The organism is Dyella silvatica, from assembly GCF_026283955.1.
In the GTDB taxonomy this organism is placed as follows: domain Bacteria; phylum Pseudomonadota; class Gammaproteobacteria; order Xanthomonadales; family Rhodanobacteraceae; genus Dyella_C; species Dyella_C silvatica.
Genome location: NZ_JAPDPE010000030.1, coordinates 1 through 42,923, shown reverse-complemented (window position 1 = coordinate 42,923; position 42,923 = coordinate 1). Strand labels below are relative to the sequence as shown.

Here is a 42,923-nt window from a genome sequence, read left to right as displayed (position 1 = left end):
GTTTACGAAACATGCGATGGAGCTGGGCAAAGACTATGACCAGAAGCACGGCTTGCCCTTCAACGCGACAGTGACCGGTCACTCGCTCGGTGGCGCCCTGACCGAAATCACCGCCTATCGATACGGCCTGCACGGCGAAACGTTTAATGGCTACGGTGCCGCCGGCTTGATCCAGGGCATTCCCGAGGGTGGCCACCAGGTGATTAATCATGTTCGCGCCACCGATGTGGTCAGCGCGGCCAGCAAGCATTTCGGCGAGACGCATACCTATGCTTCGCAGCAGGATCTCGACACGCTGAATAAAGCCGGTTACCACGATGGCATGAGTGCGTTAAGCGTGCGCAATCCGGTCAAGGGCATCGACTTCGACGCGCATAGCGCCACCAACTTTCTGCCCAATAATCCGCGGCTCGGCCATTCGATCATCTCGCCGGAGAACGAAGCGCTCTACGGTGCGCATAAAGGCATGATCGATCGCTATCGCAACGATGTGCAGGATGCCCGCACGGTGATATCCGCTAACTGGGAAGTGCCCAAGGCGGTTGGCGTGGGGGCGGTGGCGACCGGCGAATATGTCAAAGAGAAGGTGCTCCAGGGCGCGCAGGTTGGGGAGCAGGCTGTGCATGTCGCCGGGCATGCCGCGGTGCAGGCCTATGACGCCACTCGCGACAAGGTCGTACAAGGTGTACATGCGACGGAGCAGGTGGCGCAGCAGGCTTACGACTACACGCGAGACAAGGCGGTTCAAGGCGTCCACGCCACCGAGCGCGCGGCGCAGTATGTCGGCCATCAAGCCCATCAGGCTTACGACGCTAGCCGTCAGGCGGCGGTACAAGGTGTGCAAACCGTGCAACACACCGCGACCGAGGCTGCGCAGAGCGCCACTCACGCCATGCAGGCGGCGGGTGCCGCGGTCAGCCGGGAAACCTCGCAGGCTTACGACACGCTAAGCCATCCCGGCAGCTGGTTCCAGAACAAGCCGGCTGCTGCGCCGCCGCGTCTCGATCATCCGGACCACCCCGACCACGCGATGTTCAAGCAGGCGTGCGCGGGTGTGCATCAGCTCGATGCCGAGCATGGCCGCAAGCCGGACCAGCACAGCACCAATCTGGCGGGCGCCTTGACGGTGGCGGCCAAGGCCGGCGGCATGACGCGCATTGATGGAGTGGCACTGAGCGAGGATGGCTCGCGTGCCTATGCTGCCCAACATGCTATCGGCCGGGCGTTGACCACCACGGCTCATGTGCAGACAGCGCAAGCGGTGAATACGCCGCTGGAAAAAAGCAGCGACGCTTTGCAGCAGGCCGCACAGCAGCAGACGCATGCACAAGCGCACGCATCGCTAATGCGTGTGGCGATGTTGATGCGCGGCACTGTCGTTGTCCGTTGCGCGGTTAACGAAACGCTGAAATGACTTCCTAGGATCGTGCTGCGAGCTCAGCGCACACGGCGGCGGTGTGATCGTCGGCCGGGAAGGTGCAGTCGATCCGTATCTCGTCCAGAGTCACGTCGTACGGCGCGGCGAAGGTGGTGAAGGTTTCGAAAAAACGCAGCTCGCCCAAATCGCTACGGAAGGTGAAGGTGACGATGGGTGAAGGTTCGTCGCCCAGCTCGCGGTTGCGCCAACGCGCAGGAACGTCCGGATAGGCAAATATTTCGTCGAGTAGCTGACGGGCTCGGCGATCGGTCGGGTTGGCGGCAAGATCGTCATGCAGATGCCGGATGAAACGGGCCGCGACTTCGTGCCAGTTGACGATGACCGGACGAAAATCCTCCGGGTCGAAAATCTGGTGCAGCAGATTGAGGTGCCGGCCCGGCCGGCCTTTCATCAGCAGCTGGTTGATTCTGACCGCTGCCGCGTTGGTCGCCAGCACATCCCAATGCCGGCTGACCACGAAAGCCGGGTAGGGCTCTTGGTGCGAGAGAATCAAGTCGACCGCCTGGCGCACGCGATCGAGGGCCGGCGCAGCCAGCGGGCGTTCGGGATGCATCGCCACGAAACCCGCCGCGCGCAGCAAGGCATTGCGTTCCCGCAGCGGCATGCCCAGGGCGTCGGCCAGGCGCGACACGGTTTCACGGCTGGCGCGCGCCTTGCCGGTTTCGACACAGCTGAGGTGCCGGGTCGATATGCCGGTTTCCAGCGCCAGGTCGAGTTGGCTCAGCCGTCGCGCCGCGCGCCATTCGCGCAACAACAGGCCGATTGGCGAATAAGGCACTTGGGCCGGTAGCGTGGCGATAACGAATCCTTGGAGCGGTGCTGGGGCAGAATATGCCCAGATACCCGCTGCGGCAACGCTGCGCTATCCGACAGAATGAGCTGGAAGCCACCAGCAGTGGGCGATGGCGATCAGTGCCGCCGTCAGCCCTAACTCAATGTTCTCGTCGCCGCTGGCAAGCTCCTGTCATCGGCACGGCCTTGCGGCTTATTCGCCCGGCGACGCACGATGGATCTGCGTGAAGATCACCTGCCATTTGCCGTCGCGCCTGGCCCATACGTCGACGAAGCGGGCTCGCAGCGTGTACGGCTTGCCGCGATCCATGCCTTTTGCATCGACCATGCCGCCCAGCACCGCGCCATCCGGCCAGGTCTTGCGTACTTGTTGGCTAATCGCCACGTAGGTGGTCTTGTTGCCCGGCACCACCGCGTCGGCGATGGACTCGGCCTTGTTTTGATTCTTGCCGTTCAAGTTTGCCAGCAGGTAATCGTCGGCGAGCAGTCGCTCAAGCCCGGCCCGGTCGGATTTCATCTGCGCGATGTCATAAGCGGTCGCGGCAGCGGCGAGGTCGGCAGGCAGGCCTTGGTAGTCGCCGACGCCCTGCTCGGCATGTACCGGCGGCATGACCAGTGCGCCGATGATGATCCAGCTCGCTACGCGCATCTTGTGCTCCAGGCTTCGAGGTTCGAGGTTCGAGCGAGTGTTTTCCGCGCCGTCCTTGTGTGCAATGACCTGCCAGGTCAAGCCGATTCCAGCTCAGCAAGAGCCAGGCTTAGGCTTGCCTCTCAATCACCTTGACGGTGGCGCTAAAAAGCCAGACTTTTCGTGTGCAATGCACGGCAATCGCTCTTGCTTAGGCATGGGCACATGCTGATCTTTTTAGGTGCGCTTTGATGACTGCTTGGCTTCACTATCCGTTGATCCTGAAGGGGCGCCTGGTTGAACTTCGTCCGCTGGAAGCAGCCACCCTGGACGAACTCTTTGAGGTCGGTCGCGACCGTGAAATCTGGCGGCTGACCTCGGTGGATTACTCCGACCCGGCGATCTTTTATCCCAACTTCAAGGCGGCCCTGCACGATAGGGCGCAGGGCAAGGCTTATCCGTTCCTGTTGTGCCTTGCCGGCAGTGGCCGGGTCATCGGTACCACGCGGCTGCTGGATATCCATCCACAGGACAAGAAGATTGAAATTGGCGTCACCTGGATCGCGAGTGAGTTCTGGGGCAGTGGCATCAACACCGAGTGCAAGCAGCTGCTGCTTGAGCATTGCTTTGAGACGCTGGCTGTCAACCGGGTCCAGTTTCGGGCCAAGGCTGACAACGCCAGGTCTCGCCGCGCACTTGAAAAGATCGGTGCGACCTTCGAGGGCATCCTGCGCAAGGACAAGATCGAGCCCAACGGCAACCCCAGAGACACGGCCTTCTACAGCATCGTGCGCGAAGAGTGGCCTGGCGTAAAAGCCCAGCTCGCGCGGCAGCTTGCCGTAGCTTGATGGCGATTTATCGGCACGCCTCAATCAGGCCTGTGTATTCGCTGAGCATGGCGTGGGGTTGCGTGGCTCGCCGATGGGCTGACTCGATCTGAGCCTGCCCGGGTGCTTGCGCGGAAAAGTCCGCCGCTTCACTTTTTAGCGGGCTGACTGGCGGCGGTCGCCTTCGGCGGGGCATGGCTTACCAGCGTATCTTCCGCTGCCAACAGCCGTCCATCTTGCGCGCGCAGCTCCAGGCGTTTGATCGGTTGCCCGCGCTTGCGGTCGACGAGATGCACGCCGATCTCGTTGTCGTCGAAAAAATAATCCTCGCCCCATTGCCGCAAGGCGACCAGCAGCGGAAACAGCCCGCGGCCCTTAGCGGTCAGCAGATATTCCTGATACTCGCTGCCATCGGCGACCGGTGCGGTTTCCAAGATGCCGTGTTCGACCAGATTGCGCAGCCGCGCAGCGAGGATGTTTTTGGCGACGCCGAGGTTTTTTTGCAATTCACCGAAGCGGTGCAGGCCGTCGAAGATGTCGCGCACGATAAGCAATGACCAGCCATCGCCGATCACGTCCAGGGGCCTTGCTATCGGGCAGCACGATGCCTTGTGGCTGATGCGTTTAACCATGGGGTTTCCGTCAGTGCCTTGATCAGTGTTCTCGATATGGTGCCGTAAAGCGCCAGCCGCATGCCGCTGGTTCTTTGGCTTTGCCATCGCTACAAGATCTCAGCCAGGCCTGCATTGAGGCTCGATACGATCACTTGTCGCTATTGGTTGCAATTTAAAACTTCTGCTGATAAAAAGCACATCAGGTTTCAATGTGAAACTTTTTGGGCGGCTTTCTACGACAGTCGACAAAGTGTGCGTGATTACCGGGGTAGGGGGGCGCGACAGGCGCGGCGCTTTGCCCGCGCTGGCTATCGTGTTGCGATGCTGGCGCGCAGTGCGCCGCGCTTGCAGCAGTTGCAGCAGTTGCAGCAAGAGATTGCCGGCAGCGAGGCATACGTTTGCGATGTGGCGGATCTCGGTGCGCTGGCAGCCACCATAGATAACATTCGCGCCGCTCTCGGCAAGCCATCGGTGCTTATCCACACTGCGGTTTCCGAAACGTTCGCGACTTTTCTTGACGCAGACCCGGGCGCCTTGGAACGCAATTTCCGCGTGAACACGACCGCGCTGCTGCATCTTGCGCGAGCGCTCGCCCCGGACATGATTGCTGCCGGTGGAGGCGCCATCGTGGTCACTGGAAATACGGCCTCGCTACGCGGCGTGCCCAACTATGCGCTGTTCGCGCCGAGCAAGGCCGCACAACGCATTCTTGCCCAGTCACTCGCCCGCGATCTTGGCCCTAAGCGGGTGCATGTGGGTTACGTGATGATCGATGCCGCCATCGATGCACCGTGGCTGGGCGAGCGCGGTCGCACGCGACCTGCCTGGGTTGAGCCACCCGCTGGCTGGGCCTTCAGCCGTGACGAGTACTTTGCCCAGCCCGCCGCCATCGCCGACGAAGTGTTTCATATTGCGCATCAGCACCCTTCGACGTGGTCGTTCGATCACACCATTCGGCCCTTCGCTGAAACATGGTGAATGAGACATGGTGAATCGCCGCGATGCGCGTTGATGGGACTCATACGGCTTGTCGACGTAGGTCGGCGTTGAAGCCGGGCCCGCCCTGTATAACGGGGATGTAACAGCGATCTCGCTAGGTTTGCTATCGATCGATAGCAGGCGTTGCCGTGCGCAGGTGCGTTCGGCATCGCTTGGTTTCAGCGGGTGCTAGGTTTTCTTATGCTCACCGTATGACGACGGGGCGAATGTCATAGGGCATGCCGAGAATCTGCTTAGGCAGGCTGCGCTGGAGTAAGCCTTGGCGCCTCCCACTGTATCCACCGGTCGCGTAAGCGATGCGGGCATTACCGCAGATCAGGAGAATGTCGATGAGTAACAAGCCGAACATCGTGTTGGTACATGGCGCATGGGGCGACGGCTCGCACTGGCGTCACGTGATTCCGACCCTGCATGCCAAGGGCTATAAAGTCAGCGCAGTGCAGAACCCGCTGACCTCGCTGGCCGATGACATTGACCGCACCAGCAAGCTGGCCGCCGCGCAGGGAGCCCCTACCTTATTGGTTGGTCATTCTTATGGCGGCATGGTCATCAGCGGTGCCGGGCATGTGCCGAATGTGCTGGGCCTGGTCTATATCGCGGCCTTTGCGCCTGACGAGGGCGAAACCCCCGGTGGTATTTTTGGTTTGCGCGAAGCCCCTCCGGGTGCGGCGGCGATCCGCCCGGACGATAACGGTTTCCTGTGGATCGAACCGGAGCTATTCCACGAAAACTTCTGCCAGGACCTCGATGCTACCGAAGGGCTGGTGATGGCGGTGACGCAGAAGCCCATCGCGGCACGCTGCTTTGGCGACAAGGCCGGCGCCCCCGCAGGGAAGGTCAAGCCGAGCTGGTATCAGGTATCCAGCGAGGACCGCATGATTCCCCCCGAAACCGAGCAATGGTTTGTCGAACGGATGAAACCGCGCAAGGCGATCACGCTGCCGGCCAGCCACGCCTCGATGGCATCGCATCCGGCTGAAGTCATCGCCTTGATCGAAGAGGCTGCCAGAGCTGTCGCGTGATAGCGGCCAGGCTGGTGAGGGTCCACGCCCGCGAAGTGCAGTTGAAGTGAAGGCGCGCTTCGCGGGTTTTACCTGCCTGGATGTTCGCGACAGGGCAGGGTTGCCGCGCTGGGATCAGCGACCGACCGGGACAGGTTTTCCATCAGGGGTTCGCGCTGAGATCTTTGGACAGAAAGATCCGTCGTGTGCCCGGCGGGTCGCAGGGCACTTCGCCGAATATGTTCCATCCATGGCGGGTGTAGAAGCCGGGCGCTTGAAAGCTCATGGTGTACAGGGCGGCCGACTTACAGCCACGTCGGCGCGCCTCGTCTTCGGCGGCGGCCAGCAGCTTGCTGCCCAGGCCGCTACCGCGCAGGTCGGCCGGCAGAAAGAAAATATCGATAAACAGCATGCCCAGCGAGGTGCGTCCGCTGATGCCGCCGCGGACCTTGCCGGTTTCGGCGTCGACCGCCAGCACCGCCAGCGGTGTTCGATCGGCAATCTCGGTCATCGCGATATTGAAAAGATCAAGGTCGCCAGATAGCTGCGATACGATCTCTGCGCTCGGCGTTTTTGTGACGACCAGTTGGATGCTCATGCTTGCTCCTGTCTATCAACCGACGTTATGGGCATCATTCTAAGTCGCGCCGGGGCCGCTCTTGCGCGAGCCGATCAAGCCGATGGCTGGTACCGGCTCACTTGTGGCTTGAGTCAGTTTTTTATCCATGCAGCATGCATGCCCTGGCCCGATGCAGCTGGCATCGGATCAAGTCATGCATGCCCCAGGTTGAGTCATCTCGAAGGAGTCATCGCTGATGTCTGATTTACCGCCTGACGGTTTGCCGCGTTACCGCTTATTGACCGGCAAGGACGATGCCGCGTTTTGTCATCGCGTTTCTGAAGCACTGAATCTCGGCTACACCTTATATGGATCACCCGCGGCAACGTTTAACGGCGAGCATGTCGTGGTGGCTCAGGCGCTGCTCTGGCCTGACAAGGGCTAATGGTTCAGGACCTTGCCAGCTCGGATGGCGCGAGCAGGAATTCGAGCACCGTGCGCATGAAGTCAGCGGGGTATTCGATATTCGTCAGATGCATGGCGGGTAGCACCACCAGTTTTGCGCCAGCTATTTGCGCGGCGATCCAGTCGCTGTGGCTTGGCAGCGTGACCGTGTCGTACTGCCCGGCGATGACCAGGGTCGGCTTGTCGATGAGTGCCACGGTGCGGCGCATGTCCATGTCGCGAACGGCGGCATAGCAGCCGGCAAATCCCTGGGCTTGCATGGATAGCAGCATGGCGCGAATGGCATCGACCGTGGCGTCGCCTGCTTCGAGCATCTGCGGCGGGAACCAGTAGCTGAGAAACATCTCGGCGGTTTCGGACATGTTCTCTGCCTGCAGCACCTTGGCGATGCGTTCGTCCCATTGCCCGCTGGGTCCGAGGAAAGACGAGGTGTTGCACAGGATGAGTTGATCGATCCGCTCGGGAGCATAAATACCCAGCCATTGACCAATCATGCCGCCCAGCGACAGCCCACAGAAATGCACTCGGCTGATATGCAAGGCATCGAGCAGCTCGATGACATCGCGGCCGAGCCGGTCGATCGAGTAGCCGCCTGCCGGGACGTCCGAGGCGCCATGGCCGCGGGTGTCATAGCGCAGTACACGAAAATGCTTGGACAGCGCTTGAATCTGCAGATCCCACATATTCAGTGTGGTGCCGATGGAGTTGGACAGCACCAGCACGGGCATGTCGGGCGATCCATCGAATCGATAAGCCATGCGGTGGCCATCGCCGGTAATAAAGATCGAGAGGTCGTTCATCGGTTTCGTTTCAAGGTTCGGCTTCAGCGTCATAAAAACTCCACGGGATGTCAGATAAGCACGACCAGCTTGCCGCCGGCCTGGTTCGATTCCATCAAGCGATGGGCTTGGGGCAATTGTTCAAAGCGAAACACCTGCGCCGGCCTGGCCTGATACGTGCCAGCGGCGACACGCTCGACCATGGTTTGCAAGGGCACGCCCGATAGCGGGTAGTCGGTGGTGCCGTAGGCCAGCGCGCTGCCGAAGAAACTGAGCTGCACGCCGCTGGGTAAATGCTGCAAAGGGCTGAACGAGGCCAATGGTTCGCCGCCGCCGAGAAAGCCGACCTGGCAGAGCCGTCCGTCCGCGCGCACCATGGCGAGCGAGTCGAGCAAGACGCTGTTGCCGACGATGTCCAGCACGGCATCGATGCCGTGGGGATACTGTTCGCGAATCTGCGCCGATAGTTGCGGCTCTTCCAGCAGCACCTGCTGTGCCCCGAGTTGGATCAGCGCGGCACGGTTTTCGATCCGACGCGTGCTGGCGATCACCTGCGCTCCGGCATGGGCGGCGATGTTGATGGCGGCTTGACCAAGCGCCGACGTGGCGCCGCGAATCAGCAAGGTTTGGCCGGGCGCCAGCGCCAGGTTGCGATGCAGGCTGGTCCAGGCGGTGGCATACGATTCCGGTATCGCCGCGAGTTCTTCCCAGGGAAGGTCGGTGTGCAGCGGCACGACATGCGCGGACGGTACGTTGACATACTCGGCATAGCTGCCGGGAATGCTGCGTCCCATGCCGCCCAGCAGGGCGGCCACCTTTTGGCCGCTGGCGAACTGACCCGCCGGGTCATGCTTCACTTGCCCCACGCATTCGATGCCGCTGATTTCCGCCACCTCGCCCCAGACGCCGCGACGCATATAGATTTCGGCGCGATTCAAGCCGAGTGCGCGGACTTCGATCAGCACCTGGCCCGGCTGCGGTGGTGGCTCGGGACGCTGCTCTATCGAGAGCTGGTCGGCCTCGCCGTAGTGCTTTCTGATCATGGCGCGCATGCTTGTGTGCCCCTGCAACGGCGGATGCCGTGGAGCAAATCGTAGTTGCGGCCAAGCCCGTTAGATATTACAAAGTATGCACAATCATTGTAGATAAAACGGACATGAGCGAATTTACCCTGCACGATTTGCAGTGCTTTGACGCAGTGGTCCGCGCCGGTGGCTTCCAGGCGGCTGCCGCCACGCTGCATCGTTCACATCCGGCGGTGTTCGCCGCGGTGGCCAAACTGGAGCGGCAGCTGGGTTTAAGCCTGCTCGATCGCAGCGGCTACCGGGTCACGCTGACCGATACCGGCCAGGCCTTTCATCGTCGGGCGCAGTCGCTGTTACGCGGCATGGAGGATTTGCGCACGCATGCCGCGCAGTTGGCGATGGGCGAAGAAAGCGAATTGCGTGTGGTCATTGGCGACTTGTGCCCGCTATCGCAGACCCTGGGCTTGCTCAGCCGCTTTTTTGCACAATGCCCGGGTACCCGGCTGCATCTGCATTTCGAGGCGATCACCGGTCCGTGGGAGCGGCTGTTTGATGGCGAGGCCGATTTGATTCTGCATCACATCGACAAAAGCGATCCGCGGCTGGAATGGCTGGACCTATGCAAGGTGCAGTTGATACCGGTGGTGGCCACGGGCTTCCTGCCTTTTCCGGTATCGCGTTCGATCCGGCCGGACCAGATGCGCGATTTCACCCAGTGCATCATTCGCGACACGGCACGTCATTCGGCATCGCGCAGTTACTTTGTCATCGAAGGCGCACACCAATGCACGGTGCCCGATCAACTGATGAAGAAGGAGATCATTCTGCAAGGCATGGGCTGGGGTCATATGCCGCATTTCCTGGTCGAGCAGGAGCTGCGCGAAGGACGTCTGCAGTCGATAGCCGGCAGCTACATGCCGGGCCACGCCGAGGAGCTGGTGGTGGCGCGGCATCGCGATAAACCGCAGGGGCCGGTGGCTAGCCGGCTATGGAACTACCTCAAGCAGCAGGCCCCGCAAATCCGCCTGGCGGCGAAACCGACGGCAGCATCGCCTCGGCGCAAGCCGGCTGGGGCAGCTCCGCGCTCGTCCCGTCGCAAGTAATCCATGGGAAAGCCAGGCCGGACCTGGAGTTGGCTAGACCACGCTGCGTTCGAGCATCGAGACATTGCGCAAGCGGGCGATATCCCGGCCCGGCGGCGAACCAAATAGACGGCTGTATTCGCGGCTGAACTGCGAGGGGCTTTCGTAGCCGACGCCGAAGCCGACGGCGGCGACGTCGTCCGATTCCGTCAGCAGTCGCGAGCGGGCTTCTTGCAGACGGATCTGCTTTTGATACTGCAGCGGGCTCATGGCGGTTACCGCGCGAAAATGCCGATGGAAGGAGGACAGGCTCATTGCCGACAGCTGGGCCAGATCCTCCATTCGCAGGATCTCGGCGAAGTGCGCGCGAATCCAGCCGATGGCATAGCTGATTTGCGAGAGCCGGCTGTCGGCCAGGCCGATCTGCCGCACCATGCCGCCTTGTTCGCCGGCGAGCAGTCGCCACAGAATTTCACGCTCGATCATCGGGCCAAGTACGGCGAGGTCTTCCGGATGATCCAGCAGGCGCAGCAAGCGCACGGCCGGTTCCAGCAAATCATGGCCGGCCTCGCTGATGCCCATGCCGGGGGATTCGACAACGGCACGATCGCAGGCCGCCGTTTCCAGCAGCAGGGTGGCGATGGCGGTCGGTTTCAATGTCATGCCGATGGATAAAAAGGGCTGCTCGGCACTGGCTTGCACGACATGGCTGATGATCGGCAGGTCGACGGAGGCCACCAGGTACTGACCGCTACCGTATTCGAACACTTTGTCGGCCAATACTGTTCGCTTCATGCCTTGGGCGACGATGGCGAAGGTGGGGCCAAAAACGTGATGAACGGGGTTGGTGGGAACCACCGTCGTCATCACCCGGAAGTCTTTGAAAATGGTCTTCGGCTGGCCGGCGATGGCATGGCGAGCGATTAGCGTGCGAAGTTCGGTCAGCGGTTCCATCTGGGCATTCAATCCGGCGCATCCGTCAAACGCAACGGTATGTGGCTCAAAATCCGCAAAATTGACAGGATCGTGCAAGAGTCTGCGCGCATTGTTCTATCGACGCAGCGCTGCCATGGCTTTTGCTGAGCCGATAGCTGCCGATGGCCCGGGTTGCCAGGTGTCTAGGCGGTGTGAAGGCTTGCCCGGGGCATGCTCCAGGTTGCCGAATTCAGTCAGCGCGGGTGAGATGACCGTTCGCTGGGCGGGCGCGAGGGTCCGCTTGTGACCTTCATTGCGGCCCTTAGCCCAGGGTGGAGCTTGGGGCGATGTCCTCAATCTGCTGTGTTTGGCAGGATCATGCAAGAGCTTGCCCGCATCGTTCTATCGCCTGGACACGGCGGCCTGTTCTTATACACACCCAGCCAACGCCTTGCCGTTTTCTGGCCCTCTCTGGAGCAGCGGCATGCCGGCCGATTCCAGCCCCGCCGTTGAACGGCACTGACCTTCCTCTTTCCATCGGTCAATGGTGAAGCCGATCGTGCATTCCGCGGTGGATCGGATGCATGCATCACCATGTATGCAACTTTTTTGCTGTCTAGATCGTAGATAGGTTTGAACATGAGCTTGCAACAGCATGGCAGTGAGATGTTTTTCACTGCGCGGGAAGGGCATGCCCTTTACTCCGCAAAACTAATCCAAACCCATAACTCTCGCCTCGCTATCGCCCATGTCACGGTAGCGTTCTTCAGTCAGTACCTGGGTGTCGACATGGAGGGCTCCGCTTTTGCATTGGCCTACGCGATGGCCTTGCTGAGCCGGCACTTTTTCAACCTGTTCTTTATCGCGCGAAACGTCACTAGAACCTTTCCGCTATGGCGTGCTGGTGATGGCTGGCATGGCCATCCTGGTGTTACAGATATTCAACACGCTCGTGTCGCAGGGGTGCGGCGTTTACGAGGGAGCAGATCATCTTGAACAGCAACTCTTCACGACTCGCCGCTATTCCGCCACGTGCGAGTGGCGGTCACTCAGGCAGCCAGCGTGCGGCCGCGAAAGCGGTCTTGCGTTGGGCTGCCCGTATCGATGCCGATCATGCATTTTGAGGTCATCCGATTTCTTGAAGAAATCATTGCCGGCCGTCGCGATTGACGAGGCGTTTACCGACTGCTGCCTCTGCCCTGCGGCAGAGGCAGCGCCTACTCAGCTGGCTTGCGCGAACAGCTTGGTTCCGACTACGCCAATCACGGTAAGCAGCATAAAGCCTGCCTGCACCGCGTTGACGCGATCATGGAACAACACCATGCCGCCGATGATGACGCCGATAGCGCCCAGGCCGGTCCAGATGGCATAGGCCGTGCCGGCAGGAATGCCGCGCATGGCAAACGAAAGCAAGGCCATATTGACGAAGGAAAGCGCGATAGGCACGGCAGCGTAGAGCCAGCTGCCTTGGGCTTGCGCCCACTTCAGGCTAAGCGCCCAGATAATTTCGACAACGATGGCGACCGATAAAACCAACCAATACATGAGGGAATGCCCACTTACCCGGGTTCATACATACCTGCCGCGTCGGAACCCGAAAGAGCCGCGGCATGGGGGCGACAGGCCCAGGTGACCGCGGATGATATCACCGCAATAACCTGCGCCCTGGCGCCTGCGGCTTGATGGCTCACCCACGCTGCAGGTAACCCGGCAGGCTGCAGGTAACCCGGCGGTATGCTGAGCCGAAGTGGATGTCGGGGATGTAGCGATCGAACATCTGGCGATCGAACGATCATGGCTCAGACAAGGCGCCGATCCGTGCGAATAGATGAAATGTCCAGCATCAGCTCGATCAACCGCAAGACGGCGCCACGCACCGCTTTTGTTCTCGCTGGCGGCGGCAGCCTTGGCGCGGTGGAAGTCGGCATGTTGCAGGCCTTGCTTGACTGGGGTGAGACGCCGGCATTTCTGGTAGGCGCTTCGGCGGGGGCGATCAATGCGGCGTACTTCGCCGCTGATCCCACGCCGGCGGGCGCCAGCAAGCTTGAGCAACTTTGGTGCGGGCTTAAGCGCCGGGATGTTTTGCCGTTCAACCTGCGCAGCGTGTTTGGCTTGTTGCGTCGACGCGACTATCTGGTGGATTCCCATGGTTTACGGCGCTTGCTGGAGCGGCATTTACCGTATCGACGGCTCGAACAGGCGCCGCTGCCGATCCATATCGTGGCTTCCGATATGTTGAGTGGGCATGAGGTGTTGTTGTCGTCGGGAGCGGTGATTGACGCCGTGCTGGCCAGCACGGCGATCCCCGGGGTGTTCCCGCCGGTGCGAATCGATACGCGTTTGCTGGTCGATGGCGGGGTGGCCAATAACACGCCGATATCCAGCGCGATCAAGCTTGGCGCGACACGCATCATCGTCTTGCCCACGGGTTTTGCCTGCGCACTTGATCATCCGCCGACGGGGGCCATTGCCCGTGCCATGCATGCGCTCAGTCTGCTGGTGTCGCGTCAACTGGTGCAAGATGCCGAGCAGCTTGCCGATGGCCCGGTCGAGCTGCGCATTGTGCCAAGCCTATGCCCACTGGACACATCCCCATACGACTACTCGGCGGCGGGGCGGTTGATTGGCGCGGCAAAGCTTTGCACGCAGCGATGGCTTGATGAGGGTGGGCTGGACGGAGCGGGCGTGCCGATGCCGTTGCGCGAGCATCGTCATTGATGGTGCCGGGTTGATGCTGTGCGATGCGTCGCGCGAGGCCCGGCTCAGTTTTCGCTGGTCGGCGCGGAAAACATCAATATGGTGATTTCCTTGCCTTGAGGAATTTGCAGGGCCGGTGTGCCTAAGGCGGCTACGCGGGTTTTGAAAGCGTCCAGCCCTTCGCGTTCGCCCATCGCCGAGCGGCCATTCACCGCCCACACCCGGCTGCCTTGTTTCCAGCGTGCCAAGGCCAGGTCGAGCTGCGGCGTCACGACGGCGGTGGTGTCGATCGGCGCAGCATTCTTGGGTTTCAGCACGGTGAGCATGGTGGGCGCATTCGGGTCGCCGGTGAATACGGTATCGCCCGGGCGCACATTGGCCGCCAAGGTGGCGGCGGCCATATCCCAACGAGGCTTGGTTTCGGTGCGATAGATCGGCGCCAGATTGATCACGCACAACAGCACCAGCGCTGTGACGGCGGCAGGCAGAATTCGGCGTGGCAACGCGCTAGCGCCCAGCCCGGCCAAGATAAAAAACGGCGCGGCGCTCCACAAGATATAGCGTGGCAACACCATCGACTGAATCAGCGAAATCGCCAGCAGCAACAGCGGCAACGCGGCGAAGCTCAAGAGCAGGATGCGGCCTTCCAGCCGCTCGCGCATACGGAACAAGCCGATGGCTCCGAGCAGGGCGACCAGCAAGCCGAGCAACGGTACCGCCGTGGGTAGCAGGCTGAAGCGTATGACCGTGGCCACGCGCATCAGATAGGCGCTCTTGGCGGCGACGCGCAGATTGCGCCAGCTCAGCGGGGGAATCCAGTCAAAATTCTGCAAGACATGACCGTTATTGGCCGCCCAGATGGCGCCGTAGAATGGCAGGCAGCACAGCAGGACAAGGGCCTGGCTCAGCAGCCAGTTGCGCCGGAAATCGACGTGAAAATGGGTTGATGATTCGCTGCGCAGCCGACGCCAGATCAACCACAGCGATACGTTGGAGGCGAGCAGCCACGGTGCCGCATCGCTAAGCACATCCAGCGCGCAGATAGAGCCCAATACATAGGCGGCCCAGCTGCAGCGGTCGAACGCGGGGTTACGCACGTTCAGCGCCGCGCGCAACGGGTTTTGCGCCAACCGCACCAGCCCCCACAGCGCGATCGTGATCAGCAACGTGACGAGCGTGTAAGAGCGCGCCTCCTGGCCGTATTGCACCTGCAAGGGCGACAGCGCCATCAACAATCCTGCGACGATGCCGGCGCTGCGGCCACCCAGGCGTCGCGCGATCAGAAAAACCATGCCGGCCGACAAGGTGCCGAATAACGCTGAGGGTATGCGTAGCAAGGCATCGCCCGAGCCGAACGGCAACAGCAATTGCAGCATCAAGAAATAGCTTGGCATATGCCGGTTGGCAAAACTGTCGGCAATCAGCCCGGGGGTGGCCAGATGAACCCGCTGGAAAGTCAGCGCCTCATCGAGCCAGAACGGTTGGCTTTCGATGTGAAACAGCCGGGCTGCCAAGCCGATGCACAGCACAAACCCGATCCACGCAGTGTCGCCCGCCCGCCACGGCCCGCTGAGTCGCGCCGGCCGGTGGTCGAGGTTGGCGAGCAGGTTCAAGGGGCGCCAGCCATAGTGATCACGGTGGCGTTACCGGCGACTCCGATGTAGCGCAACAGTGATGCGGGATATGTCACGGACATGACGATGCGGCGATGCCGTCTGGGCAGGAGAGTGTCCAAGCTAACGCGAGCGCGGCGGATTGGTTGTCAGGCGCGGGGCGTATGTTGGGGTACGTTCAGTCCGATGTTCAGTGAAGGGATGAGGATGCTGTTGACGCGAGCCAGGTCGCAGCTGATTTGCCGCGCAGGCGGTTTCAGCCGGACCCCGCCGGCACGCCGCGCACGTAGCCCATGGCCTGGATGAAGCCGCAGCCGTCGGGCGCTTTGCCGCCTGGCCAGTACCGCGACTTTTCGTTCAAGCCAGGCTCGGCTCCATCCCTTCGCCCAACGGCCGCATCGGGTTAGAGGCAGTCTCTAACCCGATGAGTGTCCTGGGTTGCATCATGTCGACGGCAATGCCTTGATGCCGGGCTTAGTTGGCGGTAGCAGGGACCGAAGAGGCGCTGGCTGGTCCATGGCCTTTGTGTTTGTGCGGCCCTTGACGCGAGCTTTCGTCTTTATTGCGGTACAGCGCGTCGGCAATTTGCTTCTGCTCGACCGATAGCACCGCGTAGAGATCACTCATTGCCGCCGACATTTTCTTCATGTTGTCGGCGTGAAGTTGGGCGATGTCGGCATAGGATTTCATGGCATCGTCGGCGTTCATGGTTGAAAGCTTTTGTGCGCGATCGCGGAAAGCCTGATCGGCCTTTTGTGCGTTATCGCGCATGGTCTGTGCAAACGCATCCCAGGGCTTGGCTTGCGCATCGGTAATTTTCAGCTTGGTATGCAGTTCGCCGATGCGCCGTTCCACGGCGTCTTCGTGTTTTTGCGCGCGGGTTTCCGCGCTCGGTGGGTTGGTGGCGGGGCTTGCGGCGGTGGATGCTTGTTGCGCCCAGGCGGTTTGGGCGCCTATCGCCAGTGACAGCAGCGTGGGTACGGCAACGATGCGAAGAACCTTGTTCATGGTCGGATGCTCCGATTCAATGGGCCGGATCGATAGGGCTCGGCATGAGCCGACGTGGCGCCTAATAGCCGCTGTTGTCGTAGTACACCACTCCTGGCGGCGGGGGCGGCGGTGCCGTTCGATAAATCACTTCGGGCGGTGGCTGCGGCGTATTGGCGTTGGTCATGGCCGCGCCGGCGATAACCCCCAGCAACGCGCCGGCGATCAACGCGCCGCCATTATTTCGGCGGTCATCGCGATAATCACGACGGTTGTCATAGCGTCGATCGCGATAGGTAGGGGCAGGCCGCCCACGATAGCCATCACGCCGATCGTATTGTGCCTGTGCGGAAAAAGAAGACGCCATGATCACCGCGACCAGAACGGCGGCGGCCAACGGGCGATGTAACGGCGTTCGAGAGGTGCGAGTCATCAACATACCCTCCTCAGTATGCAACGGTGGTTGCATGCATCGGCCAGTTGCGTGCCTGCAAAGGGCGAATCAACGCGACGATGGAAACCATGACCTCAAGGCTTACTGGCATGTCATTTGAGTCGCGGTGAGCGGACTCTAGGTCAGCGTGCGTGTAGACCGACTTAATGAATGCCCGGATTTGGATGGCTGTTCATGTCGGCTTCGTGCTGGACAGGTTATTGCGATAACGCGGTTCTGGCGTAGCCGCCCGATGCGCATGCATACGCCAATGAAGGCGTAATTTGTTGCGTTGATGGTGGCGGTTGCGAATGACTTCGCCCGCGGTGAGTGATGGTTTTCTTAAGCCAGGTAACTTTGCGATACGCATGGGCGAAACCCTGTTGAATCCCATCGACTCTTTGCCCCCACGCATGGATACCCATGAAGCTTTCAACAACACGTATGCTCTCGGCCATTGCGTCGATACTGTTTATGGCATTGAGCCTAACCGCACAGGCGCAAGCCGCGCCGGTTCACAATATCGTGCTGGTACATGGCGCATGGGTAACCGGCGCGGGCTGGCAGCCGGTATACGACATCCTGCTCAAGCACGGTTACCACGTCACCGTGGCGCAGCATCCGTTGACCTCCTTCAGCGATGACGTGGCTGCCGTGAATCGGGTGCTTGCGATGCAGGATGGCCCGACCATTCTGGTCGGGCACAGTTACGGCGGAGCCATCATCACCGATGCCGGCAATGACGCGCATGTTGCCGGGCTGGTTTATATCGCCGCGCATGCTTTGGACCAAGGCGAGACCGAAGTCGCCAACGGCAAGCGTTTTCCCAATGCGACCCAGGCCATCAAGAAAACCCCGGATGGCTTCAGCTATCTGGACCCGGCCTTTTATCACGCCGACTTTGCCGCCGACCTGCCGGTTAAACAGGCCGAGTTCGAAGGGCATGCACAAGTACTGACTGCCAGCTCGGTCTTCACCACTCCGGCCGGTCAGCCAGCCTGGAAAACCAAGCCGAGCTGGTATGCCGTCGCCACGCTGGATCGCATCATCAACCCTGATCTTGAGCGTATGTATGCCAAGCGCGCCGGCAGCCACACGATCGAAATACAGGGCGCCAGCCATTCGGTTTACGAGTCACACCCACAAGAGGTTGCCGCGCTTATCGAAGCGGCGGCAACTCATGCCTTGGATGAAAAGTAAAAGCGGCCTGGGCCGCGGACCCGCGTGATGCGGATAAGCATCCATGGCGGCACGCCATAGCACGGCGACGTTGCAGGGGCAGTGCCGCTACCCCTGCGGATTAGCGCTGGGCAGAAAATGATGCGGCGGGTTGTTCCGCTTGCTGGATTTGCTGTGCCAGCTGCATGCGCACGACCTGCTCAAAGTCAGCGCTGGCGCGCATAGGCTCGCGCTGGAAGATGCCGGCGACATTGCGTGTGACTTGAATGGGCGTGGCAAGTAGTCCCCACGGAATGCCCCACCAGCCCAGGCTGGCGGAGTACAGCGCGCTTTTGATTTGTTCGCGGCGACCACATCGGCGGCAGCAAATATGTTTCTTGGTGCTCCACTGCGTCATCAGGATGAACGAGTGGACGCGGTGATGCGCGTAGACGTCGATAGGGCCTTGCTGCTGCTTGCAACGAGGGCAGGGGCCGTTGCGCCAGTGCTCGACGTGTTGCTGCAGTACGTTGGCGGGGATGCGCTCGGCGCTACGCAGTAACGGGTGTCGGCTGGCGCAAGCATTGCCGCAATAGCGGTAGCCCTCGATGGTGCGGCCACCGAATAACATGGTTTTGCTGCAGTTATGGCATTCGTGCATGGCATCCCTTCCTTGATCTATCGATGAAAACGACTGACGTAAGTTCGGGAGAGCCGGGCTACCGGCGGGTCACAGACTCCCCCCGAGCTGCGAACTGCGGCGAAACATAACCTGATTCGGAGCAAAGCGAAATAAGCCGTAGCGAGGTGGATCATGCGGTAAACGTGGTGATCGACAGTCGCTTGCAAATCATCTGCGTCAATTCGCCAAGAGACATGCCATGGGCTTGTGTCCACGGCATGTCGAACCGGCGAGCCGATATTTTTCGGCTGGTATTACAAGATCGTGTCGTTGGCAGCGATGATGGGGAACCGCGCTGTAAATGCCGCCAGTCATGTGGGGATTACAGCTGGCTCATGCCGCCGTCGATGATGATTTCGGTGCCGACGATAAAGGCCGATTCGGGCGAGGCCAAATGCAGTACGGTGGCGGCGACTTCTTCGGAGGTACCGAAACGGCCTAGTGGTACCTGCGCTTGAATATGCGCCGCGGTCGCTTGCAGGGCGGTCTGATCCATGCCGAGCTTGCCGTAAAGCGGCGTATGGATGGGGCCGGGGCTAACGACGTTGACGCGTACGCCGCGAGGAAGCAGTTCGGCGGAAAGCGTCTTGGCCAGGGAGATCACCGCCGCTTTGCTGGCGGCATAGACCGACGAGTTGGGCATGCCGATGTGCGCATTGATCGAACCATTGATCACCACGGATGCGCCGTTGTTGAGATAGGGCAGCAACGCCTGAAGCTGGAAGTACGCTCCTTTTACATTGGTGTTGAAGCTCAAGTCCCACAGGTCTTCATCGACATCGGTGAACGGGGTGAGCTTGGCGATGCCGGCGTTGATGAATACGGCATCGAGCATCAGGCCGTGAGCGGCGATGGCCTGAGCCAACTCTTTGGCATCGCTGATCGAGCCTGCATCGCTGCGTAATGCGATGGCCTGCTGGCCTAGCGTGGCCTTGGCCGTTGCCAGTGCGTCGGCATCGCGGCCGGTGACGATAACGCGGGCCCCTTCGTTGACGAAGGCCTGGGCGGTCGCGAGGCCGATGCCACTGGTGCCACCGGTGACCAGTACGGTTTTTTGTTTGAAGCGATTCATGAGGTTCTCCAGCTGCGGTGTGGTGTGGACGTGAGCTCATGTTGCTCGCACCGTGGGTGAAAGCCGTGCTGTCTTTCCGATGCACTCGTTCGAATTTATCGAACGAGTGGTGATGCACGGAAGGGGCGGCGCCTGGGCCGGTGGCGGCGATGCCATCGGGCGGACAACGGGCAAGCCCTTATACTTGGCCTCTTATTGACTGACCTGGCTGGATTATTCGATGTCTGATATCCCCGCGTGTCCGCTATGCGGCATGGAAAATACCTATCCCGATGGCGATAACTACGTATGCGCCGATTGCGGCCACGAGTGGCCTGCCGGGGCGGCAGCCGAAGCGCTGGACGGCGGCATGGTGGTCCGGGATGTCAACGGCAATGTGCTCAACAGCGGCGACACCGTAACGGTGATCAAGGACCTGAAAGTGAAGGGTTCTTCCATTCCGTTGAAGCAGGGTACGGTGATCAAGAACATTCGCCTGGTGGATGGCGATGACGAACACATCGAAGGCAGTTCGGACAAAATCAAAGGCCTGGTGCTAAAGGTCTGCTTTCTGAAGAAGGCCTGATAGTCATGGCCTCGTCCATGCGTGCTCTGTATGAGGCCAGTTGCGATAACCCGCTAACGCCAGCGTTGGCGAACATCCATCCGCAAGGTCGCTGATAGTGACTACCTTCAGTGCTTATCTCGCGCGTATCAACCGGGTGTTCGATCATATCGACGCGCATCTGGCCGAGCCGCTGGATCTCAACGCGTTGGCGGCGGTGGCGCATTTTTCGCCGTATCACTTCCATCGTCTGTTCAAGAGCATCGCCGGCGAGACCTTGGCTGGACGAGTGCGGCGGCGGCGGGTGGAACGGGCCGCGGGGCTATTGGTGAGGTCGCCCGAGACCACGGCGATGCAGATAGCGCTGGAGACCGGTTTCGCTTCGCCCGAGGTATTTACGCGGGCCTTTCGTGCCCACTTTGGCATGACCCCGACGGCATGGCGCTGCGGTGGGCATGTGCGCTGGGCGGCGGTGCAGCTCGATGCGCTTAGCAAGATTCAACAAGCGGAAAGCAAGCATCATCAAGCCGCCTTGGAGGTGATTCGCCAGGATAAGGATATGTGGCAACACGGTCACATGATTATCACTGGAGGCTTACCCATGCAGGTTGAGATCAAGCATTTTTCGGACGTACGCATCGCCTATATGCGCCATGTCGGCCCCTATGGCAGTGCCAGCATTTCACTGATGTGGCAGCGTTTTGGCCGATGGTGTCATGAGCAGGGCCTGATACCGCCGCCACGCATCATGTATGGCATGTGCCTGGACAACCCAGGCATGACCCCGGCGGACAAGCTGCGCTATGACGCCTGCATCGAGGTCGATGATGGTTTCAAGCCGCAAGGTGACATGGGCGTAAGTCTGCTGAAGGGCGGACGCTACGCTTGCGCGAAGTTCGTCGGCGCCGGGGCCGATATCGCCGGCGCCTGGGGCCGCTTTATTTCCGATTGGCTACCCGGCAGCGGTTATGTCTTCGATATGAGCGATGAATCGCGCCGTTGCATGGAGGTTTACGGCGTCGACTTCAAGATGGATCAGGAGACCGGTGTATTCAATGCCGAGCTTTGTTTGCCGGTGCGTCGAGCCTAGGGCCTGTTCACGCTATTCGCGTAGCCCGCGCCGGGATCTGTTTGCGCGCAGGGCAAGGAAGAGTGAGGGAGTGTACATGCCCCGACAGCGGTCAGCTGCGGTGTTCGCGCTCAACGGCCCATGTCATTTTGTAATGACTGAAATATGTGCGGACGGATGTATTGCTGAGGTAGCCACGGTTACCCTCAGTCGACTCTCAGCGCAAGAAGGCGATCCGCTCATGTTTCGATTCAAAGTGATGTCAACACTGTGCGGCGTGCTGCTGGTCTGCGGCACGCCGCTGGCTCACGCCGCCAACACGGCATCCGCCGCCCCGGCGACCGCCGCGGTGCCGGCGGCCTTGATGGGTGCCTGGACCCTGGTGCGTTGTGACAATGTCTACCCCGATGGCCGGCGGGTCGAACTGTATGGCGCGAATCCGCAGGGGCTGTGGCTTATCGACGCGCAAGGTCATTACATGATGCAAATCGTGCGTGCCCAGCGCAGCCCCTTTGCGGCCAATGACAAGTCCAAGGGGACGCCAGAGGAATACCGTGCGGCGTCACTCGACAGCAATGCTCATTACGGCCAGGTGAGCGCGGATGCTACGACGATGCACACGCATATCGATCATGCGTCGTATCCGAACTGGGACAGCAAGGACGGCAGCACGCCATACACCTTGCAGGGCGATGAACTGACTTACACCGTGGCCAAGCCGTCCAGCGGCGCCGCCGAAGGGGCGCATGGCGAGGTCGTCTGGCGCCGCCTGCGCTGATCGATATCGCGCCTCAGGCGAACTCGAGCCATGCGCGCCGTTCGCTGATCGCCCCATCTTTGATTGCCCCGGTCTTCGATGGACCTCACTCCCAAGAGCCATACCCTTCATGAAAAAATACTTGCTGTGCGGATGCATCTTGCTGGGAACGACGATGCTGGCTCACGCCAGTACGCAAACGTCGGTGAACGATGCCTCTGCCGCGTTGGCGGATAGCGCCCGGCCCGCGGCCGACAAGGCGCGCGACAATGATCGCAAACCGCTTGAGCTGATAGGTTTTGCCGGCATCAAGCCGGGCGACAAAGTAGCTGATCTGATGCCGGGCGGCGGCTACTTCAGCCGTATCTTCAGTAAGCTGGTCGGGCCGCAGGGCCATGTTTATGCGATCGTCCCCGAGAGTATCGCCCAGGGGGCGCCGAACAAGCTCGACGGCATCAAGGCCATCGCTACCGATCCGGCATACGGCAATATTTCCTTGATCACCCGCAGCTATGAGCAAATCGGCGCCGACGAGCCGCTCGACGTCGTATGGACATCGGACAATTACCACGATGTCTATGGCGGGGTCAGCGTCTTTGCGGTCAACGGCGTCAGCGGGGCCGACGAGACCGCCAAGATGGATGTCGCGGTGTTCAAGGCATTAAAGCCCGGCGGTATTTATATGGTGGTCGATCACGTCGCCAAGGCCGGTTCGAATGAGCAGGACGCCAAGACATTGCACCGCATCGATCCGGCGGTCGTCATGGCCCAGGCGAAGGCGGCAGGTTTTGTACTGGAGGCCCGCAGCGATCTGCTGAGCCATCCGCAAGACGCTCATGACAAGATTGTTTTCTCGCCGGATCTGCGCGGTCATACCGATCAGTTCGTGCTGAAATTCCGCAAGCCGAAAAACTGAGCCGGGCTTCGCCGTGGCGATGCGCCTCGCCGGTCACGTACCGGCGAGGCTTATGACTTTCTGCGGCGGGAGGTTTTTTCTATCGTGGCTGGCGGCGCTTGTTCAGCGTTGGCGGCATGGCCTTGCATGAGATAGGCGATTTTGCGCTGTTTGGGTAATCGCTTGATCTCCCATTCGGCACGCGACGCGGCGGCGCGGTCGGCATAGGGCCGGGCACCGATGAGCCGCAACGGTGGATGCGAGCGTGTATAGCGCGCGCCGCGGCCGGCGACATGGGCTGCATAGCGCGCGTCGAGATGATTCGTAATGCCGGCGTAGTAGGAACCATCGCTGCACTCGATCAGGTAAAGACACCAGGTGTTATCGCTGACGGGCACGGCCGGCTCACCCGACAGCGTGGCAATGGTGATGGTGATCTGTTGGTTTCATGCCAGGAGTATGTCGGTGATACGGCAGCTTCGCTACGGCGATGCGGGCGCTAAGGGAGGGGCGGGCAGACGTTGCTGCGGTTGCCAGTGGGCGGGCGGATCGAGCGGTTTGCCCGCTGCGGTGAGCAGTGCCGCCATGCGATCCATTTCGCGCTCGTACGCCAGCACGATCGCCATCCGCTTGGCCGGGGAGATCGCTGGCGACGTCGCGATGTCGAGCTGCTGTTTCATCTGCCAACTAAGGCGTCGGTATTGAGCCTCCTCCGTGGCCAGGTCATTGGCATCGCTGGCGGTCCATTCATGAATTCGCAGCCCGATCAGGTTGGCGATCAATGAATCGCCCTGCTCCAGCGAAGGGACGATCTGACGGCAGGTTTCGCGCCGGGCATTCGCTGCGGGTGAGCCGGGTTTGCAGGCGCGGACAAGATCTTGAAAAGCAGGCATCACCAGCGACATCGCCATGTTCATGGCCTGCGCATAGTGACCGGTTTCGTCGGCGCGATGGTCGTCGGCGCTGGCTTCATCAGGTGAGCGAGGTACGCGATCAAGTGCCGTATTAAAGCGCCGGGTGAGTGCGACAAAGTAAATATCGAAACGCGTCGCATGCGTCATGTGGTTGAGCATGTCATCGATACGGGCCGCGTCGGCGCGGCCGGATGCATCATGCAGCGCGGTCATCCAGGCGATGCCGTTGTGTGGGTCGAGCTGGCGGAGTCTGGTCTCGCGCGGTAGTGCGGCGCAATCCGCTTGCATGCTGCATAACTGGATGCCCAGTAAACCTATATCCGCGGCTTGGGGCGCCATGGCGGAGGCGCGATCCAGCAGCGTCATCGCGCGGCTGGCCTGGCTTGGGGTCGTCGCGGCCAGTGCGGCTGCGGTGAGCAGCGCATCGGCATCTGGCATCGCCGCCAACTGATCGATCGCGCTTGCCTGCCATTTCATTTGCGCTGTCTCGGTGCCGGCAGGGGTTTCGCCAAGCGGCGGATCTTCAGCGGCGATGGCTGGCGATGCCAGCATTAGGCACCCGATCAGCAGCGACACGGTAGTCATTCGTAAATGAGGCATCGCGCGCGTTCGCCGAATCCATGGGGATTTCAGTGTAGCCAGTTGCCGGCCGCTGTGGACCTGCGGGCGGGGCTAAAGCTCTCTCCCCCATTGCTTTCGCTTTGGGGGAGAGGGTGGGGTCAGGAAACGAGGACTCGCGAGCACGCTCATGCTCTTATTCCCCGGCATCAGCCGGGTTCGTCTCTTGACCGTCACGCGGATCATGCGGTGCAGGCACGGCATGATGATGTCCCTATCGATGTGTTGTGGCCGATTTCACGCCAGAACCATAGATTCGATGCTGTGTAGTGTTGGCGTTAGCGGATGACTTGTCTGTTGCGTAGCGCTCAATTTCCACCCTGCTTTTCTATGCCCGTTTTCTTTTAAATCTTTTGCCTATTATCTGAGTCGAATCGGGCGGTTCACATCGAAAGGCGAGGCTGGTGATTTGTGTGAAGAGCATCGCCTGGTCGACCAGGCATCAATCTGTGATTGATATCGCACTCTGCGATGCGATCAAACCTTGTCGCATAGCCATAGATCGGCCTGAATGCCCAGCTGCCTGCGCGTGTGGCATTTACTCGGGCGGCCCACCGAACAAGCATGGGATTGACGGATATCGCGGCAGCCCTGACCCGCCTGCCGGCGGCTGCGGCGCCCAGCCGTGCCGATGGTCGAGCCGAACGGGATGTGCGTATGGCGCCATGGCAGGCCTTAGGCGACACACTGGATGACGGCATCGGTTGCGTATGCTTTTCGATCGATCGATCGTTGCCGTTGGCGTCATCCTTACGACGACTTGGCGCTGAAGGGCGCTGGCCCGCAACGCTTAGGATGGCCGCCAGGAAAACGGAGTGAGTGGCATCAAACTATTCGCCGCAGCCCTTCGTGCTTGAGCTGCGGCGAATGCCGGTCAACGGTTTTCGACAAAGTCGATTCTGGCCAGGCCCTGCGCCTTGGCGCTGGATAAGGCGTGTGCCACCACTTCGTAAGAAGCGCCATCAGCGGCATCGACCTGCAGCGCCGGCTGTACTTTTTGCCATGCCGCCACTTCGAGTTGCGCCCGGAATTCGTTCTCGCTAACCGGGGTATCGTTCAAGTACATCGAGCCGTCGGCGCTTATCGCCAGGCGGATGGGCTCAGGCAGGTCTGTGATTGGGTCCAGGGCGGTCTGTGGCAGGTCGAGCTTCACCTTATGCGTGATGACGGGTGCGCTGATCATGAAAATGATCAGCAGTACCAGCAGCACGTCGACCAGCGGTGTGATATTGATGGTGGAGATGGCGGTATGGGATGCGCGTGCAGAGAAAGCCATGAATCTTCCCCCTGGATCGGCGATTGACGATGGGATGCCCGGCGTTTTGCGGGGAGCCGTGGCAAGTTGAGCTTACTCGTGTGCGAATCGTGTCTGCCAGGGGGATTTATGGGGCGCCGTTCCCAGGTGAGTGAGCGGGGCAGGTCGTCGCCCCACTCATCGGTCGCCAGCCGCAACTCAGGCCGCCGCCTGCTGCAAGCCTGCTATGTCGAGCTTCTTCATCTGCATCATGGCGCTGGTGACTTTGCGGACTTTCTGCGGGTCGGGGTCGCTCAATAGTTCGATCAGCCTGGTGGGAACGATTTGCCAGGACACACCAAAGCGATCCTTCAGCCAGCCGCATTGCTGCGCCTTTTCGTCGCCGCCTTGGGTCAGCTTGTTCCAGTAGTGATCGACCTCTTCCTGCGAGTGGCAATGCACGACCAGCGAGACGGCCTCGTTGAACTTGAAGACAGGGCCGCCGTTCAAGGCGGTGAAGTTTTGCCCGTCGAGTTGGAAGCTGACCGTCATGACGCTGCCTTCGGCCTTGCCACAGGCCTGGGCGCTTTCTTTGCTGAAACGGGCGGCGCCCAAGATCTTCGCGTTATCGAACACGGATACGTAGAAATTCGCTGCTTCCTCGGCCTGATCGTCAAACCAGAAGAAGGGGGTGATGCGCTGGAATGTGGCGTTCATCGCTTTTGTCCTCATGGCATGGTTGCTTGGCGAAAGGCTGGCCGGGGCATCCATGGCCGCCCTCAATGAATGGACGAAGCAAGGTCGATGAGATCGACACTTTACGCCATCGAGTTTGGATGGCTTGCCTGGACTATGGCCCGGGCGGCAGGTCGGGCGACTGCGCGATGTCGCCTAAGATGAGTTTTAGACAACGTTGTCATTTAATGACTTTCGTGCAGTCAAGGGTAATGCTCCTGGTCGCCAGGCAAGGGGGCGAGAACAGATTATCGGCAGACCAACCGAGTGCGGTTTTTCTGTCGGAAAGATGTGTTTGATGAGCTTACGAGTCAGCAAACAATAAGCTTATGCCGGATCGGTTTTCAGCTTATAGAAAGGCACATTAAACACCGTGTTTTGGCATAAGAAGTCCGTTTTCTCGCTTTATTTTCTTCAAACATAGTCAATGTGATATTGACGTGAATATGTCGATTTTCCGGCATGGAGGGCGGGCGCCAGAAAAAGCATTTCATTAGGGTCATCACAGTTCGGAAATAATCTTATAGACAACGTTGTCATCCAGGTCTAATACGGCACAGTCTTGCCTCGCGGCAAGCGGTAAGGCGCAGGGATGCGGACATGGCGGCTGTCCTTACATCGTTAATCGGGGCGGCTGTTGAATCGTCTTTGGAATTCACCTGTAACGATGTAATCCAACCTGGAGACAGTCCAATGTCTGTGAAGCGATTGGTTATAAGGCCACGTGTGGTGCTGAGCGCATTGAGCAGCGCGGTAGGGGCGGTCATGTCGATGACCGTCTTGGCCGTGGTGCCGACGCAGGGGCTGCATGCGCAAACCGTGTGTGCCGCAGCGTGGAATGCGGCGACGGTTTATACCGGCGGCAATACGGCTAGTGAAAATGGCGTGAATTACAAGGCCAACTGGTGGACGCAAGGCAATGACCCGGCGACCAATAATGGCGGCAGTGGCTCCGGTCAGCCGTGGACTTCGCAAGGCGCTTGCGGTTCCTCGCCGCCGCCGCCCCCTCCGCCGCCGCCACCCCCGCCGCCGCCTCCGGTTGGCGGCTTGCTGTTCAGTCCTTACAAGGACATCACCGTCAACATGAATTGGAATACCAATGCCATGCAGACGGCGATTACCGGATCGAGCATCCCGATTGTCGGCAGCGGCAGTCTGGTTTCCAACTACGTGCCTAAGCTGGGGGCGATTACCCTGGCTTTCGCCACTGGCGAGTGCGGCAGTGAAAACTGGGGCGGTGTGCCCGCCGCGGGTTTTGCCAGCGCGAATATCCAGGCGTTGGCGAATGCGGGCTTGAGCTATGTGGTTTCCACCGGCGGTGCGGCGGGTAGCTTCACTTGTTCGTCACCGGCTGGCATGAGCAAATTCATTTCGACCTATACCTCGAACTACATGGTCGGGCTGGACTTTGACATCGAGGGTGGGCAATCGCAGGCGGATATCACCAACTTGGTGAATTCGGCCGTGTATGCGCAGGGGCTGTATCCGAAGCTGCGCTTCTCCTTCACCTTGGCCACGCTAGGCTCATCCGATGGCAGCTACGGAGGGGTGAACTCACTGGGTGACATGGTGATAAGGGCGGTAAGGGCCTCCAGCCTGAAAAACTACACCATCAATCTGATGGTGATGGACTACGGCGCGGTCAGTCCCTCGGTCTGTGTGGTGTCTAACGGCGTGTGTAACATGGGCCAGACGGCGATCCAGGCGGTGCAGAACCTGGAGCATACCTATGGCATCCCTGCCGGCAACATCGAGCTGACCCCGATGATCGGCATGAACGATGTCTCCAGCGAGGTCTTCTCGATCGCCGATGTGGACACCATGACCAGCTACGCGGTCAGCCAGGGCCTGGCGGGTATCCATTTCTGGTCGCTCGACCGCGATACGCCGTGCAGCAATGGTTCGGCTTCTTCTACCTGTAGTTCGGTCAGCAACGTCTCGGTACTGGGCTATACCAACCGTTTTCTGAATGATTTGGGCCGTTAAGTTAAGCCAGGGGACTCGGTTCTGTAAGACGCCAGTGGGAGTATCGGCGTAATATACGAGCCTGCGTACACCCTATTGTCGTAATCAGCACGCCCGCACATGCGGGCGTGCTGATTCCTATACTCCCGGAATTCATGAGAGCACCTAAGGATTTACAAGCCCTGATCGATGATGGCGTCATCGACGAAGTGATTCGACCGCTGAAGAGCGGCAAGGAAGCTTCGGTCTATGTCGTGCGTTCTGGCACGGATGTTCGCTGTGCCAAGGTCTACAAGGACATGGCGCAGCGTAGTTTTCAGGCGCGCGTGCAATACCAGGAAGGGCGCAAGGTTCGCGGCAGCCGGCAGGCGCGCGCGATGGGTAAAAGCACCAGCTTCGGCCGCAAAGAGCAGGAAATCGCCTGGAAGAATGCCGAGGTCGATGCCTTGTATCAGTTGAAAGAGGCCGGCGTTCGCGTGCCTCAGCCTTATGGCTATTTCAACGGTGTCCTGGTGATGGAGCTGATCACCGATGCGGAAGGGTTTTCGGCGCCGCGATTGGGCGATGTGGAGCTATCGCCGGAGCAGGCGCGTGAATATCACCGGTTCCTGATTCGCAACATCGTGCTGATGCTGTGCAGCGGGCTGGTGCATGGTGACTTGTCCGAATACAACGTACTGGTCGCGGCCGATGGCCCGGTCATCATCGATTTTCCGCAGGTGGTCAACGCGGCGGGCAACAATGCGGCTCGTGCCATGCTGCAGCGTGACGTGAATAACATCACCGCCACACTCGCCCGGTTTGCTCCTGAATTGCAGAACACGCGTTACGCGGAAGAGATGTGGGCGTTGCTGGAGCAGAGCGAATTGCGTCCGGATAGCGCGCTGAGCGGGCTCTTTATCGACGACGACACGCCGGCCGATCTCGAGAGCGTGACGCTGGCGATCAACGAGGCGCGCGAAGAGGCCATGCGCCGGCAGCGCGGGCGCGAAGAAGCGGAAAGCGCGTAAGCGGCGAGTCAGCGCTTACGCCTCGGTGTCGCTTATCGCCGCAGGCGTTGCGATAAACCACCATGCCATGGTCAATCACGGCCATCGCCGTCGCCGGACCCGCGGCGTTACAATGGATGTTCTGTCATCCTGCTGGCTTCTTTGGTCGAGTTCCGTATGCGTAATCCTTTGCAAGAACAACTGCTCAAGGCTGGCCTGGTCAAGAAAGGCAAGGTCGCCGAGGTGGTGCGCGAGCAAGCCAAGCAACGCCAGGGCAAGGCGCCGGCAGCGGCGAACCCCGCGCAAGTCGACGCGAAGCAGTTACAGGCCGAGCGCGCCGAGCGTGATCGCGCGCTGGCGGCGGAGCGCACTGCGCAAGCCCACGCCAACGAATTGCGCGCGCAGATCCGCCAGATTGTCGAAACCAACAAGGTCAAGCGCGAAGGCGAGCTCGACTATCGCTTCACCGACAAAGACAAGATCAAAAGCGTGCTGGTCAACGAGACCCTGCGTGCCCAGTTAGCCAAGGGCATCCTGGTGATTGCTCGTCACGATGACGGATATGAGCTGCTGCCACGTGCGGCGGCAGAAAAAATCTATGCCCGCGATGCCGCGATGATTGTGCTCGATCATGCGCGCGACTCAGTCGCTGTTGCCGACAGCGACGACGAGTACTACAAGCAATTTCAGGTGCCGGACGATCTCACCTGGTAAGCGCAGTAAGGGCGACCTGCGATGTCGCCCTTACTATCCAGCATGCTTGCTCGTCAGTGATCGCTGACCACGTCGTCGGGGGCGGCATCGTTGGCTTGTACAGCGATCGGTCGTACATCGTTGACCAGATGCAGCAGGAATCTGCCGGGCTGTTCTTGCATGATCATATGAGCTGAATCGGCGAACCAGACCAGGCGCTTTGACGGTGCCTGCAGGGTGGTGAACCACTGCGCGGCGAGCTCGTGTGATACCGCGTAGTCGTGGCGGCCGAGAAACAAGAAGATCGGGCATTCGAAACGATGGATGCTGCTCAGGTCCAGCGCGGAGAGTGGGCGGAGCAGATGATTCAATGTCTGCAGGCTGCCCGGGCCGATCGCATCGAGATCTTGCTCGCTGTAATCCGGTGAGAGTTCTTCGGCGTGGCTGTCGAATGCGTAGCTGGTTCGGCCATAGGCGAGGCCGCCATAGTAAGAAAGCCATTGGCGCTGCAAGCCGATTTTCTTCAGTTCGATGTCGCCGTCGCCAGGGTAAGGGGCGATGCTGGCCAGTTCCTTCTGCGCCTGGGTGTTTTGATGCTCACGGGCTTGCTGCATGGCGAACTGGTAACCCAGAGCCTCGTTCTGTCGCACGTTGACCACTTGCCCCACGCCGATATAGGCATAGAACCATTCGGGGTGGCGCTGCGCCAGGCGCACACCCAGCACGGTGCCCCACGAATGACCCAGCAGGAAAATCTTTCGCTTGTGGTAGGTGGACTGCAAGTAGCGCACGACTTGTTCGGCGTCGTCAGTCATTTGCTCGATGGTTAGCGTCGGTGCGACCTTGTCCGGATCGTTCGCCGCATAGGTTTTGCCGGTGCCGCGCTGGTCCCATTGCACGACGGTGAAGTAGTCCTCCCATGGCCGCTGGAAGGTGTAGGCCAGGGGCAGGTCCGGCGATGCCGGGCCACCGTGCAGAAAAAGCAGGATCGGGTTGCGATTATCGTTGCCGCGAATCGACAGGATCTGCTTGATGCCGTTGATCGGCACCGCGACCGTGCTGTCGATGCCGTTGGGCGAAACGATCTTGCGCGACTCGGCAATGATGTTCTTGGCATCCTGGGCGGTGAAGCCTGGCGATTTTTCTTGCGGAGCGGGTGTTGCCGCGACATCGAACGAGTGAGCGCATGCACAGGCAAGGGTGAAACATATCGCTGCCACTACGTAAAACGACTGCTTGATGAAATTCATCGGGCCAGATCCTGTGATTATGTGCGATCAGTCATCGGGGCAATCAGGCTCGCCGCCTCGGCTGGGCAGGCGACTATTCCCAGGTCAGGCAATCTAATGTTTCAAGGGACGAACGGATATGTGTCTCTCTGCACAGAGACTTCCGCCGGTGATGGCCCGATCGATGCTGGCGGGCTGTGCTCGGCAGCTGGCACTGACGGGCTTTAGCTATGCATCGCCCGGCCGATAGCCCTAAGGAATCCCCTTATGACGCAGGAAGTCAGGCATGAAGATCGGCGGCGACATCTCGACGACTGTCGGGCGCATCAGTGCCGCTGTAGCTGCAGCGCCAGAACAGCCCTCGGCGCGCTCGGCGGAGGGGGCGGCGACATCCTCCGATAAGAGCAAAAGCCATGTCTCATTGCCTAAGCCCGCGGCGGCATCCGGTGGTGCTTCCAATCCTGGGATAGAGCAGCTGAAGAAGACTATCGAAAGGTTGAAGAAGCAGCTGGCCGAATTGCAGAAGCAGTTGGCGGATGCCGTTCGCCGAGCCTCTGCAAAAGATCCTTCGGCTCAATCGATCGTGATGAGCCTGCAGTCGCAAGTAGCGTCAATCAGCGGCGCCTTGCAGAAAGCCACGGCGGCATTGGCGGAGTTGATGCTTAAATCGGGGGCCACGACGGGCATGGTCAATACGCAGGCTTAGCTGCTGTTGCTTGGAAAGGATGGCTTTGCCGGCGGTTTCTATGTCGCGCGGTCAGGTAAATTCTGCCTAAGCCTATTCAAAAGATGGCGACAGCAATATGCCGATCAGATCCTAAAGACTGATCGCTGGGATATGTGGACCGGGTTGTGGCTTAGCGCACCAGGCCGGCTCGATAGTCGACATACAAGGGCTCCCACGACAGCAAATCGCGTGCTCGTCGATTTGTCACTCGAAAGGATGGCATGAGCGTTCGGCCGCCGGGTGCTGGAGGGTTGCTTCCGGCGACGGCGCATACGTAACTGAGTATGTCGCGCCAAGGTGCTGGGTGATTGTCCGCTACGATCAACGCCTGACGTGAAGGCCAGCGACCGATCGCCGCTACGGTCGCTGCGGCCATGTCGGCGATGTGGACAAGCGAAACGTAGTCGTTGCCTTCTTCCGGCAACCTGAGCTTCGCCGCGCGGGCGCGAGCGAACCAGTCATCATCGAAGCCGGTGCCGGGGCCGTAGAAAAGGCCGCCGCGCAAGACCAGCCAGTCGAGGCCTGATGCTGCGATGGTCGCCTCCATCGCCCGCACCGCGGAAATCGCGGATGTCGCGATGCCTTCTTGTTCCAGCGGATGAAAAGTCGTCTCGTCGGCCCACGCATCCCCGCCGCCGGCATGGGTCATGGCAATGCTTTGCTGAAGAATGCGCGCCACCCCGGCATCGTGGCAGGCGCGTACCCAGTTGGGTGTGCCCTCCCGGCGGAGCTGATCGTTTTTGGCGTAGTCACCTTTCGAGATCGGGCCGGGCAGGTTGCTGGCGAGATTGATGGCGATATCGCAGCCGACCAGCCCTGCTCGCAACGATGCTTCGTCAAATATGTCGGCTGTGGCCAACTCGGCTCCGCAGGCGGCGGCTGTCACGGCAGCCGCGGGGCTTCGCACCAGCGCGCGGACGCGGTAGCCGGCAGCGGTCAGCCGGGGTAGCAAGTGGCGGCCATAAACCCCGGTCGCGCCGAGGACTGCGATACGCGTACTCAATGTAGCAGCTCCTTCGCGTTACCCAGTGATGCTGGAGGTGTCCGCGATGATGGGTTACCGCTTACGGTGAATAACACCTACGTACTTGGTATTTGCCGATGCGCCTTGCAGCCATCTTGCGCCTCTTGCAGCAATTTCTCTCAGCGTCTGTGGGCGCAACGCGGTAGTGCGCCGACCGTTTTCTTTTGAGCGGTTCCAATGTTTTGGCTTGAACGTCGCATGACGGTGAGCCAGATCAATAAATCGACCCGATTCACTCGGGGTGTCTCGGGTCGATACTGCCTGCTTGTTTGCCTGAATTACTACTTATCGCTTTCCAGTCGGGCGAGACCAAACGATGGTTTTATGCCTTGCTGCTCTTGCTTGCTCTCGTTCGAGTGCCCGCTGGCGCGTTCTTTTTTAATGTCGTCTGGTTGTACTCGATGGCCGCACGGACCAGGCTTTTCAGCGCGCGCTTGTTGATCTTATCGCCCTCGAAAATATCGATCGCCCGCCAGCTGCCGCCGTCGAGACCCGCATTGAAGAGCTTGTCAGGATCTGCCAGCTTCGCGCCGTGAGAAAAGGTAAGTTTCACCTTCGCCTTGTGCGCGTTGCCGACCGCGATCATGCCATGGCAAAACCACACCGGGCTTCCCATCCACTTCCATGCTTCGACGATGTCCTTGTCGGCCTCCAGGATGGTTTTGCGAACGTCGGCGAGGGTCTTGCCACGCCAGTCCGTGATGCCTGCGATCAGCTGGTCAATGCGTTCCGATGGATTCATGGGATTCTCTGGCCCTGTGCTTGCTCATTCAATCTTCAATCGACGACGTATGCCTCAGCGTAGCTGCTGGATACGAACCATATTGCCGGCGGGATCCCGCACCGCGCAGTCGCGCACGCCGTAAGGCTGGTCGGTCGGCTCCTGCACGATATCGGCGTCGCGGGCCTGCAGCTGTTCGAAGGTGCCGGCGAGATCCTTGGTGGCCAGGAGGAGGATGCCGAAGGTGCCCTTGGCCATCATCTCGGCGATGGTGCGGCGTTCATCGTCGGTGACGCCAGGGCTGGCGTCGGGCGGATACAGCACGATGGAGGTGGCCGGTTGGCCGGCCGGCCCGACCGTGATCCAGCGCTTGCCGCCATAGCCGACGTCATTGCGAACCTCGAAGCCGAGCGTGTCGCGGTAGAAGGTCAGGGCGGCGTCGGGGTCGTTCTGCGGAAGGAAGCTCGAGTGAATGGTGATGTCCATGGTGGCTCTCTCAGTGGTGGTGAAATCCATGGCGATCAGTCTAGTTCTGGCTCGGTAAGCGGCGCTTCTCGATTCCTGATCGGTCGTGTCACTTGTTTGGCCACGCACGACGGAATGCCTACCGTCGCATGCGCCTGCTGGCGCCGATAGGTGCCGGGCGACATGCCGACCAACTCGGTAAACCGCGTACTGAAAGTACCTAGCGATGCGCAGCCGACCTCGAAACAAACCTCGGTAACGCTGATATCGCCACGGCGCAACAAGGCCATCGCGCGCTCGATGCGCCGCGTCATCAGATAGGAGTAGGGCGACTCACCGTAGGCAAGCCGGAACTGCCGGCTGAGGTGCCCGGCCGACATATGCACGCCGCTGGCCAAGGCCTCGACGTCCAGCGGCTGTGCGTATTCCCGGTCGATTCGGTCGCGAACGCGGCGCAACCTGGCGAGGTCGCGTAGATATTGAGCTGCAGCGGGTCTGCTGGTCATTGGCAGAATCGTGTCATGTCGCCCCGGCCTGCTCAAGTCCGTCGAGGCGGCGTAGCCGGGGCATGTTTTCGTTACTGTGGGCCCGGTCGCGATAACTTGCCGAGCCCGTTTTGCCGTGGGATGACCCAACGGCATTGAGATAGCACAAGCATCATGGCGCGATTCAAATCTTGCCTGGGGTCACGCCGAGCAGGCGCCGCATCCACCGTGCCATATGACTCTGGTGAGAGAAGCCCGCAGCCAGCGCGACCTCGCTGGCCGGCAACGATCGATTCAGCAGCAGGACGCGCGCCTTCTCCACCCGGCGACTGACCACATACTGATGTATCGACGTGCCTTTTTTCGACTTGAACTCACGCTGCAGGTAGGAGCGACTGACACCTGCCACGGCGGCCAGTTGACTGAGCGAAAGAGGCGTATCCAGTTTGGCCTCGATAAAGTCGACCACACGTTGAATCTGCAACGAGGAAAGGCCCTCGCGCGACGGCTCCAGCGGCCCGGCATGCCGGGCCAGCAACTGCACGGCAAGCGCCACGCCGAGACTGTCCATGTACAGGCGACCACCGGGTGAACCCGCGCCATGCTCGGCATCGATGGCCAGCACGAGATGGGTAAGGCTTGCTTCCACAAGCAAATGGCGGGTCGCCACCGCGATACGTGCACCGCATACGTGCATTTCGTCCGCCACGCGCTGGAGAAAACCACTCGGCATACGTACTTCGAGCGAATCGCTGCGTTCATCCGCATCGAAGCCACCGATACTGTGCGCCGGAGTGAGATCGATGTGCCCACGCAAGCGCATGAAGCTCAGGCCAGACTCCCAGCAGGTCGTCAAGGTGCGTTTGCTGAGATGCAGACTTACGCGGTGTTCTGCGATCTCCGGAAGATCGACGCGTCCAGCCGGGTTGGCGCGGCGGACAACCTGAATACCGGCAGGCGGCCAGAGATCGGGCGTGGTGAGCATAGGCGGCACTTTATCGTGATGGCCTGGCTTATGTCAGCCAGGCCTGGAGCGCAAAGTGGAATGTGTTGTTTGCCAGCGCCGAATGTGCGCGACGATAACCAGGGTTGACGGTACAAAGCCGCTTACTTTTCAACCACGAGCTACCCTTCATGTCACAAGCCAAGAAACTCATTATCGGTGCCGGCCCGACCGGCATGCTGACCGCCCAGGGTCTTGCCGCGGAAGGCGATGAAGTGACCATCGTCTCGCGTAGCCCCCGCGCGATGCCTGCGGGCATCCGTCATGTGGCACTGGATGTCACCGATGTCGCCGCACTGACCCGGCTCGCCGAGGGTGTGTCGACGATCTTCAACTGCGCGATGCCACGCTACGACCGATGGCCGCAGGAGTTTCCGCCGCTAGCGGCGGCGGTGCTTCGCGCCGCGGAAGTCTCCGGTGCCGATCTGGTGACGCTGAGCAATGCTTATGGCTATGGCCAGGTGGCCGGGCCCATGACTGAGTCCTTGCCGATGGCGCCACAGACCGTTAAAGGCCGCGTACGCGCAACGATGTGGGAGGAAGCGCTGGCCAGCCGTGCCCGGGTGACTGAAGTGCGCGCAAGCGATTATCTGGGCCGCGACGCGCTATCGCTTTATACGTTAATGACGCTGCCTGGCGTTATCAGCGGTCAAGCCACTCACTTTCAGGGCGACCTCGACGCGTTGCACAGTTGGACCTACACCCTCGATGTCGCACGGACCTTGATGGCTGCTTCGCGCTTTGACGGGGCGTGGGGGCGCGCCTGGCACGCTCCCTCCAACGACCTCTCCGTTCGTGCCTTGTCTATCCGCATCGCCGACATCGCCGCCGCGCCGCGGCCGATACTGACGCGGTTGTCGACCGACCAATGGCAGGCTCTCACTGCCGGCGATCCGATTACCCGCGAGGTCACCGAGATGGCCTATCTCTATGATCTCCCCTGCGTTCTGGACTCACGTGCTACGCAACAGGCGCTAGCCGTGAAGGCCACCGCTATCGATGAAGTGATTCGCGATGTCCTCGGCATGAGCGAGGGCTAAGGCGGGCGTGGCAGCGCATGAATCGCTCGCCTTGATAGAGCAAGAACAAGCGCTGGAGATCGGCCCTTAGCATGGCGTTCGAGCTATGGCTATTGCTTGCTGTCGATGTCGCTCTTGGTCGCCGCGGCGGCTGCCAGGTGCGGCGGTGAATAGTTGTATTGATCGACGAAGTAGACGCGATCGTAGCCAAAGCTGTTTCCGTCCTTGAGGGTCCATGCTTTGGCGTCGGGGTTTTTCGATGCTGGGGCATCCGACGGTCCACAGCTACGTTCTGAAGTGCATACCCAGGCACTGCCGCCTGCAATGGAGCCGATCAATACATGCTTGATGGCCGGGCCGGCAAAGGTCCCGGCAGGCACCATTTTTTGCGGCAGACCCTGGGGCGCATCGCGCATGGCATGAAAATTTCCTCCATACGCGATCAACCTCTCATGAGAGGCTATATCGCGGAGCGCCTCGCCCGTATGTTGCTCGAAATCGGCGACACTCGGTGCTGAGCCATACTGGAAATGAAGGTGGATTTTCCCCTCCGCCTCCAAGGGCAAAAGGAATTGGACCAGACGCCACATGGATTCGGACGACCGTCCATCCGTCCCGGTCCAAAATGTCGCCTGGCCATTTCTTGATGAATCCGGGAGTTCAAGCGATACCGTAAATGGACTGCTATATCGCTGTGTGGCTCTTTTGACCAGGCAGCGAATCAGTGCCGGCGACTGCACGGTGCCGTGCAATTCACCGAGGTAGACGCTGCCCAGGTCCAGGATCGAATCCAGCGAGGTATCCGATGGGCATGTCGTGGCTGCACTACTGACTGGGGCGGCAAGCAAGCTAAAGAACAGGGGAATCGTACTAAGCACGTTTGCAGCTCCCGGTATGGTTCGTCATGGCTAAAACGAGGGTGGCCGCAGCTGATCACCAGGGGCGGCGCAATCGCCCTGCTTAGTGCCTTGGCCACGATCGTCAGTCGGCGATATGTTGCAAAAACGTCATGGAGGGCACGAAAAACAAGCTGCCGGTAACGGCTTTACTGTGGTCGAGCAAGCGGTCGTAGTTGCCCGGCGGCCGGCCGACGAACATATTGACCAGCATCTGTTCGATGCGTTGCGGGGAGCGCGCATAGCCGATGAAATAAGTCCCGAATTCGCCTTTGCCGCTGTCGCCGAAAGGCATGTTGTCACGCACGATTTCCAGTGACTCGCCGTTTTCGACGATGCTCGTCAAGGCGTTGTGCGCATAGCTCGGCTTTATGGTGTCGTCCAGCTCGATGTCGGCAAGCTTGGTCCTGCCGACGATCTTCTCTTGTTGCTCCACCGGCAGCGCGTTCCAGCTTTGCAGGTCATGCAGATACTTTTGCACGATCACGTAGCTTCCACCGGCGAAGGCCGGGTCTTCGTCACCGATGATCGCGGCATCTATCGCCGCCTGGTCTACCGGATTCTCGGTGCCATCGACAAAGCCGAGCAGGTCGCGGTTATCGAAGTAGCCAAAGCCATGCACCTCGTCGGCGGTGGCGACGGCCTCACCGAGCCGGGACATGATCTGGGTTACGAATTCGAAGCATAGATCCATGCGCGTGGCGCGCACGTGGAAGAGGATGTCTCCGGGGGTGGATACGGCATGGTGTTGCCCGCGGATTTCGCGGAACGGATGCAAATCCCTGGGCCTTGCTGGCCCGAAGCATCGGTCCCAGCTATCGGAGCCAAAACCCATCACACACGAGAGCTGCCCTTCGGCATCTCGAAAGCCCACGGCGCGCAACAGCCCAGCCAGGTCGCCGCAAAGCGCGCGAACGGCTTCGCGATGCTCGGGCTCGGGTTTCAGTGTCAGCACAAGAAAGATAGCGGCGCGTGTGAGCTTGGCCACAACGGGTTGCGAAATGGTGGATGTCACATCTTTCCCCAGACGTTGTTTGGCATAGTTTAATCACGACCTCGTTGCCGGAACAAAGAGCTAAGAACTCGGTACGTATGTTTATGGAAGCGAGTTTATTGACACGGTTCGCTGGAATGATGATGCGGCGCGCATGGCCTACGACGTTTGCTGATGCGCTGTGTGCGCATGATCGATGGCAAGCCTAGTGCGCAGTGCCTCTTCATCGGGCAAAAACCAAATCATCTGGCCCCGATTCGACTCCGCAATGAAATCTCGCACGGCGGCACTTTTCTCGATCTGGCTGGCCATGTTGCCGACAATGGCGACGCGCAATCGGTAGTTGGTGAACTTCTGCACCAGCACGCCGGCCAACCCCGTTTGCAGGCGAAAGAAGGCCGGGGCGATTCGCGCGACCGGAATGACTACCATCGCCACGGGCAAACCCCATGTGGCGCCAATCAGGTTGTCGATATCGCGTTCGTTCGCGATCAGCTCGCCGGCTTGCGCGCAAAGCAGGACAGGTAGCTCGCCGATGAGGTGCAATGTTGCATCAGTCATTCGATACACCGCTCGATGCAAGCAAGAATCTCAGCACCGGTTCGGTCTGTCCTTGCACATAATGCGGCGCCTGCGGAAGCAGCCGGACGACAGCATGCGGTAGGTTGGCGATGACGCGGCGCTGGGTCTCCTCGGTATCGAGAAGCGCGTCCTTGCCGCCGACGATAACCAGCACCGGCATGGTTAAACGACGCAGTGCGGTGTCGCTCAGTACGGGTATCGACTCGCGCCGCGGTTTAAAGCGACGGCTGATGCTGTCCAGTAAATCCAGCAATGAGCGTGCATCGCCGGACAATATCTTGGGCATCGATCCCAGCACCCTTTGCCTGACCCGTTGCCGCCCCCATTCGCCCAGCAGGAGCAAGGGGGCTGCTTTCCACCAGAACGCGCGCTGTCGCCCGATGCCGGAGGGATACAGCAACGCCAGTTGGGTGACGCGAGCAGGATGGCGTGAGGCGAAATCCAGCGCCAGCCAGCCACCCAGCGATGCGCCGACAAAGGCGGCCTGGACCACGCCTAGATGGTCCAGTACATCGCTGATCCATGCCGCATAGGTATCGCTGTTTAACGCCGGCCGAACCGGCGCACTCAGGCCGGCCTCGCCGATCATGTCGATCGCATAGACACGAAAATGCTTCGACCAGACCGCCGCATCGAACATCCACGCGGCCGCGTTCGACAATGAGCCATGCAGCAGAGCCAGTGGCGGCGCAGCGGGATCTCCGCTGGCAACAACAAAGGTATCGCCCACGCGCGTGGTCACCCTGAGCTGGGTGTTGGCGACCGGCCAGCGCGACAGCAGCGCACGATAGCGCTCGTGCACATCGCGTGCGGCTGTGGCGGATTTGAAGTAAGCCGTCATCCGAGCGCATCCGCCATGGTCTGTATCGACGTCAGCAAGGCGGCCATATCCGCCGGGGTAGCGATCAGCACGATTTTTAGTAGCGCCTGCGATGGATCGTAGGCGGTATGGCATTGAATACGCTCGAAGCGGTTGCTTCGACCCATCAGCGAGGCGTGCAACATCGTGGCCAGGCGATCGGCTTGTTTATCGGACAGCGCCGATATCTCGACGATGCTGGTGACATGGATCGGCTGCGGTTCGCCGTCGACGGCGCGTTCACCGCCGGCAAACGCCACAATATCCTGGCGCAGCAGTCGATACGATTTGCCGATCCGGGTTGCGGGCAGGCGGCCATCTCGAATATGCCGCAGTATCGTTTTCACGTGCAGTTTCAGGCGGTCCGCCGCCTGTGCGACGGTATAGAACTCCTCGCTCATGCTTTGTCTCTATAGTTACTTATTGATCCCTATGTTACGGAATAATTGATGACAATAGATGACTTTGGTCGTGAGTCATCAGCGGATACTGGCCAACGCTTGCCGAGAGTCGCGATGCTGTCCCGTTGCCGGATTCGCCATCGCGGCTTGCCAGTGGGAAAGGGCCGCCATGTCTCGATGGTCGGCAGCTACCCCTACGCGCTATGGGCTGTGCTGGTCGCCGCAAGCAGTCAGTTCGATGCCTGATCTGCGCCGTTTACCGATGCCGGGTATGGCTGGTCGCGACAATAACGTCATTTATGCCAAGAGGTTACAAATCAGAATGGCACCTGCTGACGGCTAGGCCACAGGTCATGCTTGAGTTTTAGCACTGATTAGTTTAATAATTCGCGTCTCGCCGGGTCCATCGCATGCTGCGTTTGATGGCCTTCCGGCTTAGCCGTGGAGGCATCGTTCCGGCCCGGCTTTATCGATCAAGGAATCACTTCATGACATCCCGGTTTCTAGGGGCGGCACTCATTCTCGGCCTGCTGTCGGCCATCGGTCCGTTTGCGATCGATATGTATTTGCCTGCGCTGCCTACCATCCAGCAAAGCCTGGGCACCAATGTAAGCATGGTGCAGCTGAGCTTGATGGCGTTCTTTATTTCGTTGGGTATCGGCCAGCTTATTTATGGCCCGGTATCGGACATGGTGGGGCGCAAGCCGCCGATTTACTTTGGCCTGAGCTTGTTCGCGCTGGCGAGCATCGGCTGTGCGCTGGCGCCGGATATTCAGACCTTGATCGTGCTCCGTTTCATCCAGGGCCTGGGGGCTTGCGCCTGCATGGTGATTCCACGCGCCATCGTGCGCGATATGCATACCGGCCACGATGCGGCTCGTTTGATGTCATTGCTGATGCTGGTGTTCAGCGTGTCACCGATTCTGGCGCCGTTGACCGGCAGTCTGGTGATTCGGCTGGCCAGCTGGCGCGGCATTTTCTGGACCGTGATGGGCGCGGCGGTGTTCGGCCTGATCCTGGCCGGAACCATGCTTAAAGAGACGCGTCCACGCGAGCAGCGGGTGAATAGCAATCTGCGCACGGCACTGGCGGCCTACGGCACCTTGCTAAGGGATCGTCACTTTCTCGGCCTGATCTTTATCTGTTCGTTTGGTGTCGCCAGCTTCTTTACCTACTTGGCGAACTCGTCGTTTGTGCTGATCGACCACTACGGCTTAACCCCCACGCACTACAGCTTTGCGTTCTCGGTCAACGCGGTGGCGTTTATTGGCGCGGCCCAGCTTACCGGCCGCCTGGGTGCGCGCTATGGCCTGGCGCGGGTGGTGAAAACGGCGGTGACGGGATATGCCGCGACCATGTTGCTGCTATTGCTGTTGAGCGTGGCCGGGGTCGATCGTCTCGACGTGTTGATGACCCTGTTGTTTGTCGGCTATGGCTTTCTCGGCCTGGTCATCCCGAGTTCGGCGGTGCTGGCGATGGAAGAGCACGGCAAGATCGCCGGTACCGCGTCGGCCTTGTTGGGCACGATGCAATTCATTACCGGTGCTTTTGTGATCGCGGTGATCGGCCGCTTTATCGACGGCACCGCGCGGCCCATGGTGGCGGGCATTGCGGTCTGCGCCGTGGTGGCATTTACGCTGGCCCAGACTACGCTTCGACATAAACACCGCATGGCCGTCGCCGAGGGATAAGCGCGACGGCGCGGGTCGAGATGCCGGCTTGCTGTGAGCCGGTTTTCAGACCATCACCGTGTCGCGCCGGTAGCTCAGCAAGCGGCCGCGGAACGGCTCGATATCCTTTTCGTTGAAGCGGCTGCGCATTTCGATAACGCCGTAGCCCTGGCCGGCCAGGGCACGGGTAAAGGCGGCGCTGTTGCCACGCCCCGGATCGGTGATGAGTATTTCGGTATCGGGCTTGGCATGCCGCAGCATCAGCTGGGCCAGTGTGTCGGCGTGTCCACTTTCGTACAGCACGTCGCTGCCGATGATGAGGTCGAACAGCCCGAGCTCGGTGTCGGGTATTTCCCAGCGTAGATCGCGATAGGCAATATGGGGCAGGGCATTTTGCACGGCGTTGCGGCGTAAAAATAATTCGGCCAACGGATGATGATCGGTGGCGGTTACGTTGGCGAGTCGCCGTTGCAATACCAGGCTGGACAGGCCTAATCCGCAGCCCAATTCGAGAATACGCTTGCCCTCGATCTTGTACACGCTCATGGCTTCGGCCAGTACGCGGCCGGAAGGCCATACCTGACCAAACAGACTCCACAGTGCCGATGAGATGCCTGATCGCGCAGCCAGTCGATGCGGGTCGGCGAATTGTTGCAAGTCGCTCAATGC

The 42,923-nt window shown here is 60.3% G+C and carries 49 protein-coding genes; 20 read left to right on the top strand and 29 right to left on the bottom strand.

Annotation, left to right across the window (positions count from 1 at the left end):
• Window positions 1–1,414 (top strand): XVIPCD domain-containing protein (locus tag OUZ52_RS08250; RefSeq protein WP_323135325.1); only part of this gene is annotated, 1,414 nt, incomplete at its 5' end.
• Window positions 1,415–1,418: 4 nt separating this feature from the next.
• On the opposite strand, the gene OUZ52_RS08245 is transcribed toward OUZ52_RS08250, so the two are convergent.
• Entirely contained in the window at window positions 1,419–2,216 is a 798-nt protein-coding gene (locus OUZ52_RS08245; protein WP_266157910.1) for a helix-turn-helix domain-containing protein, read from the bottom strand.
• Window positions 2,217–2,423: 207 nt separating this feature from the next.
• Window positions 2,424–2,960 carry a nuclear transport factor 2 family protein gene (locus OUZ52_RS08240; RefSeq protein ID WP_266157909.1) on the bottom strand — a complete coding sequence of 179 codons (537 nt, stop codon included), beginning with the start codon at window positions 2,958–2,960 and terminating at the stop codon, window positions 2,424–2,426.
• Window positions 2,961–3,109: 149 nt separating this feature from the next.
• Between OUZ52_RS08240 and OUZ52_RS08235 the strand changes: the two genes are divergently transcribed.
• A complete protein-coding gene (locus OUZ52_RS08235) occupies window positions 3,110–3,706 on the top strand; it encodes a GNAT family N-acetyltransferase (protein ID WP_266157908.1) in 597 nt (198 codons plus the stop codon).
• 128 nt (window positions 3,707–3,834) lie between these two features.
• Here the strand turns inward: OUZ52_RS08235 and OUZ52_RS08230 are convergent, their stop codons facing one another.
• Window positions 3,835–4,317 (bottom strand): winged helix-turn-helix transcriptional regulator, encoded by a 483-nt coding sequence (locus OUZ52_RS08230; RefSeq protein ID WP_266157907.1) that lies wholly within the window; start codon window positions 4,315–4,317, stop codon window positions 3,835–3,837.
• Window positions 4,318–4,377: 60 nt separating this feature from the next.
• Between OUZ52_RS08230 and OUZ52_RS08225 the strand changes: the two genes are divergently transcribed.
• Complete coding sequence (locus OUZ52_RS08225) at window positions 4,378–5,277, top strand: SDR family oxidoreductase (protein ID WP_266157906.1); 900 nt, start codon at window positions 4,378–4,380, stop codon at window positions 5,275–5,277.
• A gap of 350 nt (window positions 5,278–5,627) precedes the next feature.
• A complete protein-coding gene (locus tag OUZ52_RS08220; protein ID WP_266157905.1) occupies window positions 5,628–6,320 on the top strand; it encodes an alpha/beta fold hydrolase in 693 nt (230 codons plus the stop codon).
• Between the two features lie 142 nt (window positions 6,321–6,462).
• Here the strand turns inward: OUZ52_RS08220 and OUZ52_RS08215 are convergent, their stop codons facing one another.
• Complete coding sequence (locus OUZ52_RS08215; protein ID WP_266157904.1) at window positions 6,463–6,897, bottom strand: GNAT family N-acetyltransferase; 435 nt, start codon at window positions 6,895–6,897, stop codon at window positions 6,463–6,465.
• A 217-nt stretch (window positions 6,898–7,114) separates the two neighbouring features.
• Between OUZ52_RS08215 and OUZ52_RS08210 the strand changes: the two genes are divergently transcribed.
• The gene (locus tag OUZ52_RS08210) at window positions 7,115–7,303 is read left to right on the top strand and encodes a DUF1737 domain-containing protein (RefSeq protein WP_266157903.1); all 189 of its coding nucleotides are present in this window, start codon (window positions 7,115–7,117) and stop codon (window positions 7,301–7,303) included.
• A 4-nt stretch (window positions 7,304–7,307) separates the two neighbouring features.
• Here OUZ52_RS08210 and pcaD read toward each other — a convergent pair whose 3' ends face one another.
• Entirely contained in the window at window positions 7,308–8,156 is an 849-nt protein-coding gene (gene pcaD / locus OUZ52_RS08205) for a 3-oxoadipate enol-lactonase (RefSeq protein WP_266157902.1), read from the bottom strand.
• A 17-nt stretch (window positions 8,157–8,173) separates the two neighbouring features.
• Window positions 8,174–9,154, bottom strand: a complete 981-nt coding sequence (locus OUZ52_RS08200) for a zinc-binding dehydrogenase (RefSeq protein ID WP_266157901.1) — start codon at window positions 9,152–9,154, stop codon at window positions 8,174–8,176.
• A gap of 104 nt (window positions 9,155–9,258) precedes the next feature.
• Between OUZ52_RS08200 and OUZ52_RS08195 the strand changes: the two genes are divergently transcribed.
• The gene (locus OUZ52_RS08195; RefSeq protein ID WP_266157900.1) at window positions 9,259–10,230 is read left to right on the top strand and encodes a LysR family transcriptional regulator; all 972 of its coding nucleotides are present in this window, start codon (window positions 9,259–9,261) and stop codon (window positions 10,228–10,230) included.
• A 33-nt stretch (window positions 10,231–10,263) separates the two neighbouring features.
• Here OUZ52_RS08195 and OUZ52_RS08190 read toward each other — a convergent pair whose 3' ends face one another.
• Window positions 10,264–11,175, bottom strand: a complete 912-nt coding sequence (locus OUZ52_RS08190; protein ID WP_266157899.1) for an AraC family transcriptional regulator — start codon at window positions 11,173–11,175, stop codon at window positions 10,264–10,266.
• 588 nt (window positions 11,176–11,763) lie between these two features.
• On the opposite strand from OUZ52_RS08190, the gene OUZ52_RS08185 reads away from it, so the two are divergent.
• Window positions 11,764–12,120, top strand: coding sequence for a hypothetical protein (locus tag OUZ52_RS08185; RefSeq protein ID WP_266157898.1), 357 nt, complete (start codon window positions 11,764–11,766; stop codon window positions 12,118–12,120).
• 225 nt (window positions 12,121–12,345) lie between these two features.
• On the opposite strand, the gene OUZ52_RS08180 is transcribed toward OUZ52_RS08185, so the two are convergent.
• Window positions 12,346–12,669: a DMT family transporter gene (locus OUZ52_RS08180; protein WP_266157897.1), complete on the bottom strand. Its 324-nt coding sequence runs from the start codon at window positions 12,667–12,669 to the stop codon at window positions 12,346–12,348.
• Window positions 12,670–12,957: 288 nt separating this feature from the next.
• On the opposite strand from OUZ52_RS08180, the gene OUZ52_RS08175 reads away from it, so the two are divergent.
• Window positions 12,958–13,842, top strand: a complete 885-nt coding sequence (locus OUZ52_RS08175; RefSeq protein WP_266157896.1) for a patatin-like phospholipase family protein — start codon at window positions 12,958–12,960, stop codon at window positions 13,840–13,842.
• Between the two features lie 44 nt (window positions 13,843–13,886).
• Here the strand turns inward: OUZ52_RS08175 and OUZ52_RS08170 are convergent, their stop codons facing one another.
• The 3 genes from OUZ52_RS08170 to OUZ52_RS08160 all read right to left on the bottom strand — a co-directional run bounded on the left by OUZ52_RS08170 (window position 13,887) and on the right by OUZ52_RS08160 (window position 16,854).
• Entirely contained in the window at window positions 13,887–15,434 is a 1,548-nt protein-coding gene (locus OUZ52_RS08170; protein ID WP_266157895.1) for a glycosyltransferase family 39 protein, read from the bottom strand.
• A gap of 474 nt (window positions 15,435–15,908) precedes the next feature.
• Complete coding sequence (locus OUZ52_RS08165; protein ID WP_266157894.1) at window positions 15,909–16,442, bottom strand: Spy/CpxP family protein refolding chaperone; 534 nt, start codon at window positions 16,440–16,442, stop codon at window positions 15,909–15,911.
• A gap of 61 nt (window positions 16,443–16,503) precedes the next feature.
• On the bottom strand, window positions 16,504–16,854 hold the full coding sequence (locus OUZ52_RS08160) for a hypothetical protein (RefSeq protein WP_266157893.1): 351 nt from the start codon (window positions 16,852–16,854) through the stop codon (window positions 16,504–16,506).
• A 474-nt stretch (window positions 16,855–17,328) separates the two neighbouring features.
• On the opposite strand from OUZ52_RS08160, the gene OUZ52_RS08155 reads away from it, so the two are divergent.
• Complete coding sequence (locus tag OUZ52_RS08155; protein ID WP_266157892.1) at window positions 17,329–18,054, top strand: alpha/beta hydrolase; 726 nt, start codon at window positions 17,329–17,331, stop codon at window positions 18,052–18,054.
• 100 nt (window positions 18,055–18,154) lie between these two features.
• Here the strand turns inward: OUZ52_RS08155 and OUZ52_RS08150 are convergent, their stop codons facing one another.
• Both OUZ52_RS08150 and OUZ52_RS08145 read right to left on the bottom strand, forming a co-directional pair.
• Window positions 18,155–18,673, bottom strand: coding sequence for a hypothetical protein (locus OUZ52_RS08150; protein WP_266157891.1), 519 nt, complete (start codon window positions 18,671–18,673; stop codon window positions 18,155–18,157).
• Between the two features lie 343 nt (window positions 18,674–19,016).
• Entirely contained in the window at window positions 19,017–19,766 is a 750-nt protein-coding gene (locus tag OUZ52_RS08145) for an SDR family oxidoreductase (RefSeq protein ID WP_266157890.1), read from the bottom strand.
• 220 nt (window positions 19,767–19,986) lie between these two features.
• Here OUZ52_RS08145 and OUZ52_RS08140 point away from each other — a divergent pair, with 220 nt between their 5' ends.
• From OUZ52_RS08140 to OUZ52_RS08125, 4 genes are all read left to right on the top strand, one after another.
• Entirely contained in the window at window positions 19,987–20,331 is a 345-nt protein-coding gene (locus OUZ52_RS08140; RefSeq protein WP_266157889.1) for a zinc ribbon domain-containing protein YjdM, read from the top strand.
• Window positions 20,332–20,428: 97 nt separating this feature from the next.
• The gene (locus tag OUZ52_RS08135; protein ID WP_266157888.1) at window positions 20,429–21,400 is read left to right on the top strand and encodes an AraC family transcriptional regulator; all 972 of its coding nucleotides are present in this window, start codon (window positions 20,429–20,431) and stop codon (window positions 21,398–21,400) included.
• A 220-nt stretch (window positions 21,401–21,620) separates the two neighbouring features.
• Window positions 21,621–22,157 (top strand): lipocalin-like domain-containing protein, encoded by a 537-nt coding sequence (locus OUZ52_RS08130; RefSeq protein ID WP_266157887.1) that lies wholly within the window; start codon window positions 21,621–21,623, stop codon window positions 22,155–22,157.
• Between the two features lie 109 nt (window positions 22,158–22,266).
• Entirely contained in the window at window positions 22,267–23,052 is a 786-nt protein-coding gene (locus OUZ52_RS08125; protein WP_266157886.1) for a class I SAM-dependent methyltransferase, read from the top strand.
• 50 nt (window positions 23,053–23,102) lie between these two features.
• Here the strand turns inward: OUZ52_RS08125 and OUZ52_RS08120 are convergent, their stop codons facing one another.
• The 4 genes from OUZ52_RS08120 to OUZ52_RS08105 form a co-directional block, all read right to left on the bottom strand.
• Window positions 23,103–23,429 carry a GIY-YIG nuclease family protein gene (locus tag OUZ52_RS08120; RefSeq protein WP_266157885.1) on the bottom strand — a complete coding sequence of 109 codons (327 nt, stop codon included), beginning with the start codon at window positions 23,427–23,429 and terminating at the stop codon, window positions 23,103–23,105.
• Between the two features lie 84 nt (window positions 23,430–23,513).
• Window positions 23,514–24,497, bottom strand: coding sequence for a hypothetical protein (locus OUZ52_RS08115; protein ID WP_266157884.1), 984 nt, complete (start codon window positions 24,495–24,497; stop codon window positions 23,514–23,516).
• A gap of 940 nt (window positions 24,498–25,437) precedes the next feature.
• Window positions 25,438–25,839, bottom strand: coding sequence for an ExbD/TolR family protein (locus OUZ52_RS08110; RefSeq protein ID WP_266157883.1), 402 nt, complete (start codon window positions 25,837–25,839; stop codon window positions 25,438–25,440).
• A gap of 177 nt (window positions 25,840–26,016) precedes the next feature.
• Entirely contained in the window at window positions 26,017–26,514 is a 498-nt protein-coding gene (locus OUZ52_RS08105) for a VOC family protein (RefSeq protein WP_266157882.1), read from the bottom strand.
• 783 nt (window positions 26,515–27,297) lie between these two features.
• On the opposite strand from OUZ52_RS08105, the gene OUZ52_RS08100 reads away from it, so the two are divergent.
• From OUZ52_RS08100 to OUZ52_RS08090, 3 genes are all read left to right on the top strand, one after another.
• Window positions 27,298–28,518 (top strand): carbohydrate-binding protein, encoded by a 1,221-nt coding sequence (locus OUZ52_RS08100; protein ID WP_266157881.1) that lies wholly within the window; start codon window positions 27,298–27,300, stop codon window positions 28,516–28,518.
• Window positions 28,519–28,652: 134 nt separating this feature from the next.
• Window positions 28,653–29,507, top strand: coding sequence for a PA4780 family RIO1-like protein kinase (locus OUZ52_RS08095; RefSeq protein WP_266157880.1), 855 nt, complete (start codon window positions 28,653–28,655; stop codon window positions 29,505–29,507).
• Between the two features lie 156 nt (window positions 29,508–29,663).
• Complete coding sequence (locus OUZ52_RS08090) at window positions 29,664–30,200, top strand: DUF2058 domain-containing protein (protein WP_266157879.1); 537 nt, start codon at window positions 29,664–29,666, stop codon at window positions 30,198–30,200.
• 53 nt (window positions 30,201–30,253) lie between these two features.
• Here the strand turns inward: OUZ52_RS08090 and OUZ52_RS08085 are convergent, their stop codons facing one another.
• Entirely contained in the window at window positions 30,254–31,429 is a 1,176-nt protein-coding gene (locus tag OUZ52_RS08085; RefSeq protein ID WP_266157878.1) for an alpha/beta fold hydrolase, read from the bottom strand.
• Between the two features lie 265 nt (window positions 31,430–31,694).
• On the opposite strand from OUZ52_RS08085, the gene OUZ52_RS08080 reads away from it, so the two are divergent.
• Entirely contained in the window at window positions 31,695–32,114 is a 420-nt protein-coding gene (locus OUZ52_RS08080; protein ID WP_266157877.1) for a hypothetical protein, read from the top strand.
• A 151-nt stretch (window positions 32,115–32,265) separates the two neighbouring features.
• Here the strand turns inward: OUZ52_RS08080 and OUZ52_RS08075 are convergent, their stop codons facing one another.
• The 5 genes from OUZ52_RS08075 to OUZ52_RS08055 all read right to left on the bottom strand — a co-directional run bounded on the left by OUZ52_RS08075 (window position 32,266) and on the right by OUZ52_RS08055 (window position 35,815).
• Entirely contained in the window at window positions 32,266–33,138 is an 873-nt protein-coding gene (locus OUZ52_RS08075) for an NAD-dependent epimerase/dehydratase family protein (protein ID WP_266157876.1), read from the bottom strand.
• A 343-nt stretch (window positions 33,139–33,481) separates the two neighbouring features.
• On the bottom strand, window positions 33,482–33,901 hold the full coding sequence (locus OUZ52_RS08070; protein WP_266157875.1) for a DUF1801 domain-containing protein: 420 nt from the start codon (window positions 33,899–33,901) through the stop codon (window positions 33,482–33,484).
• A 54-nt stretch (window positions 33,902–33,955) separates the two neighbouring features.
• On the bottom strand, window positions 33,956–34,366 hold the full coding sequence (locus tag OUZ52_RS08065) for a VOC family protein (RefSeq protein ID WP_266157874.1): 411 nt from the start codon (window positions 34,364–34,366) through the stop codon (window positions 33,956–33,958).
• Window positions 34,367–34,401: 35 nt separating this feature from the next.
• Complete coding sequence (locus OUZ52_RS08060) at window positions 34,402–34,851, bottom strand: helix-turn-helix transcriptional regulator (RefSeq protein ID WP_266157873.1); 450 nt, start codon at window positions 34,849–34,851, stop codon at window positions 34,402–34,404.
• Window positions 34,852–35,014: 163 nt separating this feature from the next.
• Window positions 35,015–35,815, bottom strand: a complete 801-nt coding sequence (locus OUZ52_RS08055) for a helix-turn-helix transcriptional regulator (RefSeq protein WP_266157872.1) — start codon at window positions 35,813–35,815, stop codon at window positions 35,015–35,017.
• 149 nt (window positions 35,816–35,964) lie between these two features.
• On the opposite strand from OUZ52_RS08055, the gene OUZ52_RS08050 reads away from it, so the two are divergent.
• Window positions 35,965–36,873 (top strand): NAD(P)H-binding protein, encoded by a 909-nt coding sequence (locus OUZ52_RS08050; RefSeq protein WP_266157871.1) that lies wholly within the window; start codon window positions 35,965–35,967, stop codon window positions 36,871–36,873.
• An 89-nt stretch (window positions 36,874–36,962) separates the two neighbouring features.
• Here OUZ52_RS08050 and OUZ52_RS08045 read toward each other — a convergent pair whose 3' ends face one another.
• The 5 genes from OUZ52_RS08045 to OUZ52_RS08025 all read right to left on the bottom strand — a co-directional run bounded on the left by OUZ52_RS08045 (window position 36,963) and on the right by OUZ52_RS08025 (window position 40,584).
• Entirely contained in the window at window positions 36,963–37,442 is a 480-nt protein-coding gene (locus tag OUZ52_RS08045; RefSeq protein WP_266157870.1) for a hypothetical protein, read from the bottom strand.
• 391 nt (window positions 37,443–37,833) lie between these two features.
• A complete protein-coding gene (locus OUZ52_RS08040; protein WP_266157869.1) occupies window positions 37,834–38,736 on the bottom strand; it encodes a Dyp-type peroxidase in 903 nt (300 codons plus the stop codon).
• A gap of 165 nt (window positions 38,737–38,901) precedes the next feature.
• The gene (locus OUZ52_RS08035) at window positions 38,902–39,303 is read right to left on the bottom strand and encodes a DUF4180 domain-containing protein (RefSeq protein WP_266157868.1); all 402 of its coding nucleotides are present in this window, start codon (window positions 39,301–39,303) and stop codon (window positions 38,902–38,904) included.
• Window positions 39,296–40,165, bottom strand: coding sequence for an alpha/beta fold hydrolase (locus OUZ52_RS08030; protein WP_266157867.1), 870 nt, complete (start codon window positions 40,163–40,165; stop codon window positions 39,296–39,298). The genes OUZ52_RS08035 and OUZ52_RS08030 overlap by 8 nt, the downstream gene beginning before the upstream one ends.
• A complete protein-coding gene (locus OUZ52_RS08025; RefSeq protein WP_266157866.1) occupies window positions 40,162–40,584 on the bottom strand; it encodes a helix-turn-helix domain-containing protein in 423 nt (140 codons plus the stop codon). Before OUZ52_RS08025 ends, OUZ52_RS08030 begins: the two co-directional genes overlap by 4 nt.
• A 114-nt stretch (window positions 40,585–40,698) precedes the next feature.
• Between OUZ52_RS08025 and OUZ52_RS08020 the strand changes: the two genes are divergently transcribed.
• A complete protein-coding gene (locus OUZ52_RS08020; RefSeq protein ID WP_266157865.1) occupies window positions 40,699–40,830 on the top strand; it encodes a hypothetical protein in 132 nt (43 codons plus the stop codon).
• A 242-nt stretch (window positions 40,831–41,072) separates the two neighbouring features.
• Window positions 41,073–42,275: a multidrug effflux MFS transporter gene (locus tag OUZ52_RS08015; protein ID WP_266157864.1), complete on the top strand. Its 1,203-nt coding sequence runs from the start codon at window positions 41,073–41,075 to the stop codon at window positions 42,273–42,275.
• 45 nt (window positions 42,276–42,320) lie between these two features.
• On the opposite strand, the gene OUZ52_RS08010 is transcribed toward OUZ52_RS08015, so the two are convergent.
• On the bottom strand, window positions 42,321–42,923 hold a 603-nt coding region (locus OUZ52_RS08010), incomplete at its 5' end, for a class I SAM-dependent methyltransferase (RefSeq protein ID WP_266157863.1).

Bases quoted from the DNA above. Each gene is read 5' to 3' on its own strand.
- OUZ52_RS08235 (WP_266157908.1), top strand. From the start codon at position 3,110: ATGACTGCTTGGCTTCACTATCCGTTGATCCTGAAGGGGCGCCTGGTT.
- OUZ52_RS08230 (WP_266157907.1), bottom strand. From the start codon at position 4,317: ATGGTTAAACGCATCAGCCACAAGGCATCGTGCTGCCCGATAGCAAGG.
- OUZ52_RS08225 (WP_266157906.1), top strand. From the start codon at position 4,378: ATGCCGCTGGTTCTTTGGCTTTGCCATCGCTACAAGATCTCAGCCAGG.
- OUZ52_RS08220 (WP_266157905.1), top strand. From the start codon at position 5,628: ATGAGTAACAAGCCGAACATCGTGTTGGTACATGGCGCATGGGGCGAC.
- OUZ52_RS08215 (WP_266157904.1), bottom strand. From the start codon at position 6,897: ATGAGCATCCAACTGGTCGTCACAAAAACGCCGAGCGCAGAGATCGTA.
- OUZ52_RS08210 (WP_266157903.1), top strand. From the start codon at position 7,115: ATGTCTGATTTACCGCCTGACGGTTTGCCGCGTTACCGCTTATTGACC.
- pcaD (WP_266157902.1), bottom strand. From the start codon at position 8,156: ATGACGCTGAAGCCGAACCTTGAAACGAAACCGATGAACGACCTCTCG.
- OUZ52_RS08200 (WP_266157901.1), bottom strand. From the start codon at position 9,154: ATGCGCGCCATGATCAGAAAGCACTACGGCGAGGCCGACCAGCTCTCG.
- OUZ52_RS08195 (WP_266157900.1), top strand. From the start codon at position 9,259: ATGAGCGAATTTACCCTGCACGATTTGCAGTGCTTTGACGCAGTGGTC.
- OUZ52_RS08185 (WP_266157898.1), top strand. From the start codon at position 11,764: ATGAGCTTGCAACAGCATGGCAGTGAGATGTTTTTCACTGCGCGGGAA.
- OUZ52_RS08180 (WP_266157897.1), bottom strand. From the start codon at position 12,669: ATGTATTGGTTGGTTTTATCGGTCGCCATCGTTGTCGAAATTATCTGG.
- OUZ52_RS08175 (WP_266157896.1), top strand. From the start codon at position 12,958: ATGTCCAGCATCAGCTCGATCAACCGCAAGACGGCGCCACGCACCGCT.
- OUZ52_RS08165 (WP_266157894.1), bottom strand. From the start codon at position 16,442: ATGAACAAGGTTCTTCGCATCGTTGCCGTACCCACGCTGCTGTCACTG.
- OUZ52_RS08160 (WP_266157893.1), bottom strand. From the start codon at position 16,854: ATGACTCGCACCTCTCGAACGCCGTTACATCGCCCGTTGGCCGCCGCC.
- OUZ52_RS08155 (WP_266157892.1), top strand. From the start codon at position 17,329: ATGGCATTGAGCCTAACCGCACAGGCGCAAGCCGCGCCGGTTCACAAT.
- OUZ52_RS08150 (WP_266157891.1), bottom strand. From the start codon at position 18,673: ATGCACGAATGCCATAACTGCAGCAAAACCATGTTATTCGGTGGCCGC.
- OUZ52_RS08145 (WP_266157890.1), bottom strand. From the start codon at position 19,766: ATGAATCGCTTCAAACAAAAAACCGTACTGGTCACCGGTGGCACCAGT.
- OUZ52_RS08140 (WP_266157889.1), top strand. From the start codon at position 19,987: ATGTCTGATATCCCCGCGTGTCCGCTATGCGGCATGGAAAATACCTAT.
- OUZ52_RS08130 (WP_266157887.1), top strand. From the start codon at position 21,621: ATGTTTCGATTCAAAGTGATGTCAACACTGTGCGGCGTGCTGCTGGTC.
- OUZ52_RS08125 (WP_266157886.1), top strand. From the start codon at position 22,267: ATGAAAAAATACTTGCTGTGCGGATGCATCTTGCTGGGAACGACGATG.
- OUZ52_RS08115 (WP_266157884.1), bottom strand. From the start codon at position 24,497: ATGCTGGCATCGCCAGCCATCGCCGCTGAAGATCCGCCGCTTGGCGAA.
- OUZ52_RS08110 (WP_266157883.1), bottom strand. From the start codon at position 25,839: ATGGCTTTCTCTGCACGCGCATCCCATACCGCCATCTCCACCATCAAT.
- OUZ52_RS08105 (WP_266157882.1), bottom strand. From the start codon at position 26,514: ATGAACGCCACATTCCAGCGCATCACCCCCTTCTTCTGGTTTGACGAT.
- OUZ52_RS08100 (WP_266157881.1), top strand. From the start codon at position 27,298: ATGTCGATGACCGTCTTGGCCGTGGTGCCGACGCAGGGGCTGCATGCG.
- OUZ52_RS08095 (WP_266157880.1), top strand. From the start codon at position 28,653: ATGAGAGCACCTAAGGATTTACAAGCCCTGATCGATGATGGCGTCATC.
- OUZ52_RS08090 (WP_266157879.1), top strand. From the start codon at position 29,664: ATGCGTAATCCTTTGCAAGAACAACTGCTCAAGGCTGGCCTGGTCAAG.
- OUZ52_RS08085 (WP_266157878.1), bottom strand. From the start codon at position 31,429: ATGAATTTCATCAAGCAGTCGTTTTACGTAGTGGCAGCGATATGTTTC.
- OUZ52_RS08080 (WP_266157877.1), top strand. From the start codon at position 31,695: ATGAAGATCGGCGGCGACATCTCGACGACTGTCGGGCGCATCAGTGCC.
- OUZ52_RS08070 (WP_266157875.1), bottom strand. From the start codon at position 33,901: ATGAATCCATCGGAACGCATTGACCAGCTGATCGCAGGCATCACGGAC.
- OUZ52_RS08065 (WP_266157874.1), bottom strand. From the start codon at position 34,366: ATGGACATCACCATTCACTCGAGCTTCCTTCCGCAGAACGACCCCGAC.
- OUZ52_RS08060 (WP_266157873.1), bottom strand. From the start codon at position 34,851: ATGACCAGCAGACCCGCTGCAGCTCAATATCTACGCGACCTCGCCAGG.
- OUZ52_RS08055 (WP_266157872.1), bottom strand. From the start codon at position 35,815: ATGCTCACCACGCCCGATCTCTGGCCGCCTGCCGGTATTCAGGTTGTC.
- OUZ52_RS08050 (WP_266157871.1), top strand. From the start codon at position 35,965: ATGTCACAAGCCAAGAAACTCATTATCGGTGCCGGCCCGACCGGCATG.
- OUZ52_RS08045 (WP_266157870.1), bottom strand. From the start codon at position 37,442: ATGTGGCGTCTGGTCCAATTCCTTTTGCCCTTGGAGGCGGAGGGGAAA.
- OUZ52_RS08035 (WP_266157868.1), bottom strand. From the start codon at position 39,303: ATGACTGATGCAACATTGCACCTCATCGGCGAGCTACCTGTCCTGCTT.
- OUZ52_RS08030 (WP_266157867.1), bottom strand. From the start codon at position 40,165: ATGACGGCTTACTTCAAATCCGCCACAGCCGCACGCGATGTGCACGAG.
- OUZ52_RS08025 (WP_266157866.1), bottom strand. From the start codon at position 40,584: ATGAGCGAGGAGTTCTATACCGTCGCACAGGCGGCGGACCGCCTGAAA.
- OUZ52_RS08020 (WP_266157865.1), top strand. From the start codon at position 40,699: ATGCTGTCCCGTTGCCGGATTCGCCATCGCGGCTTGCCAGTGGGAAAG.
- OUZ52_RS08015 (WP_266157864.1), top strand. From the start codon at position 41,073: ATGACATCCCGGTTTCTAGGGGCGGCACTCATTCTCGGCCTGCTGTCG.